This window comes from Pediococcus argentinicus, from assembly GCF_001437605.1.
Taxonomy (GTDB): Bacteria; Bacillota; Bacilli; order Lactobacillales; family Lactobacillaceae; genus Pediococcus; species Pediococcus argentinicus.
Genome location: NZ_JQCQ01000007.1, coordinates 1 through 57,671, shown reverse-complemented (window position 1 = coordinate 57,671; position 57,671 = coordinate 1). Strand labels below are relative to the sequence as shown.

The following is a 57,671-nucleotide window of genomic DNA, read 5'->3' as shown; positions in this document are numbered from 1 at the left end:
TTGTTTCGTAAACTTTAAGGAACGTTTTAAAGGTTAAACGACGTTTTTCATGACGCGTCTTGGGCCATGGATCTGAAAAGTTCAAATAAACTTTGTTAATCTCACCATTTTCAAAATAATCTGTTAACTCAGCGCCATCAGCATATAGAAATTGCAAATTAGGTAGTTGAATATCCATATCTAAACTATTTTTCAACGCAATAGCAGCAACAGATTTTTGGACTTCGATTCCGATGAAGTTTTGCTCTGGGTACTTTTTAGCCATATTAATAATAAATTGGCCTTTTCCCATTCCAACTTCAATATTGATTGGCTGGTTACGTTCAAAACGGTTTTGCCATTGGCCCCTTATATCAGCACCTTTAGTGACAATTCGATCTCGATTAGATTCTATTAAAGGCTCAGCCCATGTTTTATTTCTTACTCGCATTAGTTCTCCTATGTTTATAAAGATAATTTTTTAATATAACGTGGAATATACCACCAGTAAATTATTAATCCTACCAAAACCTGACCCAAACACATAAACATTAAGCCAGATAGCGTAAAGTTTATTACACTTGAACAAACTATAATGATAACAGAACAAACCGTAATTAATCTAATTAGTATTTGTCGAAAATCATTAATTCTCATTTGTTTTTGAATTGGATAGACTGTGGTAAATATATTCTGTTCATTTTTTTCAAAAATTGGTGTTATTTGAACAATAATTAAATATGTGGCTAGCGAACCAATCAATGTTTTAAGAACCACTGATGAGCTAAACATTGCAATCAAGGCTGTTACCACTAGTAAGCGAATCGACTGACTGCCATAATCACCACTTCTAACTAGTGACCTTGCATAAACGCTTCTAAACGCGTTCACCTTTGAGCCTTGAATTATTTTAACGATGGGATCAGCCCACTTACGGCGTTTAATATGTGTCGTAATTTGTGGGACCTCTGTAAACAGACTAAAGAAACGATACAGTCTGTTCATTCGATTGTTTTCTCTTTGCAAGGATTTCAACCACTGTAAGTTACCCGTTCTAATTTGTTGATTGCTTTGAAAAACAGCATAGCTCGACCAAATTAACGCACCAATTAACATTAATAATGGACTGAAATAAAGTCCAACTGCCACTAACAATAAGTTTATAAGGATACTCGTTAGTATAAACCGATCAGAAGTAACAAATAATGAACTAATTTCAAACCGCAATTTAGCAAACATCAATCCAAGTATTGATACAACAATGAGTATAATTGACGGAACACTGGCAAACGTTAGCGCCAACATTGGCAAAGAAACTAATACTATGATTAAGCCAACTATTAAGGGTAATAAAGTACTCCGCAACTGAGTATGCTTGATATAATCCTTCATCGATGATTCACGTGGCAGTAGGAATACTTTGTCAGCTTCTTTTAACAATAAAACTGGTCGACCAACTAATAGTGGAACCATCAAAAGAACCAATAATAGGACCTTCAAAATGGGATTAGTATCTGAAACGCCCTTGAGCCAGTTGGAATACGATAATCCTACTCCACCAACCAAGAACATTAAAGCTAGTACTAAATGATCATTTAATACATATCTTAAGTATTTTAAATTCTGACGTTGGTACTTTTTGAGACGCGAACTCCACAAATCATTCATTCATCTCACTCCTTGCCAACTTCAAGTAAATTTCACTCAAACTAGCACCTGGCTGATTAAATTGTGTTTGAAAATCAGCAACTGTTCCGACTGATTCCAAAACTCCGTTATTTAATAGTGCAAATTGATCACAGTATTTTTCCGCAGTATCCAGAACGTGTGTCGACATTAAAATTGACGCACCGGATTTCTTCTTTTGATCGATCAACTTTAATAAATCATCAACAGCTAAAGGATCTAGTCCCAAAAATGGTTCATCAATTACAAATAATTTTGCCTGTGTAATAAAAGCACAAACAATCATAACCTTTTGTTTCATACCTTTAGAAAAGTTTGCTGGAAACCAGTCCAGTCTTTTGTCTAAACGGAATGTTTTAAGTAACTTTTTAGCTTCAACCCATGTACGTTCAGAATCTAAATCGTATGCTTTAATTGTTAAATCAATATGTTCTCTAAGAGTTAGTTCTTCATATAAAACTGGAAACTCAGGCACATAGGCCATCTGTTTTTTGAAATCATTAGGATTATCTTTTAAATTAATTCCATTTAAAATAATTGATCCCTTTTGGGGAGTTAACAGTCCAATAATATGATTGATAGTAGTCGACTTTCCGGCCCCATTTAATCCAATCAGTCCCATTAATTCACCATCATTAACCGTGAAGCTTAAATCCTTAATGACTGGGACCTGTGTATATCCACCTGTTAAAGCTTTAACCTCTAGGCTCATTTATATATCATCCTCTCAAAAACACCTTTAAATTATACCATATCAGCCCTTTTTAATAGTCTTTACCGCGTGAGATAAATAGGAAAAGTGTATAATAGTTTTTAAAGATAACTGGAGGTTTCTATTATGGATAACAATTGTATTTTTTGTAAAATTATTGCGGGAGATATTCCAAGTTATACCGTCTATGAAGATGATAAAGTAAAAGCATTTCTAGATATTTCACAGACCACGCCAGGTCACACACTGGTAATTCCAAAGGTGCACATTCCAGATATTTACGCATACGATGAAGAACTTGCTGAACAAGTCTTTGCACGCATCCCTAAAATTGCTCGGGCCATTAAGAACAGTAATCCATCTATTAAGGGAATGAACATCGTTAATAACAATGGTGAATTAGCATATCAATCAGTATTTCACTCTCATTTCCATTTGATTCCACGCTATTCAGAAGATGATACATTTTCAATCAACTATACTGATAACGGTGAGTCAACCAGTTCTAGCCAATTAGAAGAACTTCAAACAAGCATCCAAAATGCGATGGAGGATAAATAATGGCAAAAGACAAAAAGAAGAAACGTTTTAGATGGTTACGGACCGCTATTGGCACTTGGTTAGGATATAAAAGTATCACTTATGTTATTAATCATCCCCATCTCGTACGCGACTTAAAGCAATCTATTACCGATTACATCAATGCGATTCAATCATTTGCTGCATCAGTAAGCTCCTTAAAGAGCAACACTGCTAATTTACGTAATCAATTAGATAAAACTCAGAAAACAATGGAAGAAATTAATACTTCAGTTGAACACTTCCAATATAAGTTGGAACCTCGTTTAGCTCGTATTAACGAACTTGAAGAACATATTCAAAAGGAATTAAATTCCATCGGTTCTCCAACAAATGTAAAAAAATAGACTTCAATTTGAACTTTTTATAAAGATTTATTAGAAAGTCTAATAGATTTTCTAAGTATGGTATGATGAATATTGTATTTTTCAACAAAACGAATTGAATAGGATGTGGAGATTTATTATGAAGAAATTTTTCCTTGGTCTTGCCGCTCTTGGCATGGCAATTACATTAGCTGCCTGTGGTAGCAAAACAGTTGCAACTACTTCTGGTGGTAAGGTCACACAAGATCAGTACTACAGCAGTTTAAAAGGTACATCACAAGGTAAGCAAGTATTACAACAAATGATCATCAATAAAGTACTTGAAAAGCAATATGGTGACAAGGTATCTGATAAAACAGTTACAAAGCAATACAACTCATACAAAGATCAATATGGTTCACAATTTAAGAGTGTCCTCCAATCAAACGGTATGGACAGCAGTTCTTTGAAGAAACAATTACGTTCTAACCTACTTCTAAAAGAAGCTGTTAAAGACAATGATTCAATTTCTGAAAGTCAATTAGAAAAAGAATGGAAATCATACCAACCTAAAGTTACTGTTGGTCAAATCCTCGTATCAAAGAAGAGCGCTGCTGAAAAAGCCATCAAAGCTCTTGATGATGGACAAAGCTTCACTAGTGTAGCTAAGAAATACTCTGTTGATTCATCTACTCGTGACAAAGGTGGTAAGATTCCTGCCTTTGATAACACAAACACAACTTTAGATGCTAACTTCAAGAAAGCTGCATTCAAACTTGATGAAGGTAAATACACTAAGGAACCTGTTAAGACTGAATATGGTTACCAGGTTATTAAGATGTTAGACAAACCTGCTAAAGGTAAAATGTCAGACCATACTAAAGAACTTAAAGAACAAATCTGGAACTCAGATATGAGTAACAGTGACAAACTTCACACAGTTGTTGGTAAAGTTCTTAAAAAGGGTAATGTAACTATTAAGGATAACGATTTAAAGAACGTTCTTGATGATTACCTATCACCTGCTGCACCAAAAGCTAAATAATAATTAATACCAAATAAAAAAATTCCTGCTTAATTGCAGGAATTTTTTTATTTGTCCGTAGTTGGTCTAAAGAAATTTCTTCCATCCATTCCAAAAATACGTTCACTGAATTCACCAGGCTCTGTATCTTTAAGTGCCCCACTAACCATTTGAATTTGAGCATCCAAATCATCTAAAGCATGCAACACAACTGCTTCTAGCATGTGTGGTTCAACCGGTGATCCATATTCTTTCAGACCATGATGAGAGATAATCATATGTCTGAGTAACAACATGTTTTCAGAATTAGTATCAATTTTTAACTCTTGTGCTGTTTTAACAATTTCCTCATCAATTAAAGTGATGTGTCCTAATAAGTTTCCAGCAACTGTATAGGTTGTTGAAATTGGACCAGACAATTCAATCGTTTTGCCTAAATCATGCAACAGTGCCCCAGCATACAGTAGCGATGCATCAACTTGTGGATATTGTTTAACCACTGATTTTGCCAAGCGTAAAATTGAAACTGTGTGATATGCTAGTCCACCCTCAAAAGCATGATGATTAGTTTTAGCAGCTGGATATGCAAAGAACTGGGTATCGTACTTCTTCAACAACGCTCGTACAATTCGGTTCCAATCTGCGTTAGTAATTTCAAATAAAGTGGCGCTCACTTCTTCACGTAAATCACTAATTGACACAGGAGCTTTTTCTGTATAAAGCGTTGGATCATTAGGCTCCGTATCATCCGCTAAGCGCATTGCCATAATTTTCACTTGAGGAGCACTTTTATAAGTTTCTCTTTTCCCGTTCAGGTAAATTACTCGACCAGCTTTAAAATTAGTGATGTCTTCTTCTTTTGCATCCCAGTAATTTCCTCTAATTTCGCCCGAACGATCTTGAAATGTCATAGCAATGAAATCCTTACCTGTTTTAGTCACACGTTTTTCAGCGCTCTTAATCAAGACAAATAAACCCATCTCATCGTCATTTTTGTATTCTTTTAACTTCTTTTCCATTAATTTCACTCCAATCTGATAATTCTTTTCTGATCTACTAGCGATTCAACCTCTGCTTTTGCAGTAAAGTAAATAATTTGATTGTTAACACTGATTTGTGACAATATTTCAAAAACAATTTTCAGTCTCTGATCATCAAAACTAACAAATCCATCGTCAATGATAATTGGCAATCTAACAATGTCTGACACTACCTCTGTAAATGCTAAACGTAAAGATACATATAGTTGCTCAGCAGTACCTCGTGACAATTCATTCAAATCAAATTTCACACCATCAACACGTTTAGTTTCGATTCGCTTCTTTTCCAAAGTAAATGATTCATAACGATTTTGGGTTAATTGTTTAAAATATTTTTGTGCCAATTCGACTACTTTGGGCAATCGTCCTTGTGTTGCCAGCTCAAGAGTCTTTTCAATCCATTGAGCACTAAGTTTTTGTGTCAGCCAAGCTTCGGTATCATCAGTTATTTCTTGTTGTAAATCAATCAGTTCCTGTTCAGTTTGCTCAACATCCCCTGAACTAATCTGACCAGTCATGTTACCGATTTGTTCGGTCTTTGAATCTAATAACTCTTTTTCTTTAGAATTCAAATTAGTAAGTTGTTCTTGTTCTGAATTTAATTGAGACTCCAACTCAGACTTATTACTAATCACCCTTAGCTGTTCTAACTCGGTAGTATCGACCTGATTTTTCAACTCTTGAATTCTTATCAGTGCTTTTTGTTGATTCTGTTTTTGCTTTAATAAGTCTTCAAATTGTTCTTGCTCTGGTCTAACCTGCATAACAGCTTCAATACTTGCACTCTCATCAGACTGATTCTGAAGACTTTGTTTCAGTTCATTTTGTAAATAGTCTAGTCTGGTTTGATTATTTTTATCTTGCTCTTTAATTCGGCGAATTTGATCCACTTGCTGATTTAGAAAGTCTATCGATTCTGTGCCTTTTTGTTCTTTGTCGGGATATAGGCGTGTAAACTTGCTCCAAAATTCATCTAGTACGCTATTATTTTCACTTAATTGATGAATTAAGTTAGTGTATGACGAACGCAAATTTTGAAATTTTTCAACATCATTATTTACTAGAAGTATGTCATCCAATGCAACACTATTCATTTGATGACTTTGCTTTACTTGATTTAAGTTGTTTTCTGTTTCACTGGCTTCTTGTTTCAGAGCATCAATCTCATCTTGAATATTATTCTGAGGACTATTTTGTCCATTTTTCCAGAATAACCAACCTGCTGCTCCCAACAATATCAATGCTAAAAGTATTTTGATTGGAAGATTGATTGGAAGAACCAATGCAATTACTCCTCCGACGCCTAAAACAATAGGAACCAAATTATTGTTCTTGGTCTGAGATTGTTGCAACATTTCTGTTTGCTTCTCACCCACCAGTCGACTATTTTCTGTCAACTTTCTCTGATTATTTCTAACTGTTGTAATCTCTCCATCAGATAAATGCGACAAAGTATCTAGGTCAAATTGATACTTTTGATTTAATTCATCTAATCCAGCTTTAGTTTCTTCAATATCATTCTTTAGCCACTTTTGGCTCTGTATTAAGTCCTTAACAGCATTAGATTGATTATCTAATTCAATTATTTCTGGGGCATTGTCTGGAAGCACTTGTTTTTGCTGCTCGACTTGGATTAAGTCAACTTTTTTCTTTGTTTCTTGAGACTGTTTCTTTAATTGTTGCCACCTAGTAAATGATTGGCGAACTTGATTCAAATCCATTTCACTAATGCTACGTGATTCTTCAACATGTTGCTTTTCCAAATCACTCAATTCTGCATAAGCATCCCATTTAGATAACAAATTTTTAGTCTGGTTAAGTTTGTTTGATACTTCAGATTGCTCATTTCGAACTTGCTTAATTTGAGCATCCAAGTCCTGACTTGTCTTTTGATATTCAAAGTAACTCGGTAGCTGTGCCTTCATATCTCTGAGCTTTTTAGATAAGTCATCATATTGTTTTAGAAGCTTATTAAGTGGTTTAACACGTCCCTTAGGCGTAAACAGTTTATCAGATTCAGATTCGAATTGATCTTGTAACTCGATCCAACTATCGCTACCAACTGCACCCATTTGAATAATCTTACGTTGTAAATCATTCTGATTTAATTTTGATAAATCACTCAAGTCCGTCTGGTTAAATCCAAATAGTTGTTGATAAGTTTGCTGATCAATTGGTCCTAAAATCGTCTTCACAAAGTCTTCTGAAATTTGTTCGTTGTTTTCTAAATCTGTGATTGTTACTTGACCACCGTTTTTTCCATCAAGTCGCTCTATTCGATAATCATGACCCTGATATTCGACTTCTAGATTCCCACCATAAGCATTTCCAACCTTTGGCTTATACCGCAATGCTTTTTCATTAGCACGATTGCTAGCATATCCAAATAAAATACTGAAAATAAATTGTCTGATAGTGGATTTTCCGGCTTCATTTAATCCATAAAAAACCTGCAATTGAGGATCAACGGCAAAAGATTGATCAGTGAATTTCCCGAATCCGTATATGTTTATTTTTTTAATTTGCATGATGTTCATCCTTAAAAGCACTATTCTTAATTAATTGCAGTTCAGACTGAGACTTTAATTCATTAACTGTATCCTCTGAATCAAAATTATCTACTAAGAAATCATATTCCTGTAATCGTCCCATTAAGCTTAAGATATTGGATTTATTAAAAATATCTGCTTTCGCAGTATTCCAAAAATCTTCATCCAACTTTGGAAGTTCTTGCATTGCCTCATCAGTATTCAATGATATTTTAAAGATCCAACTTTCCTGATGTTCAAGCTCACGCTGAAGACGATTTAAAAATACATCCCCCATCAGAGTATTGACTACATCTTGATCTAATAAGTTTGATTGATTTAGTCTAACTTTTACTAAGTCAAAAGTTTGATGATTCTTAGATAGCTTAGATTGTATTTTTTCCTTCAAGCTATCAAAAGTATCATCAGGGTCACAGTTAATTTCGATTTCTCTCCATACTGCACTACTTGTAGGCTTAAAAGTACTTACAAGCTGCTTTTGATTGGACTCTACTAAATAGTGCCCTTTAACACCCTGCTCGTTTATATGGCGACCCTGCGTATTACCAGAATACTGAATCAATGGGTTATCATTTAACTGCACGCGTTTATGAATATGACCTAATGCCCAATAATCATAATGTTTACTAATCAACTGATCCTTAGTAAATGGTGCATACCTTGCTTCAGGAGAATTAAGGCCGTCCATACTACCGTGTAATGTACCAATATAATAATCCGCATCATTGCCATTTACAGGATACTCGTCGATTCGACTTTGTGGTTCAGATCGTGCTTTATAACTAAAACCGGCTACCTTAACATTCTCATTCTGCACAGTCCGAATAGTTTTAACACTTACCTTATCATCAAAAACTTGTACATTATCAGGAAAAATGGAACTTGGTATTTCCTCATTTAGATAATCATGATTACCAAAACTGAGCAGAACCGGAATATTAGCTCGATTTAATTTTTCAAAACCGTCTATAGCAGTTTCAATAACATTAAAACTGGGATTGGGTTCATCAAATAAATCTCCAACAATTAAAACGAAATCAACATTTTCAGCCACTGCATCTGTAATCATTTTTTCAAAAGCCTGATTAATTGAATGATGCATTAAATCTTTGACGTCCTCAGTAGCATTCCTCAATCCTAAGAACGGACTACCTAAATGAATATCAGCCGCATGAATAAATTTCAAATTAAACACCTCTTTTACAAATTACCCTTAAAAAGCTCAAATTCTTTTTCAATACAAAAAAGTTTGAGAACAAAACACCGTTTCGTCTCAAACCTTTTATAGATTACTAGTTGCGGTACAATTCTTGAACCGGTTTCGTAATAATCTGATTAACATCATTTAGTAGTTGATTTAAACTACGTTCCTTATCCATTAATGTCTTTACAACTTCGATGTCACCAACTTTGTTAGCAACCTCACGGGCATGATCCATTTCAGAATCAGAGAGATCTTCGCCGTTCATTTGTTTCTGCTGCAAATTAGCTTGGATTTCTTGAAATTCCTTAAATAAGTCATATGCCTTTGGATCTTTTTTCATATCTTCGAAAGCCTTTGCCAAATCTAGGTACTCAGTTGTTTGACGTAAGTCACTTTCCATTTGGTTCGCAGTATCATAAATATTAACAGCCATAATAACCCTCCTAATTTATCTCAAAACAATTATACCATTTAAGTAAGCGATTTAATACTAAAATCATTGACCAGTAATAGCTTTCTTAGCGTCATCAAACCATTCACCAGCCTTCTGCTTAATCGAATCAGTACCCTGAGAAATATTATCTTGGATTGATGAAGTCCCATTTTGAATATCATCCCATAGATTTGAAGGAGATTGTTCATTCTTAGCTAACGTAGCTGCATTTTGCGTATCAAATTTAGTCTGTTTTGTGTTAGGTAAAATTGAACTCATTTCAGATTGGAACATTCCATTCATACCAACACCAGTGATGTTCTCCAAATGGTGGGCCTTATTCGTATCATCAAACCCTTCCCACGTCGCAACAACCACATCCGGTGTGTACCCAATAATCCATTTATCTTTAGTTGCATCTGTTGAGCCAGTGCCATCCGCTTCCGTACTACCAGTTTTACCAGCAATTTGATATCCAGCTGGTTCAGCACCAGCACCGGTACCATCAGCACTATTAAAGACTCCAAGCATCATACTAGTCATCGTTTTAGCAACCTTAGTCGACATAATCCGCTTAGTTTGTGGTGTATTATCGACAATCACATTTCCAGATGCATCCACAATTTTTCTGATAAACCCGGTTTGAGCTAAATTACCATCATTTGCAAATGCCGTATATGCACCGGCCAATTGTAGTGGTGAGATACCATTGGTTAACCCACCTAAAGCCAAGGCCAAGTTCTTATCTTCTTTATCGGGCTTCAAACCAAATTTCTGAACAGATTCGTATCCCTTATTGACTCCAATTTTATTAAGCAACCAAACAGCTGGAGCATTCTTACTTTGTGCTAGTGCTTGATACATTGGTAATTGACCCGAATACTGATCATTATAATTAGCAGGACGATACTTGTTAGTACCGTATGATTTCAGTTTATCTTGTAAATTAGAATCGTAATCGAACCCATTAGAAAGCGCTGGTGTATAAACCGCGATGGGTTTCAACGTTGATCCAGGTTGTCGTTTAATTTGAGTTGCACGGTTAAATCCTCGGAAAACGTGTTTCCCACGACCACCAACAACTGCTTCTACTCCCCCGGTCTTAGGATCTACAGCAACTGATGAAGCTTGCACCTTAGTACCATCATTAGCATTATTTGGGAAATTAGCATCATTCTCAAAAGTCTGTTCCATTCCACGTTGGTTATTCTGATCCAAGTAGGTATAAATCTTATAACCACGGTTCATAATTTCAGATTCAGTTAAGCCATAGCGATTAATTGCTTCACTGATAACAGAATCGAAGTAGTATGGGAACTTGTAAGTATCTTCATAATGATAATCATCATAGGTTATAACTGGTGTTTGACGATACTGATCAGCTTGTGACTTGGTGATCTTACCCGTTTCGGCCATTAAACCAAGTACTACATTTCGTCGATCACGAGCATTATCGGGATGATCAGCCGGATTATAGCCACTAGGATTGGTTAACATACCAGCAATAATAGCCGCTTGTGGAACCGTTAAATCAGACGCATTAACTCCAAAGTATCTCTTAGCCGCATCTTGAACACCCCATACCCCATTACCAAAGTACGCATTATTCAAGTACATCGCTAAAATATCTTGTTTGGAGTAAACATTTTCTACTTCAACAGACAAGAAGATTTCTCGCGCCTTTCGAGTAAATGTCTGTTGCTGAGAAAGAAAAGCGTTTTTAACTAATTGCTGTGTTAGTGTACTACCACCACCAGAAATGTAGCCACGACGCATAACTTTGTTCATCACAAACATCACAGCAGCACGACCAATACCTTTAATTGAAAAGCCATATTCTTTATAGAAATTACGATCTTCCGTAGCAACTACTGCATTTTGAACATTCGGTGATATTTTATCTAAATCGACCCAATCACCTTTTTGGGAATAAAGACTTCCAGCCTTTTCATCGTGTTTATCCATAATTAACGTTGGCTGTGATAAAGCAGCCTTTAAATTACCAACGTTGGCAGTTTTAGCCTCAAATGTTAGATAGGCACTCATGATTAAAAACAGTGTCAGGAATGCCACAATGACCCAGCGCGTTAGTTGGTATCGATGCCAATATTTTTTTAAAAAGTTTCGAATTACGGACCATACTGGACTAAGCCACCTACCGATGGTTCTTAATGCAGAACGAAGTCCATCTAAGAACTTATTGTTTTTCATGTTATACCTCGTTATGTGTTATCTCTAAATAGTTTAGCATAAAAGGTTAAATATGCTAAAAAGTGCCTATTTTTTTACGAAGCCTTAATTTAATATGCAAAAAAAGAGGCCGGATTATTAACCAGTCTCTATCTTTGATGGATATAATTATTTAGTTTTTGATTTAAACTTCCAGCCGTGGCAGGACTTTCACTGAAGATAACCACCGTATCATAACCGGCAATGGTTCCTTTGATCTCTGATAAATCACTGTCATCAATCACCGCTGCCACTCGATTTCCTTCATTGGGTTCAGTTTTTAAAATGTTGATAAATTGAACCTGCGTAATAGTCAACACACTTTCGGCAACCGCTTCTTGAACCGGATCTACTTCAATGACATGCTGTTCACGTTCTGAAATCACTCGATAAACTGTGGCACCAGTTATATCAGCCTGTTTTACCAAATTCAGCTCGCGGATATCACGTGACAAAGTTGCTTGAGTAGTTTTAATACCTTCCTTTTGCAACATTTTCATCAAGTCCGACTGAGTTGAAATATCACTAGACTGAATTATATTTATAATCTGTTCCTGGCGTTCACGTTTGCTCATGATTTACACTCCATTCATTGCAAAACACATCATCTTTTTTTGATACTTTAATCTATTATCAGATTTGAGATCTTTCAAAACCAATCCCGTAGTCTCTCTAGTGGTACCACTGATTGTTGCTAGATCTTTAATCGTAATCTTAAATGGAATTCGTTCTTGACCATTTTCAGAGTCAGCGTACTTTTCTCGAATCACTTGCAAAGATTGTTCAACTCGAAGTTTAGCACAAGATGTAACAGTGCGCTTCATCATCTTTTCTGTGCTTCGAAGCACTAATTCCATCCGATCTAACACAGCTAATGTGAATTGATGATTACTAATCACAAATCCCCTCATTAATTCTACTGGCAATACAATCACTTTCAAGGTACAAATTGCTTCTGCCCGATAATGATGATAACTGCCAGATTTCAAACCACGGATTGGAAAAATCGAGCCTGGTGTTAAATACGATAAGAAGGTCGGTTCAGCATGCTGATCAAAAGATTGAATCTTAATATGACCATCCATCAAACAGTACAAATGATTTAGATCATCCATTTGGTCAAATAATGACTGACCTGCTCGCACCGTCTTAATGCGTACTTCCTTAACAAGCCTATTGAATTCTGACTTGTTTAACTTTCGACATTCGGTTTGTCGTTTTAGAAATTGAATCTCTTCGTGCTTGGGTAAATGGGAAAACATGTATTTCTCCTTTGCCTTTGTTTAAAACTACTAAATAAGTATACCAAACAATCGAGTGCCAATACTAGTACCATTGATAGTTTCAACCAAGATCCTGTGAGGGCTTCTTATTTTATTTTTGGTCTATTCCTATCTTTGGAAACTAATCATTACCCGACAACAATAAATAGTATATCGTATACCAATTGAATAGATGAAGCCGGTTTTTAATATTCAAAATGTGAAATTGCTCTCATTTTGAACATTAAAAAAAGCCATCACAAATTTTTGTGACGACTTTGAAAATTAATTTACATTTCTTCTGGTGCTTCGACACCCAACAAACGAAGTGCTTCTTTGAGTACCACACTGACACTTTGAACTAATGCTAAACGAGCATTCTTTTCAGCATCATCAGCTAAAATTTTTGAGTTAGCATAATATTTGTTAAATGACTTCGCTAAGTGTAATGCAAATTTAGCAATAACAGATGGTTCATATTGAGCAGCCGCCTTCTTAACTACGTTAGGGAAGCTTTCCAATGCTTTAAGCGTTTCCCATGCTTGTGGGTCTGAAATAACATTGTCCTCGGCATTAATTGAAGCATCTCCAGCTTTACGTAAAATACTTTCGGCACGAGCACGCGTGTATTGTACGTAAGGTCCAGTTTCACCTTCAAAACGAACAACTTCTTCTAAATTGAAATCAAATGAGTTAGTTCTTTCATTTTTAAGATCATGGAAGATTACAGCTCCAACACCAACTTGATGAGCAACTTTGTCAGCGTTCTTCAAATCGGGGTTCTTTTCATCAATCTGTGTTTGTGCAAGCTTGATTGCATCATCCAAAACTTCATCCAACAACACTACTCGGCCTGAACGAGTTGAAAGTTTTTTACCGTTTAAGGTAATCAAACCAAATGGTACGTGGTGAATATCATCTGACCAGTCAAAGCCCATTTCTTTCAAAACAGCCTTAAGTTGTTTGAAATGGTTGATTTGTTCAGCACCTACAACATAGAGAGATTGAACAAAATCATATGTGCGATAACGATAAATAGCAGCAGCCAGATCACGAGTGATATATAAAGTTGCCCCATCAGTCTTCTTAATCAAAGCTGGATTCAAATTGTATTTTTCTAAATCAACAACTTGAGCTCCACGACTTTCCTTCAATAAATTACGGTCTTCTAACATGCTGACAACTTCATCCATCTTGTCGTTGTAGAACGCTTCACCCTTGTATGAATCAAAAGTGATTCCTAATTTATCATAAATTTGTTTGAATGATTTCAAAGATTCTGAACGGAACCATTTCCAAAGCTCAGTAGCTTCTTCATCACCATCTTCTAGTTTTTTAAACCAATCACGAGCAATGTCGTCAAGTTCGGGCTTTTCTTGATCTTCTTGGTGAAAACGAACGTAGTATTCCAATAACTTGTTAATTGGATCAGCTTTAACTTCTTCTTCACTACCCCAGAGTTTGTAAGCTGTGATCAATTTACCAAATTGAGTTCCCCAATCACCTAAATGATTGATTTTAACTGATTTATAGCCGTTTTTGTTCATAATCAAAGATAGTGAATTACCAATAACAGTTGAACGTAAGTGTCCCATTGAAATTGGCTTAGCAATGTTAGGTGATGACATATCGATTGGCACTTGTCCGCCCTTGCCATCTTCATTTTGACCGTATTGTTCTTTTTCAGAAAGAACGGTTTTAATCACGTTTGAGCCAAACACTTTCTTATCTAAGAAAAAGTTAATGTATGGTCCGGCCGGTTCAACTTTTTCAAATCCAGCTTGATCAATTTTCTCAACTAATTCTTGAGCAATCATTTGTGGTGCCTTGTGCATTGTTTTTGCTAAAGCGAAAGCTGGGAAAGCATAGTCACCCATCTTTGTTTCTTTAGGTACTTCGATTTTAGTGTAAACATCTTCAACTGATAATTGACCATCTAATACAGAACTGATTGTTTGTGCAACTTGTTGTTTGTAATCCATACTTTTCCTCCTGATAATAAAAAAATCCCCTACATTAAAAAAATATTAATGTAAGAGACGAGTTTTCCCGCGGTACCACTCTTGTTGATTTTATAATCCACTTTATATTTAGTTAATGTCTAAAGAACACGCCTTCGCCACCATCATTAGAACGGCTCACATCATCCCGAACTTGCTGAGTAATGATTAGTGGTTACTACTTTCTTATTTAAGACTATTGAGATTATATCAGAATAATTGGTTGGTTTACAACTGATATAAAAGCGAATGACGAGCTACGTCATGCCCGCATGCTAGGCGTTTAGCCTATATGTGTGCAAAATCATTCACAAATTTATTATTTCATTTTCTTTATTGAATGTCCATACCTGGTTTACATTTGACTTTTGCGAACATCCGTTCGTATAATGTAAATCGTAAATATGGAGGTATTGTTATGGAAAAGATATCAGGATTTATCACTTCTAAAATTAAAATCGTTAAGTACAGTCCCTTTCTTTTAAGATTCGAAGTAACAGATAAGGACGATCATAAAACTAACGTCATTATTCATAAAAACGGACTAACGTTCTTTGAGCAAGCTAATCAAGGTTCAGCAGTTGAACTTCATGGTATATATAATGAAAGAAAACAATTCGTGATTAAAGAATTTAAAGTTTTCAATTCAGCGGTGATGATATGAAAAATAAAGACAGCAAGGCTATTAACAATGAAGACGTAATACTATAAAAGACACTCAAAATTAATAATGAGTGTCTTTTATTATTTACTTCTCGATTTTGGAATATGTTGTAATGTCAAAATCACCACTTTCGCCCAGCTCATTTTCAATTAACTGATCTTTGGGGCTTAATGGTTGGTTTTCAGAATCATAATATTCTTGAATTTTTTTATCTCGTTCCTCTTCACTTTCAAACCATTCTTCAGTATCATAAGATTCTCTGAAGCCAGGTGTATCATCTTTATGATGAACTTCGATTCCATATTTTTTTGCCATTAGTCATTTCCTCCTTTTATTAATTATCTATATTCTAGTTCATTTAAATAAAAATTACATATTTTCATAAATAAGAACCCCCCGACAGAATCCTTATGCTTTTTCAAATAGTCTTTAAGATTCCCATATTTACAGTATTCTTTAGTGTATACTAATCATTATATAATTTAATCATTTAAAATAGGCTTTATAACGAACGACACAGTGCTTAGTGCTATTATTTCTGCCCTGATTGCACTAGTAGTTGCATACATATCAAGTAGTAATATTAACAGAAACAAACAAGATGATCAGACAAATTGGGTAAAAGCATTAATATATGTTGCAGAGTCCTCTAATAAAGCAATGTCTCAAAGGAAGGTCCTTATAGTAAAAAGATGCTTACGGCCCGATAAAAAAAGTGAAAAAACTGCAAATGAGAATTACTTTGACAAATTTTCAAATCAAGCATTCGATTATTGTAAAGAACATCAAGATGATGCTGAGTTTTCTCCTGAAGTTTGTGATCGAATTAGATTAATTGCAAACCAACTTTTAAAGTATCACTGGGAAGATATTTCGTTCAAAAACAAGAATTTTTTTGAAAAGCTTTTTTACTTTCCAGCTATCTCTGAACGTTGTTTAAATTCTATATTTGGAATATCATTTTTACTTAATATGTGTTTATTGATTAAACCCGCCGGTAAAATCGATTCTTGTTTAATAAGTTTCTTTGGACAGCACATATTTATAACAACAATTTCCTTTACAATAATTATTGCATACCTTGTTCATATTCAAAATTTAAGAAAGAAAGCATACTTAAAAAATAAAACTCTTGATATTTTATTGCCTGACAAAGATAATAACAAAAAGTAAACACCGCTATAAACAAAAAAAGCCTACCAGAAATTAATCTGTATTGGTATTGAATACAAAGCAAATGACCACAACTTTTACTTAGATTAAAACCTTGGAGGAAATATTATGGATGAAAGCATTGCATCGGTTAAAGGAACTAATGGAACTCTTTATCTGTTCAAAGATAAAATAACCTTTGATAGGTCATCATTTTTAGCGAAAATGACCACGGACTTCAGAGGAAATCGAACTATTTTATTGGATTCTATAAAGGCTGTGGAATTTAAAAAGCCCACATTATTTTTAAGTGGTTATCTTCAGATAATCGTAAATCCAGAAATGACAGTATCTCAAAATCCATTCATCAACACGAAGGATTCTTACCTAATTAAAGACCCGAATACCATTGTTTTAGGAGCATCAAGAAAGAAAGTCGCTTATGATTCTGAAGATTTATACAACAAACTGATGGATTTAATTTCTGATTAGATTTTGGAGGAGTTCAAATGTATAAACGATTGATTGGTGTGTCTATAGTAGGTTTATCGTTGCTTTTATCCGGTTGTCAGAGTATTCATAATTTTGTAGAATAACCAGATGAACAAACGACAGTAAAAGATAAAACATCCTCTATAAAAATCGGAATGACCCAAAAGGAAGTAATAGATAAACTTGGGAAACCATCCTTTAAATCTGATGGTGTATTGATTTATGGCAAAGACAACATTTACTTTGCTAATGGAAAAGTTACTGGTGGTAGTACAAAGTCATTATTAAACCAAGTCCAACAACATAAAAAAGAACAAAAAGATACTAAGGTGTTTATACAAGGTGCAGCTGATCGTTTGGGTACGGAAGCAACTGAACATTTGTCAGCGCATCCTGAAACCTATCAAGAATTCAATTTAGATACTGGTGAACAGGCTTACGTTTATAAAAGTCAATATGCTCTGCTGATTCGTATTGATTCTCCAAACAGAGTTACCAATGTGTATCAGTATTCTCAATCAGCTAAATATCATATTGGTAAACGACTATTCACTGGCAGAACTATATTCCAAAAACAAAAACCAACTGTTCAATATTAAATAAAAATCCATTCCACATTTTCCGCGTAGTTAGTTTTATTAGAGGTGTGAGTAATGGATGAAAAAGAACAAGAAAGATTGATCGTATTTTTATTAGATTAGTACATGGAGTTATTTCGATATGTACATGGATCTATACAGAAACAAATAACTTAAAAACGGATTTATAAAGCTTTGTTTTATAGGAGGATTCCACACGACAAATAATAAACAGCTAGTAAAAGATTATAAAAAACTTCGTAAGAATAATGACTACTTTAAATTACCAAAATAATTATGTGACAAATATGATGTAACTAAAGTTTCGGAACTAAAAAAGGCAATTGGTGAATTTAAAAATTTTGCTCCTACACATAATCGACGAGTGGGCAAAATTGCAATTGGCGACTTAATACACGAATTACAAAAAGATTCAAATTTAAACTCAATTTTATCTTTAAAAAACTCTAGTTTTAAATCACTATTAGACTTTATAGCAACACACCAAAATAATACCTTTAAGTCACCTAAAAACAGTCTAAACATTTATGATTTAGCTGTATTTATTGGATACTTTATTAATGTTTTCCCAGATGAGGTGTACTTACATAGTGGTACATACGTAGGTGCAGAAAAATTAATACACAATATGAATTTACACAATCAAACAACATTATCAATGGATGACATTAAGCAACATAATACATCGCTTTATAATGCATTGCAGTCTCTACAACCACATGCAGCATATGCAGAAGACTTTTTCTGCCTAGCAAAAACCGGATCTATAAACGTTTGTGCTCCTAAAAAAGGCTGCTAATAATAAATAATACGAGCAACAGACTGGTCCTCGTTAAAAACTGTATTTTGGAGGAGTAGTAAATGTCAATTCCACTAATCACAGGTATTCTAAGTCTTATAACCGCAATAATTACATTCATTAATACATCAGCTTCTTATCATCAAACAAAGTCAGAAACTAGTTACGATAATAGTCAAAATAACTTTGCACAAATAAATAATACTAATATCAATGGACAGGTAAATATTAAGCAAACTAATAACAAATCATATGAAGAATACCGCAATGAAAAAACTTGGCAAACAAGATCAAAGCAGTCTAATCTTTTTACTAATATAAGTTTATTTCTTATAGTTATAGTGCCTATTATTTTGAGAGATATTACTAGTATAAAAAATAATATATTTGATTATAATCACTTTTTATTATTATTTATTCAAACTGTTCCAATATCTATTCTGTTGTTTTCAATTGTAAACTTGGGATCACTCTTTCTTTTTTTCAAGTTAAAGATAGCGAGCTATATAAATTCACAGGATTTATCAATCGTAAACAATTTACATAAAATTTCGCGCATCATATGGCCGATTTCAATTTTCTTTTCCTTTATAAATACTTGGATTATATATCAAACAAAACAAAACATTTTTATATTACTTATTTTTATTGTTGTTAATTTTTTGGGAACGAGAACATTTACTGAAATAGTATTCGCAAAAACAATGTTTAACCCTTATCGTATTAAAAATATCTTTATCCATTTATCATTTTGGATACTGAACATAGGATTTCCATTTTTACTGTTTTTTAAATTTATTTAGTCACTCTGGTGGCTCCTTCTCGTTCGACTCGAGATGTGGGAATTAACAAAATAATAATCAGGAGGATACATATGGAAAACCCATTTGAGAAATATACAAATATTTTCAATCCATCAATTGGAAAATTCAGTATCACACTAATAGATGGTAATTACCATAGTGTTGGAACTCTCTCAGTTAAAGTGATTGCTGATTGCAGTGTTCAATATGGTAATCATGATCTAAAATCTATTGATTGTAATTTATATTCAATCGATAATTTGTCTGGATCAGATATTATTTCAACAGAACCAATTATTGGTGCCGAATCGCTTGTTAGCACATATTATAACTCGAAAGAATCCATAGAAATTAATCAATCAAATATTTATAAATTTGAGCATACTTTCACTTTTGATAATCCTTTTGTTGGTAATACTGCTTCACAATTAGGTATTAATGTTGACGCTATCTTTATTAGTGGTAAAGATGGAAGCGAGATTCATAAGGAAATATTAACAAGCGTTCTATCCCCATCATATCTAGGTGATCAAAATGAGTAGCATAATCCAAATGCATGACTATCAAGAGAAGGTACCTCCTGAGCTAGATGATATAATAAAGCCAAATGACAATGGAGGTGGCGGAAATATGAACAAGTATGTAACTCACGAAGAATTATCTCATGTAGCAGAAAAACTAACGGATAAAATGGATTTAATGGACTCTAAAGATGAGCTCAGAGTTGAGAAAGTGAAATCATCGTTAATCATTTGGTATATCAGTACTACCATAGCATTGGCTGGACTTTTATTAACCGTTTTAGGTTTAATGATTTCCCATATTAAATGACATAAAAAAATACACCCTCATCCCCTACCAAGTTTTGAGAGTGCATCTAGTCAAAAAATAACCTTTTGCAAGGCTCTTTTAATATACTCAATTTTACTATATTAGAAGCACCTTTCAAGAGAACGGAGGTTCTATTATGGCAAGTATTACTAAACGTGGCAAAAGTTGGCAAATCAGAGTTTCTTATACTGATGAAAATGGAAGCTTAAAACTAAGAGTAAGGCTGGATTCAAAACCAAAAAAGAAGCTCTTAATTACAGCATGGAATTAGAACTTAAACTTCAGAAAAATTCTGGAATTTATAGAGGCGAAGTTCCTTTCCACGAATACTTCAATTCCTGGTACGAAATATACAAAGCAGATTCTATTATGCCAATCACTTTATCAAGATACAAAGCAACAGAACACCTAATTAAGAAGTTCTTCGGTGAACAAAAAATAAATGAGATAAAACGTGCTGATTATCAATCATTCATAAATGAATATGGTAAGCAGCATGCCCCTTCTACAGTAATCGAAAAGAATAATATTCTAAAGAAATGTGTGCAAAATGCATTGTACGATAGTGTGATCGAAAAAGATTTCACTTTTAATACTGTAGTAGTTTCCAATAAGAATCGTAAAGTTAAAGTAGATTATATGAATGTGCAAGAACTAAAGAGACTCACTGAGTACCTGTTAAATCACCTAGATTATCATTACTCCTCTAACTACATGATATTAACCGCAATTTTTACAGGAGCTCGTATAGGCGAAATTATGGCCCTTACGTGGAAAGATATTAATCTTAACTTTAAGACTATTAATATCAATAAAGCTTGGAACTATTTTAAAGGCGGTAAATTCAAAGAAACAAAAACTGAAAGTTCCAATCGAATCATTCCGATTAATAAGACTTTGGTAAATGTGTTTAAAGAATTGAAAAATGCAAAGGATCCACAGAAAACTGATTTATTATTTACCACACAATTTGGAACCATTCCTTCTTCTAATGCGGTAAACAAAACTCTGCGTAAAAATATGGAGAAGTTAGATATCAATCGTAAGAATTTCCACTTTCACTCTTTGTGTCATTCACATGTTGCCTACCTACTTTCACAAGGTGTAGATATTTATGCCATTGCAAAAAGATTAGGTCATTCAGATATTACAACTACTACTCGAACGTATGCATATTTAATTGATGAATTGGAAAAATCTAATGATGAAAAAATAATTTCTGGATTAGATCTGTTAGTTGATAAAAATGTCGATACCAAAACAGCAATAAAATAAATGTGTGCAAAATATGTGCAAAGTCTTTTTAAAAACATGGGATATTCTTGGAACCTTCTTAAAAATTAAAAATAGCTTAACACCAATGTTTTCAAGGCGTTAGGCTATTTTTTTGTTTTTTTTAGAATGTTCTTAGACCCTACTAAAAAGCGAATGACGGGAATCGAACCCGCGACACAAGCTTGGGAAGCTTGAATTTTACCATTAAACTACATTCGCATAACAGTAAAAGTATAGCACAACGGATAATAATTTCTAGTTTAAATCGCAGTACTATAGTTTAGTAATAAAAAATCACCAATCAAATTAATGACTGATGACTTCCTACCTATTTTAAAAATGTTTTATAAATGCTAAATTTCTATTTATTGCGGTGGAACCATGCGATATCGCGATCAAAGAATGCTAATAAATCATTTGCTAAGTAAAGCATGTATGTGAAGAACAATACTGAATTAGCGTCGCCTTGAGCAGCTGTGATTCCCCATAGAACGATTGACATAATTCCTTGAGTAAACCAGAAGAAATATGTGTCGCTATAACGGAGTGTGGTTAATAATGCCCCTGTAATACCAATGGTTGCAGCAATACTATCAATCAAAGGACGTGGACTGTTTGTAAATCGAGATTCCCAAACAAATAATAATCCTAAAACGACTGCAAAGAACAATGCAACTAGTGCCCAATGTTTGAAAGTTTTAGCGGAATCATTCTTGACCGTTAAACTCTTAATATGACTTTCAACATTCTTAGCCCATTTTGGCATTACCAAAACTGGAATATCCAATAAAATCATATACGTACATTGAAGCAAAATATCATTATAATTACGAGCTTGATAAGCAACGTAACAATAAATCAGAGCCGATACCAATCCTAAAACACCATTCAGTGGTTTAGCATTCGTGATCGAGATAGTACAAGTAAATCCAAGAATGGCAGCAACCATTGTAACAATGGCTGTTGTATTTATGGGCTGAGTAATTGTTGTTCCAACAATTACACCAATTCCAAGCATCAAGAGCATATAACTCTTAAAACTCCACCCCTTCATTTGTTCTACATACCAACTTGGCTTAAAAACGTCTACGGCAGCAATGTTGCCGTCTTCAATATGTTGTTCCACTACAAATACACCCCTATTTTATGGTTTATATAACGCACGGTAAAATAGTAAATTCATGCCTCATACGAGTATCTACATTACTAGCAAAAAAATTTAAATACAAGTCTTGACACTCGGATCATTTAGACAGGTACCACCTATGCCAATTTTATAAAATCGCTTTATTTACCAACGTGTTGGGGCTAGTTGCACTTATATTTTTATAACAATTTTCTCAAAACTTTTTTTATTGAGTTTTTTCAATTCGTTTTCTACTTCATCAAAAGCAATCAGCTTAAATGGAATCTTATCAGCAACATTCCATCCTGTTTCAAGATGTTGCCAAATTTCTTTCCGCCTTGCTATATCAACTTGTACAGAATCAATTCCAATCAGTTTAATACCTCGTAAAATAAATGGTAAAACCGTTGTATTGAGTTGATTTCCTGCTGCATTACCACAACTGGTGACACTGCCACCATAGACAACCTGAGGTAAAATATTTGCCAAAATATCTCCCCCTACAGTGTCAAAAGCATAATCAAATTTTTGCTTAGCTAATAATTTCCCATTTAAGTTAAGATCTTCAGGTGAAATGAAATTAGTAGCTCCTAATTGCGATAGTTGCTCCCTATAATCATAATTACGAACCAGAACCGATATATTTTTAAATCCTAATTTAGCTAATATTAAGAGTGTCGTCATCCCGACTCCGCCAGTAACACCTGTAATTAAAATATAAGGCTGACTATCTACTATCAATCCGTTTTTCAATTGTTCGTCAATTGAAAGAGCGGCCGTAAATCCAGAAGTTCCATATCGCATAGATTCTTCCGTACTTAGTTCGTTTAGGTTAATCATCCAATCTCCCGGAATAACGGCATATTCACTAAATCCACCGTCAATGTTTATGCCAATACCATAACTAGTGGCTGCCACAAAATCGCCTTTGGTAAAATGCTTGTCTTGAGATTCCATCACCTCACCAGCTAAATCAATGCCTGGCACCTTTGGATAATCACGAATCACCCCACCATTCACTTTCACAGCCAAACGATCCTTATAATTAATATCAGAGTAATGAACCTTAATAAGTACCTCCCCTACATTTAGCTCACCAAATTTCTTTGTTACATAATTAGTCTGAATTTCATTTAAACCTTTACTAACCTCTAAAGCTCTATACTCCATAGATAACTCCCCCTTATTCTGGAGATAATCCTTTTTCAAGAAAATCTAGTGTCATCTCAATCTCAGCTTCAACATCTTGAGGACCCATGAAAAGAACCCGTAGGAGGAACGTAACAACTGTTCCTGCCATAAATTGAAAGATTCTTGGGTCTGGCCAATCTACTAACAACTCTCTTTGTTTTAAATTCTTTAAGGTTAAAAACAGATTTTCTTGTAATGCTTTTTGGAATTCTCCCATCAAAGTTTGAACTAATTGTTGTTGAAATAGTGCTTGGCTTATAAACACTTTGATTACTTTATAGTTTTCATTTACAAAATGCATTCGATTTTCTACAACTGCTCGTAAGAAATCGCGTAAAGTGACATATTCGACATCAAAGCGATGCTGCGTGAAATCCTCAACCAAAGCATTTACGACTTGGCCAGTTAAAGGTGCCAATATGGCAGCAAGAATTTCATCTTTGGTCTTAAACCTACGATAGACCGTTCCTTCAGCAACTCCCGCCTTTTGAGCAATTTGTGAAGTATTAGTTTTGGTAAAACCTTGTTCTGCAAACAGTTCCAAACTAGAGCGTAAAATAGCTTTCTGTTTTTCCGACAAATCACAATTTTGATCTAAACTTTCTGCAAATAAATCAGTAATTCGTTTATTTTCCATTGTCTAACTCCTACTCCTTAGTGAGTGAACATTCATTGTTACTTTAACCGCTATCAAATGGATTGTCAATTTGGTTTGACATTATTTAAATATGAGTTATGATTACTCTTGAAAATAAAAGTGAGTGGCTACTCACCGAAACTAAAAAGGAGTTTTATCATGACGAATAATCTAGTATCCGTACAAAATATTGCAAAAAGTTATGATGGCAAGCACCCCATTTTAAAAGATATCAATTTAGAACTACTTGCTGGGCAAATAGTGGGCCTTTTAGGTCCTTCTGGAGCCGGAAAAACAACTCTCGTGAAATGTATTATGGGAATGCAATCTGTTGATCACGGTAAAATTGAAGTATTTGATACACCAATGCCTAATCGCCAAGTTCTAGGCAAAATCGGTTATATGGCACAAAGTGATGCTCTCTACGACGAGTTAACTGCTCGCGAGAATTTAATATTTTTCGGAAATCTTTTATCAGTTGCTAAAGCTGATCTAAATAAAATGATTGAGCACGCTGCTCAAGTTGTAAATCTGACAAATGATTTAGATAAACCTGTTAGTGATTATTCTGGCGGAATGAAACGTAGATTATCAGTTGCGATTGCGTTATTACAGAGCCCCCATTTACTGATATTAGATGAGCCAACTGTTGGAATTGATCCTGAACTTCGGCAACAGATTTGGCAAGAACTCAAACAATTGAAATCTGAGAATAAATCAATCATCATTACCACTCACGTAATGGAAGATGCTGAACAATGTGACTACCTCATGTTGATTCGTGATGGTTATGCAATTAGTCAAGGAACGCCATCAGAATTAAAAGAAAAATTTGGCGTTGATTCAATCGAGGAAGTATTTTTATCAGCTGGGAGGGATAAATAATGCGCTTAATTGCCTTAATTAAAAGAGTTCTGACACAAATGCGTCGCAGTCCTCGAACTATTGGCTTAATGTTTATTGCCCCGCTCTTTATTTTATCGTTAATGTACGTTCTCTTAGCCAATAACAACACCGTAAACAGTTATGTGGGGACTTATAACCTTAATCACCAAATCGCTGAGAATCTGGAAACTAAGCATCTCAAATTAAGTTCTACCAATTCTGATCGTCATATTCAAAAACAAATGAAAGATCATAACTGGATTGCTTTTATTGATATGTCAGACAGGAAAAATGTAGAGGTCACTTATCAGAATAGTGATTTAGGTAAGACTCAACTTGTAAAAAATGGTTTAAAGGCCTCAATCATGAAGTTAAAGAGTAAGGATTTAGTGTCGAATCTAAAGGTTTCTGGCCAAGCTCTAAAAGCTCAAAAGCAAGCCATTCTAACCCAACAAAAAGCTTTAAAAGAATTAGCCGCTCATTTGCCCGCCCCAGCAAGAGCAAAGATGTCTAAACCGACCAATAAACCCAAAGTTACCGGAAAAATTGTTACACCAACTGATTACAAAATTACATCCCACTATATTTACGCTGGAGCAAATGCAACATTCTTTGATCAAGCATTACCAGCTTTAGTCACTTTCTTTGTTTTCTTCTTTGTTTTCTTAATTTCAGGAATCTCATTATTAAGTGAACGAACTAGTGGAACCTTAAGCCGACTGCTAGCAACCCCGATCAGACGTAGTGAAATTATCTTTGGTTATATCATCGGATACGGAATTTTCGCAATCATTCAAACATTACTGATTGTTTGTTTCACAGTCTTTGTGTTGAATGTCCATATCGTTGGTAACTTCTGGCTGGTATTTTTAACAAATGTCTTAGTCGCTTTTGTTGCTTTGACAATGGGAATCTTTGCTTCAACCTTTGCGCAAAACGAATTTCAAATGATGCAATTTATTCCATTATTAGTAATTCCGCAAGTCTTCTTCTCCGGTATCATTCCACTCGCAGGAATGGCTCAGTGGTTACAATGGATTGCTCATATCATGCCAATGTATTACGCCGGGAATACAATGATTAATGTCATTACCAAAGGATATTTACTCAGCGATGTTTGGCTCAACCTTGTTATTTTGGCTGCCTTTGGAATTCTCTTTACCCTACTTAATATCTTAGGAATGCGCCGTTTCAGGCAAGTATAATTTTAGACAAAAAAATCTTCCATCTCTGGAAGATTTTTTTAATTGCGTAATTTCATAGCCATCTCAATCGATTTATCAACTAAAACAAGCTGTGAATCCATTACTGGGAAATTGTGTTCATGAGCCATTTCTTGTGCATATGATAACTCGGTGCATCCCAGAATAACAACATCAGACTTTTGTTCGTTAATCATTTTATTTAAAATTGAATAAAACAACTTGTCGTCAACCTGATTATTAGCTTTGATATCATCAAAAATTAACTTACTAGTCATATCTTGAATTTCTGGAGTTGGTTTCACAACTTCATAATCTAAAGCTTCCAATTCACGATCATAAATACCATCACTAGTTGTTCCTGGGGTTCCGATAATACCCACTCGCTTAGCTTCTGGGTATTGCTTCTTAATTAATTTTACAGTTTCGCGAGGCATGTGAACGATTGGAACATCAGTTGCCTTTTGCAAATCATCATAGAAGTAATGGGCTGTGTTACATGCAATAACAAAAAATGCTGGATGTAACTCGCTTTGTGCCTTAATATCCTCCAATAAATCAGGATATGGATTAGGTTTTGAGTTATCCAGTAAATAAGTCGAACGGTCTGGAACCGTAGCATGGTTAACCAGAATATAGTTCAAATAATCTTGATCCTTATGAGCTGGAGTTCGTTTATTTAAAAGTCGAATATAACTCTCAGTTGCAGGAGTTCCCATTCCACCGATAATTGTAAAAAAGTCTTTCATTATTAATCATCCCTTATTTTCTTTAAAGAATTTACGGAAGTTCTTAACGTAGTTATGATTCATCCAAGCTAACAATAATGTTCGCTTGAGGTTTTCATCTTGATCATAGAAAGCTGTTAAACCATAGTGGCCTTCCTTGATTAATTTCAAAGCAGTCTTCTTTTCATCGTTGTCGCGAGCATACTTCTTAAATACTCGAACTGGCACACCTAACCATAGCTTACGGTTATCATCGACATCATTAGCGTAAACAGTCTCTTTATCAGCCAACGTATTATCAACGTAATCATCAACAACCCACTTAGCTAAACTGTAACCGTTTAGAGTAACAAAGAAACTACTACGTCCTTGACGAATATTAATTTCAAATAGTTTAAACTTGCCATCACGTTCGTCGTACTTCATATCAAAGTTAGCAAACCCGGTATATTCGATACTTTCCAAAAAGTTCTTAACCGTTTGGTAAATATCGTCGTTGTACTCTGGCAAAATAGCTACATAATTTCCAATTGCAGAAGGAGCTGGATCTTCCAAAAGAGGATGACCGAGACACATCATTTTAACATGATGATTTTGATCAACATACGCATTAACAACACGCATATTACTGTCATCACCAGGAATAAAGTCCTGTAAAATTAGATCTGAAGTATAGCCATTATCATAAATCTTACCGATAATATCATCTAATTCAGCCTGCGTCTTAATACGGAATGCCTTTTTACGACCTTCAAAATGAATATCCAACCACTCAACACTATCAGCTGGCTTTAAAGCAACTGGAAAATCAAATGGAGACTTGATTGAACCACCATTTTCATGGTCCTGCTTTGTGACAATCTTTGTTGCAGGATAAGGTAAATCATATTTATCGCAGATTTCATAGAAACGTTCCTTATTGTTCAATTGTTTCAATAAATCATAATCGATATAAGGACATACGAAAGTCTTTGAAAGTTCTTCTTTATGTTTTGAAATGAGTTCAGCATAGCCATCACCCATTGCTAACAAAATAATTTTTTCATCAGCATTCTCATAACGTTTTGCAATCTCACGCATTGATTCCATAAAGACAGGATCTTCGGAAAAACCGGGAATGGTTTCTACTTCAACAATCTTAGAATAACGAGTTGGTGCAAGTTCGGTGCCGGCAATCGCTTTAACACGACGTCCTGTGATTTCGAAAAATGCACGAGCAAACCCATATGCATTAAAATCGCTTCCTAATAAAATTGGTGTGAAATTATTTTCTGGTCTTTCCATTTATTCCAATCCTCTCTTTACTTCATTTGCAACAACCATATCACTTGGCCATGGAGTATCTACCCCACGAATCTTCTGATAATGGTCGTCACCTTTAGCGGCTAAAACAACTACGTCGCCGGTTTTACTATCCTTAATTGCTGTTTCAATGGCTTCACGACGGTCTAAAATCCGCTTAACTTGAACGGTATTTGGCGTAATGCTTTGTTCAATTTCATCATTGATTGCATTGGGATCTTCAAAGCCAGGATCATCAGTCGTTAAATATGCTAAATCAGCGTGAGCACTCAAGGCTTTACCAAATCCGGCGCGACGTGAAATTCCCTTATCACCAGGACTACCAACAACCACAATTACTTTTCCATCTGGATATTGACCATGTAGGAAGTGCAATAAAGCCTTCATGCTGGCATAATTATGCGCATAATCAACAAACACCATTCCGTGATTAGGAACATCTAGATGTTCCATTCGACCGGGAATTACAATTTTTGAAAGTGGTGCGATTGCATCACTAGCTTGGGCACCAGCAAGTCCAGCTGTAATCAATGCAGCCGTAGCATTACTTTGATTATAGTCCCCTGGTACATTTACTTTAAAGTCCCCTGCAATATCTAATGCCTTTGCACGATCAGAATTGGCTTGAACGGAAATTTCCATATCATCTAAACGATCTTGATCGTTCTTGAAAGTGAAGTCTGGTTGTACATCTGAACTTAATGTGGCACCTTCACGCGCATACGTAAAGATTCGTTCTGGCTGACTGGTAGCCTTAGCTGTCATATAAACATCTTCAAAACGATCAGTCTCAGCATTAATCACACAATACTTAGAGTTAACCATTAGCTGTAATTTGCAGTGTAAGTAATCTTCAAAGTCTTTATGCTCATTACGACCAATATGATCAGGTGTGATATTTAAAAAGACACCTACATCAAATTTTAAACCGTAAACACGATCACGCAGATATGCTTGAGATGAAACCTCCATAACGAGGGTCTGCATCCCTTTATCAACGGCCGTTCTCATATCATGAAATAAATCGAGTGATTCTGGCGTTGTTAAATCTGATTTAAATTCATCTTCTGGTTCAGGACCAACAATTCGATCAATAGTCGAAAAAAGTGCCGTTTTGCCTTCAGTATGATTCTTTAAAATTGAGTGAGTAAAATATGCTGTACTGGTTTTCCCTTTAGTTCCAGTAATCGCAATTATAAATAATTCATCCTGTGGAAATTCATAGTACGCAGCAGAAAGAACCGCCAAGGCACGGGTCACGTTTGAAACGATCACCGCAGTCATGCCGGTTCCTTCATCATATTTCTGTTCAGCAACATAAGCTGTTGCTCCACTGTTTTTAGCTGAAATAAGATATGCTGGCTTGAAATTTCCTTTACAAAAGAACATATCTCCATCAGTAACTTTGCGTGAATCGTATTGGATTCCTGAGAAAGAAGTCGCTTGGGCTTCATCCACAGATACTAATAAATTGTGTTCTTTCAGGATTGCCTTCACTGTGGCAATTTCAAGTGTCATCTGCTCATCTCCAACTAAACTTGTGTACGGTGAACCAAATCAATGGTCTTCGCACTGGTATCTTCTGGGAAGTAAACTTGATACCAAAGAATAAATGTATAAATTGTGAAAATCTTTTGCATGCTAGATTTACCATTAACATGTTCTTCTAGAATGTGCATCAAAGCTTCTGGTTTAAAGAACTTCTTAGCAACGTCAGAATTGAATGCTTCTTCAATACGTGTACGATACTTGTCTTCTTTAATCCAGCTAGCAATTGGTGATGGGAATCCAAGTTTTTCCTTCTTAGCAACCTTTTCTGGCAATTCAGTTTCAGCAGCTGTACGAAGTGAAATCTTAGTTTCATCCTTGTGAATACGTGTCTTGATTGGCATAGTTGAAGCAAATTTAGCAACTTCTTTATCAACCAATGGTGTACGTACTTCAAGTGAGTTAGCCATACTCATACGATCAGCTTTGTGCAAGATATCGTATGGTAGCCATGTATTAATGTCGAAGTACTGCATTTGAGTCATTTCATCTTTATCAGCAACTTCATCAAAAATATGCTTTGTATATTCACCTGTATCAACATTTAAACTAGGATCTTTCAAAATCTTATCACGATCTTGTTCATTGAATACGTAGTTTACACGGTAGTAACGTTCACTAAGTGGTTGAGCCCCACGAGTTAAGAAACGTTTACCATGGAAACGAGGCAATCCTGAAACAGCCTTAGCTAAGCCCTTACGGATAAAGCCAGGGACCATCCTTTGGTAACGTTCAAAGGTAAATGATTCAAGATACGTGTTGTATCCACCGAAGAATTCATCAGCACCTTCACCTGATAAAGCAACCTTGACACTCTTACGAGTTCCTTTTGATAGGTAGAAGAGTTGCATTGCAGATGGATTTGATAATGGTTCGTCCATGTAGTACATGATAGTTGGTAAGATATCGAAGTAGTCATCACCATCCATGTACAATGGTGTATTCTTTTGGTTGATTTCCTTAGCAAATTCAGTTGAGTAACTTAATTCACTATATTTAGAGTCTCTAAAACCCAGTGAGAATGATTGAATAGGTTTGAATTTAGCTGCTTCGGCCAATACATAACTTGAATCAATTCCACTAGAAAGGAAACTACCAACTTCAACATCAGCGATCATATGTGCATCAACTGAATCATGAACAATTGTGCGAATTTTTTTAGCATCTTCTTCAATTGTTTGATTTTCATCGATGTGATCATAGTTAAACTTGTAGTAAGTATGTGTTTCTGTTTTACCATCTTTGTGTAAGAAGTATGTTCCTGGAAGTAGTTTGTATACGTTACGGAACATTGTTTCTTTAGATGGAATAAATTCAAAACTCAAATGAACTGGTAATAATTCTTTGTTGAATTCTTTAACAAACTTTGGATGTTCCAAAAATGCTTTTATTTCTGACCCCCAAAGGAATGTTTTGTCATCATCGTAGTAATAAAGTGGTTTAATACCAAAATGATCACGAGCACCAAAAACTTCCTTCTTTTCTGTATCATAAATTACGAAAGCAAACATACCACGCAATTTCTTAAGAAGTTCTGGGCCCCATGCATCGTAACCATGAATCAAAACTTCTGAATCTACATCTGTTTTGAATTCGTAGCCTAATTGTTTAAGTTCTTCACGGATTTCTTGATAGTTATAAATTTCACCATTAAAGGTTAAAACCTTTGTATTAGTGTTATTCATCATGGGTTGACGGCCGTGAGCCAAGTCAATAATTGATAAACGACGGAATCCCATTGAAGCATTACCGTCTTGGAAGTATGCTTCGTCATCTGGACCACGGTGTTTAATTCGATCAGCCATTGACTTAATTGTATCTTTGTTTACATCTGTTTGATCTAAATATCCAACAAAACCACACATGTTTTTGTCCCCTTTTAGTAAAAAAATTATTTCTCAAACTTCATAACAACAATAATCATTCTATCAAATTAGAAGTCTAAATACTATAAACATAAGACTTTCGTAATTTTTAAATGCGGTATCCTAATATTTCTGTTAGAAATATTAAGACTAAATGTAGCATTTAAATGAGAATCACAAAATATCAACGATTTATATCAGTATTTTTTTTATTAGCACTAAGAACACTCTTTACTTCCTGTTTATCTTTATTCAATGCTTCCTCAATCAGTTCGATTTCATGTTCGTAACGACCTTGTGGGAAGATTGATTTTTGAACATGGTTCGACTTTCGATGCTTAATGCGCCAGTTGTATCCTCCAACACTTGGTGAACGATGACCAAATTCATAAATTAAAAACGTAGCACCAAAAATAACGACAAAGAAAATAACCATGATTACTGTGTAAGTGCCAGTTGAAATTCCTTTAATATGTTTGTTTGGAATAAAGGTTGAATAAAAAACAGCCATTGAAGTAATTAAACCAATTCCAGAAATTAAATATTGCCCAATTCGTCCACCTGGTACACGGAAAGCACGATCCTTTTTATCTCGTACATTAACTTGAACCAGATAACTAATGAAGATTAATAGATAAGTCACCAGATACAACATCACGGTTAGTGACATCGCCATTTGATAAGCATCATTACTTCCCTTAAATACAACGGTCAAAAGTCCACTAATTATAGTAACTACAATCCCTTGAATCATAATCATACGAACAGGAACTTTATCTTTATTAACTTGTAAACAATAGCGTGGTAGAATACCATCTTCGGCTGTCACAAAGAGTGACTTCACTGGGCCAATGATCCAAGAACTAATTTCCCCAATCATCCCAAACGCCATTAAAATACCAATCACATAGACTCCAGCGTGTAACACAGGCAATGTCTTATCAAACATAATTCCAACTGCTTGGATCACACCTTGATTAAGCGTCAAGCCATTGACTGGTACAACCGCTGCAACTGACAAACCTCCTAAGGAATCCAATACAATGGCAAAGACAACTAATGTGATCATTGCCAAAGGATAGTTCCGTTTCGGCTTATCTAAATCTGCAATATACGAGGCAGAGGCCTCAATTCCCGTAAAAGCTAATATGTAAGGCACAATTGTATCCAATGAAAAATTACTGCTCAAAGCTCTCACATTATCGTGAAGGTTAACATCAAAAGCAACTTTCCCCGAACCGAAAAAATAAAGGACACCTAAAACTAATAAAACAACTGAAGGGAAAACAATTCCTAGAGAAAAGCTGACATCAACCAATTTTTCCGTTTTATTCACCCCACCCAATTGCCAGAGGGTCATTCCCCAGTAAATAATTAGAAATGCTCCCCATTTTAAAATGGGATTAGTATTCAATGCATCCCAATGCAAAATATACGATAACGCACCAATAATGAAGTAAATCATCGTAATAAAGTTAACTGTAATTTGTAACCATTGAAAGAAAACAGCAACAAATCCCCAGCGAGATCCAAGAATATTTTTCACCCAACTAAATACTCCACCCTCATCATTTCCATCAATAGTAGCAAGTTCGGCTGAGCACAGTGCGACTGGTAGGAACCAAATCACACCTGCTAATACCAGATACAGCACCGATAATAATCCTGATTGAGCAAAAGCGGGATATTCATCGGCTGACATGAGCATTGCTGCTGTTAATGTGAAAAATCCAAAGAAGTTCATCTTTTTAATATTCGCCATGTCGACCTCCTAATTTCCTTTATTCTAGGTCTTTCAACCTAATAAAACAATTTCTTTTAGTGTAACAATCTGGACTAGTTCAAATCCATTTTGATGCCTAATAAAAAAGCATTCCACCTGGCAACCTAACCCAACGGCTACATTGTCTTGTAGAATGCTTTTTAAAATTAATTTGTTATTTCGAAATTAGAGCAAAGACACCAGCGGCAATTGCACCACCAATCAAAGGACCAACAACTGGGATCCAACTGTAACTCCAGTCTGATCCACCTTTGTTAGCAATTGGTAGAACTGCATGCGCAATACGTGGTCCAAGGTCTCGAGCTGGATTAATTGCGTATCCGGTGGTCCCACCAAGTGAAAGACCAATTGCGGTAATTAATAATCCAACAACGATTGGATTTAATCCGCTCGTAAAGTCTCCTTTTGTGAAGGCTAACAGACCAAATACCAACATGAATGTTCCAATAATTTCACTTACAAGGTTGGCTGCATAATTTCTAATTGCAGGACCCGTAGCGAAAACTCCTAAGATAGCTGCCTGGTCTTTGGTTTCTTTCCAATGTGGTCCGTAGTGAATCCAAACAAGAGCCGCACCAACAAATCCACCAGCTAATTGTGCTAAACTATATGGAATTACATGTGCCATTGGAAACTTACCAGCCAAGGCCATTGCAAAAGAAACGGCTGGGTTTAAGTGTGCTGGGCTGAGGAATGCTGAAACATAAACACCCATCGTAACTGCCAATCCCCAACCAAGTGAAATAGCTATCCATCCAGCGCCCTGCGATTTAGTTTTATTCAAACTAACCGCAGCAACGACACCATCACCAAGTAAAATCAAAACTAAGGTTCCAATAAATTCTCCTACTAATTGTAAGGTTAGACTATCATGCATAGGAAGGCCTCCTTATTATTTCAGATACTTTAGACTTGCCTCATCGATTGTGTCATTTAACTTCTTCATTTGTGCATCTTTTTCAGCATCTGACCAGTTAAAGTAACGAGCCATTTCATTGACAACGCCATCTTTAATATCGTTAATTGTGTCATGCTGGAAGAGCAAATGGTTGGTACGACGCAATAGATAATCAACTGGGGTTAACGTCATTTCTTCATCTAATGAATAGTGTAAGCTAATTGTTTCTGCTAAGCTCAATCCAGGAGCAGCATCGATTTTACCAATTTGGCTAAATACACGTGAGGCATTTGAACCAAATAAGTTAGCAATACGTTCTGCTTCTTCCTTGGATAATCCACTTTCAATACCTTGCTTTGCAAAGAATGAAATTGTTGCATCAACGTTGTTAGGATCGATGTCGCCACCTGAAACTTCAAGGTGTTTAGAATCGATTTCGTTGAAGTTTTCGCCAAAGTCTTTCTTCAATAATTGAGCAATCAATGCAATTGCACCTGCAGCCATCTTACGGTAGTCAGTAATCTTACCACCAGCAAGTGTAATCAAACCATCGTCAGAAACTTCGAGTGAACTACCACGTGAAACTGCGGAAGGATTTAATTTACCTTCTGATAATGTGCTTTCCAAATTATTGAGGACATCTTCAACGTCTTCGTGTGATGCTTCTTTCTTTTCAAACTTATCAACAATATCAATAACTTCGTCAAAACTCTTGCTTGTAATCTTTCCGGAGTTACCACCGTTGTAGTCAGAACTTCCATTTGAAGAAATCAATGGACGTAAACCTGCCCAACTTGCTTCAATATCATCGACTGTAATGTGAGCTTCAGGATAACGTGTGTTAATAATATCAAATAAGTAATCAATATCTTCTTGTTCAACACGTGGATGCTTGAAGTCACCTTTGTAGTCAGTATCTGTAGTACCGAAGTAAGTCTTGTCTTCACGTGGAATGACAAAGATCATACGACCATCTTGCTTACCTGAATCAAAGTATGTTGGTTGTGGAACACTCAAACGTTTGCTATCAACAACTAAATGAACACCTTTGGTTGGACGCATTTGTGGAACAACTTTTTGTTTGTCATCCATTTCACGAATAAAGTCTGACCATGGACCAGTTGTGTTGATTACCAAGTTTGCGTGAATATCAAATTCTTCATCATTAAGAAGATCCTTAACATGAACTCCATTTACACGACCATTTTCATCATGCAAAATGTGAAGAGCTTGAATATGGCTAACCATCAATCCACCATTTTCATGGGCCTTTTTGATGTTTTCAATTACCAAACGAGCATCATTGTTACGGAAGTCAAGGTAAACACCACCACCAAGCAAGCCTTCTGGTTTAAGTTGTGGTTCACGTTGAAGTACTTCTTCTTTTGAAATTGTATAGTTAGTAAACTTAGGATCTGTAACCCCAGCTAGTTGATCATAAAGGTTCATTGCAACTTTAACTGAGAACATGTCAAATGTTGCACCTGGTTCGTCATAAATTGGGAGAAGCATTGGATCGGGGCGTGGGATATGTGGAGCAACACCTTGAACAACCGCACGCTCTTTAACAGTATCCGAAACCACTTCAACATCGAAGTTCTTCAAATAACGGATACCACCATGAACTAATTTAGTGGAACGTGATGAAGTTCCTTCAGCGAAATCTTGCATTTCAATCAAGGCATTGTTCATACCCATTGAACTTGCTTGAATAGCTACACCGGCACCTGTGATTCCTCCACCAATTGTAAGTAAATCTAGTTTTTCATTCTTTAATCTCTCAATATCTTGTTTCCGACTCAAAATTGAAAATGCCATTATGCTTCTCCCCCTTTATTTTCTTTAAAACGAGCTTGATGCTTAAATACTCTTGTCGCAGCAACTGCATCTTGCCAACCAGCATATAAGTCTTCACGTTCTTCTTCGGACATGTTTGGCTTGAATACTTTACCAGCATTAACAATTGTCTTTAATTCATCTGTATCTTTCCAATAACCTACTGCTAAACCTGCTAGGAACGCAGCACCTAAAGCAGTTGTTTCCAAATCAAATGCCCGATCAATTTCAATTCCTAAAATGTCAGCTTGGAATTGCATTAATAAATCATTATTAGCAGCTCCACCATCAACTTTAATTCTAGAAATATCGATGCCTGAATCTTTCTTCATCGTATCGATAACATCACGTGATTGATATGCTAATGATTGAAGAGTGGCTTTGATAAAGTCTTCTCTAGTAGTACCACGAGTTAGTCCAAAGACTGAACCTCTAGCATCAGGATCCCAATATGGAGCACCTAATCCAGTAAAGGCTGGAACTACATAAACTTCATTGTTACTTTGTGATTCACGAGCTGCCTTTTCAGAATCAGGAGCATGTTCGACTAACCTCATACCATCTCTGAGCCATTGAATAGCTGATCCAGCAACGAAAATACTTCCTTCTAGCGCATAGTAAACCTTGTTATTAATACCATAGCCAATTGTAGTTAATAAATTATTTTTTGATAATTGCGGTTTTTCACCGGTATTCATAACAACGAATGCACCAGTACCATAAGTATTCTTAACTGTTCCTGGTTCAAATGCCATTTGCCCAAATAATGCAGCTTGTTGATCTCCAGCCATTCCGGAAATTGGAACTTCGCTACCATAGAAATGGAAGTCCTTCGTTTTACCGTAGATTGTTGAATTTGGTTTAACTTCTGGTAGCATGGCCTCTGGAATATTCAATAATTTAATAATTTCAGGATCCCATTTTAAGTCGTGGATGTTAAATAACATTGTTCGACTAGCATTTGAGCAATCTGTAACATGCGTTGCACCGTCTGTTAACTTCCAAACAATCCAACTATCAATCGTGCCAAATAACAACTCGCCTTTTTCAGCTCGTTCCTGTGCACCATCAACGTGATCCAAAATCCATCTGATTTTAGTTGCTGAGAAATACGCATCAACCACCAATCCAGTTTTCTCGTGAATCATATCAGCATGACCGTCTTTTACCAATTGATCAGCAATTTTTGAAGTCTGCCTTGATTGCCAAACAATTGCATTGTAAATTGGTAATCCAGTCTTTTTATCCCACACGATTGTGGTTTCACGCTGATTTGTAATTCCAATTCCTGCGATTTGACTAGGTTTAATCCCAGACTCTATAAAAGCATTCGCAATCGTTGACAAAACAGCGTTCCATATTTCGTTGGCATTATGTTCAACCCAACCAGGATGTGGGAAATACTGTGGAAACTCTCTTTGAGCATCGGCCACTTTCTTTCCGTCATGGTCAAAAATAATGGTTCGAGTACTTGTAGTTCCCTCATCGATGGCTAAAATGTACTTTTTTGACATTGCCACCCCTCCAATATTAATTTTTGTGTATTAGGAAGCGCTTCCAATTACAATTATCATTGTAGCAAGCTGTTTTTAATTGCGCAAAGAATTACACTTGTGAATTATTGCACTATAAGAAAAGCGTTCCGGCACCGTGGATAAGGTGCTAGAACGCTTTTTTTGCATAGCTTGTAGGATAGTTGTATTCCTCAGCTATTTTTTCAAAAGTATGATTTTTATTCAAATATTCAAATGCTTTAAAATGGTCTGGAAATTGTAACAACTCAAACGGATCCTCGAAGTCAATTCGATTTTGATCACAATACTTCTTTAACTCTCCTAGGGTTTCAAACCAGTCACAACTCTGATGATACTCAATATTGCTGGTTCTAAATGTTATCACATATTTATACACATTAACTCCGCGATTAGCAATAAGCATTGGTAAAACGCCAACTTGAATGTACTTAATATTATTTGTCCAAAGCTCTCTTGTCTGTTTCTGCCCTTGTTTAAAAACAATCGAAAAATCATCCATTTCAACTAAGAACTGTTTCTTAAATTGAAAGACACTATGGATTATTTTTTTAGATATACTATTATAGTCGTTCTTTTTGGGGATATAGACTCCATTAATCTTGAAAACTGGGTTACCAAAAACACCTTGATTAAAACGTGTGACTTTTTCATAGTCAATCTCTGGCATTGGTTTCAAATTAATTTTATGCATAATAATCCTTCCTCTTGCACTCTTTATTTTGATTTTACACCACTAGTCTTTCAGAAAACAGGACAAAATAAAAAGGACAAGCCTTTATCATAGCATTTCTGCCATGTTAGACTTGTCCTTTTTAATCATCGCATCTTAATCAGTTTCGTCTTCCTTTTTCCGTTTTTTCAAACCTACTAAAGTAAGAGCACTAATCAACATTGCAATTCCTAATCCAAGAGCAACAGTTTCGCTTTGTTGATCATCGCCAGTTTGAGGTAACTTACGAGCAGTTGCCTTATTTGGTGTTGGTGTTTCGTGATCAACCTTTTGGTTGTTAACAGTTGGTGTAGGAACCTCAGGCACTTCATGTTTTGGCACAATCGGTGTCTTAGGATTTTGGTTATTATTATTTGGTTGTCCTGGTCGCCCTGGATTCCCTGGTTTTCCTGGATTGTTAGGAATCTTAACATAGATTACCTCAACAACACCTGGTTCGCCTGGAATTACCGGAACAGTAATTCTATTATATCCAGGAATGTCTGGCATGTTGATTGGTTCACCTGGTTCGCCGGTTCCACTTACTGGTGGAACGTTTGGAATCTTGTGTCCGTTCTTATCAACCGGAACAGCCGTGTAGTTAACTGTGTAATACAACGTGATGTCTGTATTGCCATCAAACTTACCATCCAAGTTCTTATCTGAACGTTTGAAGGTATATCCATCAATCTTCAATTTATCAACGTTGTAACTATCGCCGTCTTTACCAGTTAATTCAGTATTGGCATGGATAGTCTTTCCGCCGCCGATATAGTGAACTGTGACCGTACCATTCTTAATAATTGGTGCTGTAATGGTAAATACTGCAGGATGCGTAATAATATTATAGTTATTGTTTGTACCGGATTGAACGTTAATTGCGTATTTTCCAACGCTTTCGCCAGTCTTACGAATAACATCATAGTTTACTTTATCACCCCTAACTAGTCCAGTATTACTATTCTGATTGAATGGTTCAACCATAGCTGACAAGCTTGGATCTTTTTGACCAAAGACCTTGCTGTTATCTTGAGCAGTAATAGTCAAATTACGTTTATTTACAATATAAGTAGCTTCACTGCCATCTTCTGTAAAGACATAATTTTTATCAACAGCTTTGATATGATCTCGTCCTACCCTCGTCAAAGCAACAGTGTAATTTGCAACGTTCTTAACATCTGTATTAAAGACTAAATCACCATTTTGCAATTGATATTTATCACCATTACTCAAAGTAACTACGTAATGATTCTTCACATCATTCACATTCACTGACTTACCATCGTAGATCTTATTATCAGTACCAGTGAGTTTAAATACAGCTGTAATTGGATTAATCGTTAATGATCCATCAGTAACAGTTACGTCGTAATTAGGATTATCTCCGTTAGTAACATTAATGACATAGTAACCCGCCATAATATCCTTACTAATATCAGTTAGCGAGTAAAGCACTTTGTCACCCTTAGTAGGTTGTCCAGTAACATTACCACTAATAACACCGCCATAAGGCTTGCCGTCGTAATCCTTGGAAACTATTGGAGCCTTTATCTTAACTGAAGCAGGAGTAATGACAAACAATCCATTTTGAATATCTTTAGCTGTAAATGAGTAATTCCCGTTAGCTTTTTGAATCTTATCGATTCCTGCTGCGCTTAGTTTAACAACATACTTACCAACATTTTGACTATTGATTCCACTAACGTCAAAGTCATCAGCAGTTAATGCTGGAATGACAAAATCTTTGTAGCTCGTTGGAGCTACTACTGTAAACGTACTTGGATCTGTTGAAGAATCACCATCGTAGACTTTGGTTGCTCCCTTAATAACAATCGAAGTACTTAATGGATCATTGTCCTTTGGGTTGCCAGGTTTGGCTGGCTTTCCAGGTTCGTTAGGGCCAGCTGGTGTCAATGGTTGTGGAGTGATGGTGAGTTTACCACTTACTACGGTTACCGTGTAATTTCCGTTTGCATTTTCAGTTGGTGTCACTGTAATTGGATATTCACCAACATTAATATCACCACTAATATCAGTTAGTGAGTATTTAGGATCAAAACCTTTAGCTGGCTTACCAGTAACAGTTCCTGAAATAGCTCCATAAGACTTACCATCGTAAGTCTTGCTTACAGTTGGCGCTGTGATTGTGATTGGTGCTGGAGTAATCACAAACAATCCATTCTGAATATCTTCAGCTTTAAATGAATAGTTCTTGTTAGCCTTTTGAATCTTTTCAATTCCGGTTGCGCTTAGTCTAACAATATATTTACCAACGTTTTGACTATTAATACCACTCAAGTCAAAGTCATTAGCTGTTAGTGCTGGAACGACAAAGTCTTTATAGCTTGTTGGTCCAACTACTGTGTATATACTTGGATCAGTTGAAGCATCACCATCGTAAACCTTCGTTGCTCCCTTGATAACGATCGAAGTACTCAACGGATCATTATCACTTGGGTTAGCGGGTTTAGCTGGCTTTCCAGGTTCGTTAGGCCCAGCTGGGTCTAAAGGTTTAGGAGTAATCGTATATGTTCCTTCGCCCGTATCTTGAGTAATGGTGTAGTTACTATCAACAGCCTTAACATGAGCCAAACCTGCAGCTGTTAATGTTACTTTATAACTTCCTACATCCTTAGGGTCTTTATCAAACTGCAAATCTCCATCTACAAGGGTATAGGTTAAGCCACTCGTTAATGTGATTGTGTACTTGCCTTTCACATCATTGATTGCTGTGGTCTTACCGTCATATACCTTTGTATCTGTTCCACTTAATTTAAGTGTGGCTGCAGCCGGTGTAACTGTATATGTTCCTTCGCCCGTATCTTGCGTAATGGTATAGTTACTATCAACAGCTTTAACATGAGCCAAACCTGCAGTTGTTAACGTTACTTTGTAACTTCCTACATCTTTAGGGTCCTTATCAAACTGTAAGTCACCATCTACAAGGGTATAGGTTAAGTCATCCGTTAACGTGATTGTGTACTTACCTTTCACCTCATTGATTGCCGTGGTCTTGCCGTCATATACCTTTGTATCTGTTCCACTTAATTTAAATGTGGCAGCAGCTGGAGTGATAGTCAAATGACCATCCGTAATATTAGCTGCTGGCAGTGTTGTCCCGTCAATCACAAAATCAGGGTTTGCTGTTTGGAGTCTTGCAATACCAGCATCTGAAAGTGTTACAACATAGCCTGGAGCTGCCTTTACATTTTGACTGTCATTACCATCGCCAGTTTGACGTTTGAAATCAGAAAGCTTCCAACCATCCTTAGGAGCGGCTAAGAAATCAGGTAACGTTACAGAGTGAATCTTGTCTGTAGATGGATTTCCGTCATAAACCTTGGTTTCATTACTTAATGAAACCGTGATATCACTTTGGACATAATTCCATACTAATGTTTGAGCTTGTGCTTTTTCACCGTCTGTATCCACACCAAAATCGTATTTACCATCTTTAAGTGAGTACGTTCCATCACCGTTATCTTTTAAATCTTTTAATTTAACGGTATTACCCATATATGTTGCTGATGCTACTTTATATCCCTTAACAACAGCGGAAGTTGCATTAGTAAACGCATCTCCTAACTTGCCATCGGTATTTAAAGTTAGCTCTGTCCAATTTGGTGTCTTAGTTGAATCAATTAACGCCTTATTGGTAAATCCTGACAATGACTGCTTTAAAGTGTTTTCAAAATTAATTTTGACCATAACACCTGAGAAATATGGAGCTATGCCTTCAGCTTTAGTGTTTGGTGTAACTTGCAGGTAATTCAAGATGTTTTGTAATGCGTTTTCTTTCGTTACATCAGCAGTTGTAGTAATTGAGACTGATACAGGAATATTTCCATCTTTATCTGATTTGCCAAAAGTAATGTTTGACAAGTTGATATATTTATCTGCATTTCCTAAATCCGGATGTTCTGCTACACCTGCAAATGAAGCTTGTAAACTAGCTAAAAATTCATTCAGTGCTTCTTTATTTCCGCCAGTTGCATTTAAATTGATAACTTGTCCACCAACATCTACACCTAATCCAAGTGCAATCTTAGCGTCTAATTTTTCGTCACTCTTGTAAGTGAAATTAAATGTCATGGTTTCATTATCATAAGTCTGATCATACTTGGTAGGGTCACTAACATTGATAGTTGCATTTTTGATGACAAACGTATTTTTTTCGACATCAAGTGGATCAGATTGTTCAATAACGTTAATGCTATTAACGCCATCAGTTAGAACAAAATGATTGATAAAACCATCTTTAAACATAGATGTTACATATGCTGCTTTTGAAGCTTCGTCTGCTTTGATAGTTGTCTTAATTGTTAAACTGCCATCTGCTTCTTTTGTAACTTCATTAGTTCTAGTGATTCCATCAGAATCTGTTGAGGTCACAGTCTCTAACTTGCTTAGATCTAATCCCTTAATCTTATCGGCAGGAATTTTTTGAGTAAATGAGATTCCTTCATAAGACGAATTTTTGTTATCATCTGTAATTTTAGGATATTCGGTAGTTGCTGGATAGTCAGTCTCATTCTCGTTGAAACCCTTCCAAACATATCCCAAAGTCTTCATATAATTATGATAAATAATATTGTTGATTTGTTTACCAGTTGCATCAAATTTCGCAAATAATACTACATCATCTGCAGTATCTGTAGTATTTGCACCCAAGCTGCTTGTATTAGAGTTGTCATAAATCCTGTAAGTATCATAAGTATCGTCATCTTTAGCAATAGTTTCTGTTGTAGTTGCATCCGATGAAGTGCCACCTAAATTAACTGGTGTTTCAAGGGTCTTTTCACCAGGTAATTCTTTGGTTCCATCAGGTTTAACGACATTCTTAACAATAATGTTAGATTGCAAAGTAAGCTTCAAATTGATACTTGAAATAGGCTTATTATCAGTAGCATCAGTAACAACCTTGCCGTCATCACCAACTGAAAGTGGTAAAAGGATTTCTGGAGTAGCGGAAGTAACGGCGTCCGGGTTAAACGTTACTGTTACATTCAAATCAGCATCAACTGCAACTTGGGTCACACCTGCAGGCCATGTTACTGATGCAGGCAAATCAGTTGGTGTGACAGTTCTACCCCTCATTGAAGATAGGAGAGCAGCAACTTTAGCCTGATCTTTTTCTGGTACAAGTTTAATCAAATCAGCATTCTTAAATTGATATGATTTATGATCGGTTGATGATAAGTCTGTTGAAGTATTAATCGTTTTATCGATTTCTGTGCGAACTGTTGAACTAACGACTGCGTCTAAATAAACCTTATCACTAAGGAATTTTTCAGTATCTACATTATCAAGGATCCCTTCCATTGACACGTGTAGACCGTTTGCTGTATAAATCTTTGCTTTTTCTTCATCAGTTGGTTTGTAAGTTAATACATTACCATCAATTGACCATTGTGATCCTTCAGGGAAGGTTACCTTTGTCCAATCAAAAATTTGTGGACCAACATTATGCTCTGTATCTTTCGTATTTGGGTTAAATCCATTTCTGTATGAATTTACATTTGATACATCAATTGTTACTTCATTCTTTGTAGCATCATAGTTAGCTACAACGCCTGTATCAATTGTATCTTTTGTTTTACCATCAGAAAGTTTATTAATAGCAACATATGGAATCGTTGCAGTAGCGTCAATTTGCTTACCAATACCATAGGTAACACTAACATCAGGGCGACCATCAGTTGCACCTTCTGTTAAGTTATCAGTCTTTTGATCTTGCCCATTAACAAAAGTAAGTGACATACCTTTATTCTTATCAATCTCATTATCACTAACAACTCGATTGTGATCAGGGACTAGAACAACGCCGTCTTTGTCTTCATTAGGCATCAAGATAGTTACACGTTGAATGCTTGGCATAAGAGCATCTGCATAGATATTTTGGGTCCCAGTTACATTATCTTCAGGATTTGGATTGTCAGTTCCAGAAATGCCCGCGATTGGTTTACCGATTAACCCTGCAGGAATAGTTACATCAATAAAGGCGTTTGCTTTAGGATCTGAGCTCAAAAGTTGAGTCTGTGTAGCTGTAAACATCCCTTTAAATCCATAATCAGCTAGTGATATTGATCCATCAGCATTAATCCACACATCCAAATGTGCTTTATCCTTATCACCAATTGTAGCTGATGCGTGTTGCTTATTAAGTTCCACGGTTAATGGGGTACCAGTCTTATCAACCGTACTTACTTTAATGGTACCTAAGCCATCATTATCAATTGTTATAACTTTAAAATAACTATCTTTTTGCGGATCAACTTCAACAGCGACGTATGCACCCGTGTGTTCATCGCGATCAGGAATTACTAACTTGTCATCTTTAAATGAATAATACTTAGTGGTTTCAAGGTCTTGATTATCTTTTTTGAGATTAGTTTTAACCTCTATTGATGACATAAAGCTACGACGATAGTCATATCCACTCTTATAAACATTATTGAACGCTCCGCCTTTACCGTCCTGCGGTTTAACTTCCATCAAAGTGTTACGTTGAATCTCTGTGCGATACTTAAATGTTCCATCCGAATAATCTACTCGGGCAATATGGATATAAACTTGGCTATTATTACCATCAACAACAGCTATACCATCATTATCTTCAGTATGAGGAGCTGGATATTGGAGTGTAAGCACATCGTTAATATTATCTGAATCTTTAGAAATAAGAATAGTACCGTTCTTATCTTTTACATCAGCAGTGAGCTTAACAAAATTACCGTCTTTATCCGTAATTAGCGTTAATTCAGTAGTTGTTCCATCACTATTGGCAGAAGTGTCCATTAAAGTCTTTTGGTCTGATCCGTCAAAATCACTCGTGCTTGGATACAAGCTTCCGATTAAATCCGAATGGTACTGGAATCGATATTTGGCATTATCGCCTGTTGGAGCTTGCGCCGAAAGACCGCCAGTCACCTTTAAGTTCTTATTTGCTGCGTTATAACCCGCCTCGAATGCAGCAGCAGCTACAGCTTGCTCATGATAGTAGGCGTAGTTAACAATATTTTGAAGAGTTGTTGAATTTGTCTTTTCACTTGCGTCTTTATCAATCCCCAATTTAATACTTGCACTTGGGTTAGTAATTGTTGAGTCAGACGACACACCAATAGATTTAGAATCATATTTTTGCCAATCGTAATATGCGCTGGCATTTAAATCAATTTTAGCAAGAAAATCTGGTTCTAATTCAACCTTAGTTGGGTCATGTGTAATTTGAGGTACACCATTATTATTAGTGGCTGACTTAACAATATCTTGATCAGCTTTATTCAATGCTTTTACAATAAAGCTTTCTGCTACGTCAGAAGTATGGTACGTCTTATTTAGCGTATTAAACACAGTGGTATAGATATAAGGACTCATCTGGTACCATTTACTATCTGTATTAATTTTCAGTTCATTTTCACCAGCTGCGGAGTTGATTCCATTTATCTGATTTTCAACAGCAGTTGTCCACTCTGCACGGGCATTAAACGCAACTTGCTTGGCTAAATCATAAACCGTATTCATGTAATGACCGGCTGAATAATTATCGTTTGAATCCGCGATAGCTTGCTTACCGGATACCGTAGATTTGTCAGCACCTTTAGTTGGCAACACGTTATACGTTGTGTCAATTCCGGATAAGACAGAAATAATTGCCTTGTCGATTGGATTCTCTTTAGAACTTGGTCCGGTGGGTTTTGATGCTGGTCCCGTTGGTACAAGATATCCATCAACATTCTTGTAATCAAACGAATTCTGGGCATTCGTTGATAAAGTAGCTGTATTTTTAGCTAGCCAAAATTTAACATAGCGATATCCATTCGCAAATGCGACTTGTAAGTCAGTATTTTGATAAATTGGGTCTTTGAAATAACCGGCATCTGTTAAATACTTAATGTCATTTGCATCGGTTGTTTTTGCTGAACCAGTAGCTGTTACTGAATCAACCCCAACGCCATAGGTAATATCAACTGCCATCCGCTTACCTTGTAACGCATCTAGGGCAGCTTGCTTAACGCCGGCCGCATAAACCCGTTTAAAGCTATCAAGTACCGCATCAGAAATTTTTCGGCCAAGGTTTAAGATGATATCTGGATATGTGACAGAATCTCCGTTAGCGTCCGTTAAAGAAAAATAGTTAGCTGTCCCATCACGTGGTGTGTCGTTTTCACCGCTATCTCTAAATACAAGTTTTTTGTAACCTTCCCAAAACTTGTCAGCCGTTGGCAATTTTTGAGAATTATCTCCTTTTCCTGTCCATGTTGTTGAGGCAAGCCCATCATCTTGACCCAACACGTACAATCCTGCCTGCAATGGTCGGTTCGTGTTGATATCGTCTTTCGGAGATGTTACACCATGTGGGTCAGCAGTTAACCAGTTAATGAAGTCTTGATAGGCATATTTGTAACCAACCGAACTGTCACTAGGTAACTGCGCGTCCATTTTGGTATTCAGAGTCTTCCAGTTTTCGTTTTTACCCTGGACACCATACATATAACTGGTAGTATTCGCTTTTGTTTCGGCGTCCAACAATTTAGTGTAATTATTATATGCGGCCATATAGCCTTGATACATATCCACAAAAACGCTTTGATAACCCTTTAAGAAATCATCTGAGTTATGATCTAATACTTTTCCAGGCTCAGCATCATAGATAAATAAATTATAGCTGTCACCGTTTGGGTACGAGTCATTGAGAATTGCTTTAATAAAGGTATTACTATTTTTTAAACTATCAATTGTTGCTTGGCTAAAGGTTTTTAAGAATTCACCAGAACCAGTCAGTGTCGGATTGTCAGGGTCTAAATAGGTTAAGAAGGCAAATGGATTCATGCTTTCACGAGGTACTCAGCCACCATTTTGGTCCCACATAGTATTACCAATTGAAATAAGTTGAGCCGGATTACTTTTCGGAATAAGTGTAAACAAATCATATTCAGCTGCCGAACGTCCGCCATCATATGTGTCAGGCTCTGTAGCTGTGTCTTTTTTAGCCACAAGATTAATCTTGTCCACTCCACTATTCTTGAGCACAAGTTTAGCGGCATCAATCTGAGTTTGAGTTACTGTATTTGGTAACTTAACGTCTAGATTATTAAGCGCATCAAAAGAAACTACACTACCCTTTGGTAATTGAGTAGTTAAGTTCTTAACAAGATCAGCATTTTTCTGACTTTGTTTAGCTTTAGTGTTTTCGGTTTTTGCATCTTTAACTGCAATCTCAGGAGTTGCTTTAGCATCGGCTACTACAGAAGCAGCTTTAGTCGCTACTTTTTTATCATTATTTTCTACTTTGTTTGGAGCGTCAGTTGCTGTTGATTTTACAGTCTTATTTTCAGTTTTGACATCAGTCTGACTATCACCATTATTATCAATTTTTGTTGACTGAGCCTCTTTTTCATCAGATGCTTTTGCACTACTGTCTGCATCAGAGGATGGTTTTTGATCATCCTTTACAGCCTGTTTGGTGTCTGAAGTTGCATCAGAAGAAACGTCTTTAGTAAGTACCGCATCTTTGGCTACATCAGATTTTGCAGCATCGTCATCACTCTTAACATCCGTAGCACCTTTAGTAGAAGTTACTTTTTGAGCAGCAGTGCTGTTTGTACTTTCAGCAGTATCGCTGACACTATCAGTGGCAATATTGTCATCCTTAGCATTTGGGTCGCTAGAACTAGTTGTCTGTTCAGTGGTTGGTTGCTGCGCATCAGCACGCACCATACCATTTTCGAGCAAACCAACACCCATACCGAATGCCAAAATACCGGAAAATAACCACATTTTTCCGGCTTTGTACATACGATAATGTTCTTTGGTGTTCATTTTTTCAATTCTTTCTCGCGTCATACATTTACCCCCATCAAAAATAAAAATCTAAGTTTCACTAATCTCAATACTGAATTGACATTTATTGCTATTTATTTTCATTATATTGAGTCCACTTAGACCTAGTGTATAAACATATACTAGTATACATCAAAGTGTGACCCTATTAACAGTATTCGTAGCTCATTTGACAATTTAATTTTAACAATTTTTGAAATATCTTTGAACCAATTTGCATTGGCTAAATAATTATTTACTAATAAACGTAATAATGATTTGGGGTGATTTATTTTAAAATAATGTATAAGGAATTGGCAACGAGCAATCGACTGGATTCCGTTAAAAACTGATACATATTTGGAAGAGTTTTACGATAAAAAAATTTATTTTAGATATTCTGTCTGTTGTGTCCATAGTATTTATGCTATCAAAGGTTACCTAGCTGGTTTATTTGTTTATTAACAAGACTCCTAATCATAAGAGCTACTACACCATTCATTAAAAAAATTCAGACAGCAAGTTTTTTTTAATATTGAACACAACAAATTCACTAAATCATGAAGAAAATATCCCAGAAAAGCTATAACAAGTTTATAAATGCTTATATACATTAAAATCAGAACCTTTATCTAAATTAATCAAAAAAGAAGAAACGTCCAAAATTTGGATGATTCTTCTTTTTTTAGGTTTGTGAATATTTTTTATGCCGCAGACAAGATTCGAACTTGCACATAGTTTCCTATACAGCGACCTGAACGCTGCGCGTCTGCCAATTCCGCCACTGCGGCAACAACAGAGATAAGTTTACACTAAATCTCCAAGTCTGCAAAGCTAAATTATTGATCAATCTTAACCACAGTACCATACGCATGAACAACCAAAAATTTTGGTGCCACTTGCATCTCAGCAATTTCTGTATTAAAACGCAATCCAATAATGCCATCACCATCCAAAACTTTTGCTTTACGCTCTAACTTCTTTTTAGCTTCTTCAAATAACGAATCGAACATACTGAACTTATCAATATCCTCTGAGGCCAACATAAGATGCGCTGTTGATTCCACGACTCCCTTAATTGTGTGACCCACACTAAGACCTTCTGTTGTCATAAACATAGATAATTCCTCCTACTTGTTTAAATCTTTAAATAATTTTGTAAAATCAGGATAGCCTAAGCCAGTTGCCTGGTTATAAATTGTGCCTGGCCGACCAGTATAGAATAAATTGTTATTATCTTTTGTATCATTCATTGGTGTAAATGGAGAATCATGATGCTTAGCTAAGCGATAAATTTGTGGATTCCAAAATCCAATTCGATGCTTCATCCCTGAATTCATAACCGCCGACATGGCAGCTACCTGAGGTGCCGCAACACTTGTTCCACCCACAATTCCACTCTGTTGATGCTTACGATAAGAGTTTGGATCAGACATTAACGCATTATAACCGGTCATTGGATCTGCATTAACTGCAAGATCTGGTACATTTCGGCTATCGCCTTTGCCTTGACTCGGAGTTAGAGCATCATTATAAGCTAACAATCTAGCACCTTTACTCTTATTACGCCACATCGAGACACCTTTATACGTATTAACACCTTTGATGCTCTTCTGATATGCAGGTGTATACGATAATTTACTAAAACCGCCACCGCCACCAACCATGTAACTATTCATCCATGATTCAGTGGTAAGGCTCTTCGGTGACTTAGCAAAATAATCGTTCATCATTGGATATTGATAATCCCATGACCAAGCACGTTGCTTAGTAACAACCTGATTACCATTATTATCAGTCAATGGTAATGTGGTTCCACCAATGGCCGTCATATAAACTAATCCGCTGGGAAAATCGACATCCTTCTCAGTTCCACCAAATAACATATCATCGTAGGCACCATTATCACCAGCTGCACTGAAATTACTAATTCCCTGAATGGCAGCTTGTTCTGCAACCAAATCCATCGCTTGAACATAATGAGCACTACTCAAATGATTTTTTTCTTCAAAGGTCGTTTGTGATTCACTCTTGCCCCAGCTATTAGACAACTGAGCCGTTTGATTATCACTAACAGCCTGCGCATAGGCATTTAGTTGACCTAAATCAGTATTATCAGTTTGATAGACTTTCAATTTAGCTGACGGAGCAATCGCACCTGCTGCCTCGATATCCATCGTAGTTTCGCTGTAGCCATCCCAGTTACCGCCATTCTCAATCTTTTTCACAGATAATCGACTAGCACTAGCTGGTACTTTTTCAGTTTTAAGTTTCCAAAAATCTAAAATATCTTGCTGATTAAACTTGGAAAATGTAATAATTCCAATCGTCTGTTTCTGACCTTTATGACCACTCTTATATAAATCACCAACATTGTAAGTATCTACAAATTTATGGTGGGAGTAATCCACAGGCTTAGACTGAACTACTGGCGCTGAAGGCTTCGGTGTGATGGGTTGCTTGGGTTGCTTGGGTTGCTTGGTTTGTTTCGTACTTTCAGTTAGTGGCGCTGACGAAAGTCCGACAATATCTAAAACAACTGATTTTAAATTCTTAGGTAAGGTTGGTGTTTTACTACTGGTAGTAAAGGTATCGGAACCAGCCTTGGCATACACCATTTGAATTTTAAGTGCTTTATTAAAGTCCCGCGTCTTACCCGAAACTCGTAAAATTACATTTCCTTTATAGGTGCTAACTTTTAAATGATTCTTTTTCAAGAAACTCGTAACTGACTTGAGAGTCTTCTTACTTGCTCCATATTTTTTGCCAAATGATGATGGTAAAAGATACTTACGATATTTTTTATTACCCGGCGTTACAGTCGCATAAATATCTTTTCTCAATTGCGATTGATTACGTGGTTTCATCACGAAATCGATTGCCATATTTTTACTACCAGCAACCGTCTTTTTCTTAACCGGTTTGGCTTTCTTTTTGATTTTAACAGTCTTAGTTTTAGCCATGATGGTCGAGCTAGTAGTTATTGTGTATCCACCTAATAATCCGCCCATCAAAAAAGTAACACTAAGGAATTTAAGCCTATTTTTCATCGTTCTTGACATCTTCATCATGCATCACCTGCATTCTAATTTTGACTTCGATATAAGCAGTTAACCCCATTGCTAAAAGGAATCCCACTACCCAAGCAAGAATCAATGGTACACCTGTAAGATGTTCAAATTCAGTTAAAAATACTAATAGTGCTGCAATAATTAATGGAATAATAATCCGCAAGGCTTTCAATAGTGTCTCCCCTAGTTTCTTAGATTATTCCTAGTTTAACACAAAGCGGTTGATTGCCTCAGCAACTCCAGAAACATAATCGGCATCAGTCACATATTTAGCAGCTTCTTTAGCCTCTTTAGATGCATTTGAAACTGCAACCGGCATCCCAACACTCTTCAGCATTGGTAAATCATTACTGTTATCACCCAATGCCATAATTTCATCTTTTTTAATACCAAGTCGCTTAGCTAACTCTAATGTAGCTGAGCCTTTGTCAGTACCGGCATGGTTAAATTCAGTGTACATATCAGATGAGAATGTCACGTTCAAATCAAAGTCGACCTTTGATAGGATAATATCTTTCATTTCACGGCGTTTCTCCATATCTGGATGCATCGTTAACAACTTCATAATTGAATCATTTTTAAAACGATTTAAATTCTCATCATCCGTGTATTTCAGATCAACACCACGAGTCTTTAAATACTCTGCATCTTCTTGTTGAACATTGTAAATATATACATCATTTAAAGTGTAAATATGAGTGTCGTAATCTTTATACTGTCGTGTAATATCAAAAATTTGAGAGGCTTGTTCAAATGTTAGACCGTTGGTAGCTAAAACTTTTTGATTTTTATTTTCTACAATGGCTCCCCCATTAAATGAAATTACATATTGATCTGGTAAGTCATATAAATCTAATTTTTTTAATAATGGTTGAACTGAAGCAAATCCACGACCTGTATTTGGAACAAATTTAACTCCTGCTTCACGGGCCTTTCGAATCGCAATTTTATTGGTTTCTGAGATGCTACCGTCCGCACCCAATAAAGTTTCATCTAAATCACTAACTATTAATTTAATCATAATAACCCTCACTTCTCTTAATAGTTATAGCCTATCGAACTTTGCAAGCCTTTTCAATGCTTTCATTTCAAAAGAAACACTTTATTGATAAAAAACAAAATGCTGATAAATAATGATAGAATCAACGTTTCACTTTGTGATTTTGAAATTAAGCACATCCCAATTTGAAATACAATATGTTGTATCAAAAAAAATCGTGCTATACTAGATTTCGACAAAAAAATTAAAGAGGGGCCTTACATGGTGATTATTACAGCAGGAATGATTGGTGTTGGAAAAACGACGCTTACGGGAAAAATTGCAGATTTTTATGGTTCAAAAGCTTTTTTTGAACCAGTTGGAGATAACCCAGTTTTACCACTATATTATTCAGACCAAAAGAGTTATGGATTTTTACTACAAATTTACTTCTTAAACAAACGTTTTAAAATGATCAAAAATGCCCTAGCTGATGATAACAACGTGCTAGACCGTTCCATTTATGAAGATGCCCTCTTCACTCGTGAAAACAACAAAGAAGGCAATATTACTGATACAGAATTTGAAGTTTACATGAATCTCTTAGATAACATGATGAGCGAATTAAAAAACCTTCCTAAGAAGGCTCCTGACTTGATGGTTTACGCTGAAACTGACTTCGATACAATTCTTTACCGGATCAAGAAACGTGGTCGTGATTACGAACAATTCGAAGACAATCCTGAATTGGAATCATACTACTACAAAATGTGGACAGCCTACAAAGACTGGTATGAAGAATACGATGCTGGTCCAAAGATGAAGATTGATTTACAAAAATACGATCTAACTAAAGAAGAAAACGTTAATATCATTTTGCACCAAATTGATAACGAATTAAAAAAGACTCGTATCAACGAGCCTTCTGATATTACTGAAGCAATGTAATTACTGAGCGAATTAGACCTAAACGTCTAGTTCGCTTTTTTGTTCCTTAATCACAATAACATCTACATTTGCGTGTTCTACAATGTAACTAGCTGTGGACCCAATCAAGACTTGCGCAACCCGACCGAGACCAGTAGAACCAATGATAATTAATCCGACGTGTTCTTCTTTTGGTAAATTATAAGTCAGTTCATCACGTGGGTTACCAATTACTAAACGGGTTTCAACTTCCTTTACACCACCCTCACTTTCAGCAACTTGTTTTAAACGACTTAGTTCTTTAGCCTTTTGTTCTAGTGCCTTTTTGTTGTCACCATCAGCCTGAATAACACCGAAACCTAACGCTACACTTTCAGTATTTACATATTGAGGTTTAACTACCATTGCAATAATTAACTTTGTATTATTTCGTTTCGCAATTTGTTGAGCTCGATCAAACGCAATCATCGATTGTGGAGAACCATCGTAACCAAACAAAACATTTTGATAACTAATCATAATATCCACCTCTTTCATGTTCATTATAGCAAGCGGTTACATAGAACTAAAATTTCACGCTTATCTGCTATAATAAATTCAGTTGGAGATGATTTATATGATTGAAATCACAAAAAATTATTTAAAAGATATTTGGCCCAAGCGTCCACTTAATAGTCATAAAGGTACTTTTGGACGAGTGTTAATTATTGCTGGCAACAAGCAGTTTGGTGGTGCAGGAATTCTTTCTGCCACTGCTGCTGTTTATTCTGGTGCAGGTTTAGTAACCCTAGCCACGGATCCAATCAATATTAGTGCTGTCCGTGCTTCATTACCTGAAGCAATGGTAATTGATTATCAAAACCATGATATGTTATTAGCATTGATCAGTAATACCAGCGTAGTTGTAATTGGCCCTGGTTTAGGCACCGACGAAACTGCCAGCTCTATATTTCAATTCACATTAGATAATATTCCAGCTAGTACCCCACTGATCATTGATGGTTCCGCCATTGACCTATTGGCTACCAAATCATTCAAATTTGAACATCAGCCAACCATTGTCACTCCTCATCAAATGGAATGGCAACGATTATCAGAAATTAAGATTGCCGAGCAACAACCATCAACAAATCAAAAATTAGCCGATAAATTGAATCTCCATGTTGTTCTCAAACATCCTGAAACTGAAATTTATAGCAATCAAAAAATATACCAAATTAAAGCAGGAAATCCCGGAATGGCAACTGGTGGCATGGGCGATACCCTCACCGGCATCTTATCAACTATGATTTGTCAGATTCCTAATCTATCAAATGCTTTAATAGCAGGAACATTTTTACACAGTTACACTGCAGATCTAATTTATCAAACTGATGCAGTCGTAATCCCTCATCGCCTTAGTCATGCATTACCCAAAACTTTAAAAAAATTGATGCCGTAAAAAAAATGACCAACTCTTCCATGAGCTGGTCATTTTATTATTCTTCCCCAAGTGCTTCCAATTCTTCATCAGTTAACGCGCGATAATTTCCAGGGATTACTCCGGAGTCCAAAGTCAGTGGTCCAAAAGCGACTCGCCGTAATCCAACTACTCGTTCACCAGTTGCACCGAACATCCGCCGCACCTGGTGATACTTACCTTCAGTAATCTTAATTTGAACTGTTGTTTGATTTTCTAATTCAGAATATGACAAGATTTCTAATTCAGCAGCTTTTAGTTTAGTGCCGTCCTTCAAGGTGACCCCATCTTTAAATTCCTGAATAACACTTTCATCCATATTACCAGTCACTACTGCGTGATAAACCTTCGTCACATGGTGTTCTGGGGATAACAAGCGATGTGCCATATTGCCATTATTAGTTATCAGCAATAATCCTTCTGTATCTTTGTCTAAACGACCAACCGGAAATAAATCGGAGCGATAATCCACTTTATTAAATAAATCCATGACCGTTTTTTGCTTACGATCTTCAGTAGCAGTTAAAACGCCAATCGGTTTATTTAAAACATAATAGAAGAACTCTTGGTACTTAACTTCTTCATTTTTAACCGTAACTAAATCTACTTCTGGAACTACTTTTACTCGACCAGTTTTAACTAGTTCACCATTAACTGCTACATAACCATCACGAACTAGTTTACGAATCTGAGTACGAGTTCCTAAGTTCATATCATGTAAAAATTTGTCTACTCGCATAATTTCTCCTATCTAATGTGCAATAAGCTGCGAATGCGTGCCACTCGACCACCTAGCATTTGATCGGCTACACGACTCTTCAATGAACAATACAAATAGAAGAATCCACCTAACATAGCTGCAATAACAACTACAACTAAAGCTTGAACTTTACTATTAGGATCCATGACCATATATAATCCCTTTGTTGCTAACCAAGCAATGATAAATGTACCAATTGAGTAAAGTAAAATCTTGCTCAAATTCTGATTAATCTTAAAATAATTAATTCCGTATTCACGGTTGATATGTCGTAAAATCAACCAGTTTACAAAGGCAAATCCGACACCAGTTGAAATTAATGAACCAATAGCTGAAAATAACATAACAGCCGGAATCTGAATAATAAACTTGACAATTGTTCCGTAAGCAAAATATTTAACTGCTAAAACATTTTCTCCGATACCTTGCATGATGGCGGAAATAACCGTGAATAATCCTAAAATAATAGCCATGTATGAACTAAACTCTAGGATGGATGTTCCAACCGCACTCAAGTGATAGAACAATGTATATGCAGGTTGTGCCACAGCGGCCATCCCTAGTGCAGAAGGAATCATAACGAATGAGAATAACAAAATTGCATCCGTTACTTGTTTACTGATACCTTCGCAATCACCACGAGTTTTAGCTTCTGATAATAACGGAACCGAAGTAACCGCCATGGCTGAAGCTAACGAAATAACAATCATAATCAATTTGTTAGCATTGAACGAGAACATCGCATACATCGTGTTTAAAACTTCACTTGAATAATTACCAACAAAATTCATAATTCTAAAGAACGTATATTGATCAATTAATTGGAAAATTGTAATTGCTGAACCAATAATGATGAACGGTACAGCCTGAGCAATAATTTCCTTATATAATGATCCAGTTGAAACAACTAAATCGTTTTTACTTTGTTTAGCTAAAGTACCCAAACGCTTGCGATATTTTAGGAAATACCAACCTAAAACTAGGAACCCACCTAATGCTCCAATAAAAGCGGCAAAGGTTGATTGAGAAACTGCAAAGACCCAATCACCCTTGTGAACACCCATAATAAGATATGCTGATACCAACATATAGCCTACACGAGCTAATTGTTCAACAAATTGAGAAACTGCAGAGGGTCCCATTTCTTGATAACCTTGGAAGAATCCACGTGTCAAACTCATCGTTGGGATAATTAGAACCGCCCATGCCAAAGCATGTAAGACCACGGTCACATTTGGATCTCCATCATTTAATAATGGTGCGCCAAAGAATAAAATAGCAGCACACACAATTCCAGTTACAATGGATAGTAACAATCCTCGTTTATAGAGTCTTTGTCCTAATGCGAATTCGTTCATCGCATTGTAATGTGAAACCTGCTTTGCAATTGCAGATGGAATTCCAGCAATTGCAGCAATCAGAAAGAAACTATAAATATTATATCCTTTAGTATACAGGGCATTAGCTTGGTTACTATAGATACCAAACCAGATTACCCATGGAATAATATAAACCGCTCCGAGAATTCTAGAAAAGATACTACCAGCGGTCATCCAAATTGATCCTTCTAACATTTGTGACTGAGATGAAGTCGTTTTCTTCCCCGCCCGTAACGGTTGTGAACCAATATAATCTAGTTCCTCTTCTTCAGTTGATTCTTTTGGCTGTTCTGCCATATTTTTCCCTACTTTCGCTAAGTCAATCCTCCCTATTTTAATATAAATACACACGAATAATCAATAAAATTTGAGAGAATCAAAAAGGAATGTCGAACATAAATGATAATGTCCA

General features: G+C 35.9%; 49 protein-coding genes and 2 tRNA genes (1 of these 51 running past the window's edge). 16 read left to right on the top strand and 35 right to left on the bottom strand.

Going from position 1 to position 57,671, the window contains the following annotated elements; genetic code table 11:
- The 3 genes in view from trmB to IV88_RS02910 are tightly spaced (at most 14 nt apart) and all read right to left on the bottom strand, a layout consistent with a single transcriptional unit that may run on beyond the window.
- Positions 1-430, bottom strand: partial view of a tRNA (guanosine(46)-N7)-methyltransferase TrmB gene (gene trmB / locus IV88_RS02920; protein ID WP_057798555.1) — the 5' portion only. Its footprint begins 215 nt before the window's first position; only the first 430 of its 645 coding nucleotides appear in the window; its start codon is at positions 428-430; its stop codon lies beyond the left edge, outside the window.
- A 14-nt stretch (positions 431-444) separates the two neighbouring features.
- Positions 445-1,647 carry an ABC transporter permease gene (locus IV88_RS02915; protein ID WP_057798552.1) on the bottom strand — a complete coding sequence of 401 codons (1,203 nt, stop codon included), beginning with the start codon at positions 1,645-1,647 and terminating at the stop codon, positions 445-447.
- Positions 1,640-2,377: an ABC transporter ATP-binding protein gene (locus IV88_RS02910; protein ID WP_057798550.1), complete on the bottom strand. Its 738-nt coding sequence runs from the start codon at positions 2,375-2,377 to the stop codon at positions 1,640-1,642. The genes IV88_RS02915 and IV88_RS02910 overlap by 8 nt, the downstream gene beginning before the upstream one ends.
- Before the next feature lie 126 nt (positions 2,378-2,503).
- On the opposite strand from IV88_RS02910, the gene IV88_RS02905 reads away from it, so the two are divergent.
- From IV88_RS02905 to IV88_RS02895, 3 genes are all read left to right on the top strand, one after another.
- The gene (locus IV88_RS02905) at positions 2,504-2,938 is read left to right on the top strand and encodes an HIT family protein (protein ID WP_057798548.1); all 435 of its coding nucleotides are present in this window, start codon (positions 2,504-2,506) and stop codon (positions 2,936-2,938) included.
- On the top strand, positions 2,938-3,303 hold the full coding sequence (locus IV88_RS02900; RefSeq protein ID WP_057798547.1) for a hypothetical protein: 366 nt from the start codon (positions 2,938-2,940) through the stop codon (positions 3,301-3,303). Before IV88_RS02905 ends, IV88_RS02900 begins: the two co-directional genes overlap by 1 nt.
- 118 nt (positions 3,304-3,421) lie before the next feature.
- Positions 3,422-4,306: a peptidylprolyl isomerase PrsA gene (locus tag IV88_RS02895; protein ID WP_057798545.1), complete on the top strand. Its 885-nt coding sequence runs from the start codon at positions 3,422-3,424 to the stop codon at positions 4,304-4,306.
- 47 nt (positions 4,307-4,353) lie between these two features.
- Here the strand turns inward: IV88_RS02895 and IV88_RS02890 are convergent, their stop codons facing one another.
- From IV88_RS02890 to argS, 8 genes are all read right to left on the bottom strand, one after another.
- Positions 4,354-5,304 carry a 3'-5' exoribonuclease YhaM family protein gene (locus IV88_RS02890; RefSeq protein WP_057798543.1) on the bottom strand — a complete coding sequence of 317 codons (951 nt, stop codon included), beginning with the start codon at positions 5,302-5,304 and terminating at the stop codon, positions 4,354-4,356.
- Between the two features lie 5 nt (positions 5,305-5,309).
- Positions 5,310-7,853, bottom strand: a complete 2,544-nt coding sequence (locus tag IV88_RS02885; protein WP_057798541.1) for an ATP-binding protein — start codon at positions 7,851-7,853, stop codon at positions 5,310-5,312.
- On the bottom strand, positions 7,843-9,060 hold the full coding sequence (locus IV88_RS02880) for a metallophosphoesterase family protein (RefSeq protein ID WP_057798539.1): 1,218 nt from the start codon (positions 9,058-9,060) through the stop codon (positions 7,843-7,845). Before IV88_RS02880 ends, IV88_RS02885 begins: the two co-directional genes overlap by 11 nt.
- A gap of 106 nt (positions 9,061-9,166) precedes the next feature.
- Positions 9,167-9,511: a YlbF/YmcA family competence regulator gene (locus IV88_RS02875; protein ID WP_057798537.1), complete on the bottom strand. Its 345-nt coding sequence runs from the start codon at positions 9,509-9,511 to the stop codon at positions 9,167-9,169.
- A 63-nt stretch (positions 9,512-9,574) separates the two neighbouring features.
- Positions 9,575-11,722, bottom strand: a complete 2,148-nt coding sequence (locus IV88_RS02870; protein WP_057798535.1) for a PBP1A family penicillin-binding protein — start codon at positions 11,720-11,722, stop codon at positions 9,575-9,577.
- Between the two features lie 128 nt (positions 11,723-11,850).
- Positions 11,851-12,315 (bottom strand): arginine repressor, encoded by a 465-nt coding sequence (locus IV88_RS02865; protein WP_057798533.1) that lies wholly within the window; start codon positions 12,313-12,315, stop codon positions 11,851-11,853.
- Positions 12,316-12,318: 3 nt separating this feature from the next.
- Positions 12,319-13,002: a Crp/Fnr family transcriptional regulator gene (locus tag IV88_RS02860; RefSeq protein WP_057798531.1), complete on the bottom strand. Its 684-nt coding sequence runs from the start codon at positions 13,000-13,002 to the stop codon at positions 12,319-12,321.
- Between the two features lie 290 nt (positions 13,003-13,292).
- Positions 13,293-14,984 carry an arginine--tRNA ligase gene (argS, locus tag IV88_RS02855; protein ID WP_057798530.1) on the bottom strand — a complete coding sequence of 564 codons (1,692 nt, stop codon included), beginning with the start codon at positions 14,982-14,984 and terminating at the stop codon, positions 13,293-13,295.
- Positions 14,985-15,420: 436 nt separating this feature from the next.
- On the opposite strand from argS, the gene IV88_RS02850 reads away from it, so the two are divergent.
- Complete coding sequence (locus IV88_RS02850; RefSeq protein ID WP_057798528.1) at positions 15,421-15,666, top strand: hypothetical protein; 246 nt, start codon at positions 15,421-15,423, stop codon at positions 15,664-15,666.
- A gap of 84 nt (positions 15,667-15,750) precedes the next feature.
- On the opposite strand, the gene IV88_RS02845 is transcribed toward IV88_RS02850, so the two are convergent.
- A complete protein-coding gene (locus tag IV88_RS02845; protein WP_057798526.1) occupies positions 15,751-15,981 on the bottom strand; it encodes a hypothetical protein in 231 nt (76 codons plus the stop codon).
- Between the two features lie 204 nt (positions 15,982-16,185).
- Between IV88_RS02845 and IV88_RS02840 the strand changes: the two genes are divergently transcribed.
- The 8 genes from IV88_RS02840 (at position 16,186) to IV88_RS02805 (ending at position 21,617) form a co-directional block, all read left to right on the top strand.
- Positions 16,186-16,839: a hypothetical protein gene (locus IV88_RS02840; RefSeq protein ID WP_057798524.1), complete on the top strand. Its 654-nt coding sequence runs from the start codon at positions 16,186-16,188 to the stop codon at positions 16,837-16,839.
- Between the two features lie 108 nt (positions 16,840-16,947).
- Positions 16,948-17,310, top strand: coding sequence for a DUF4429 domain-containing protein (locus tag IV88_RS02835; protein WP_057798522.1), 363 nt, complete (start codon positions 16,948-16,950; stop codon positions 17,308-17,310).
- 155 nt (positions 17,311-17,465) lie between these two features.
- Positions 17,466-17,909, top strand: coding sequence for a hypothetical protein (locus IV88_RS02830; RefSeq protein WP_057798520.1), 444 nt, complete (start codon positions 17,466-17,468; stop codon positions 17,907-17,909).
- Positions 17,910-18,273: 364 nt separating this feature from the next.
- Positions 18,274-18,708 (top strand): hypothetical protein, encoded by a 435-nt coding sequence (locus tag IV88_RS02825; RefSeq protein WP_057798518.1) that lies wholly within the window; start codon positions 18,274-18,276, stop codon positions 18,706-18,708.
- A 62-nt stretch (positions 18,709-18,770) separates the two neighbouring features.
- Positions 18,771-19,511, top strand: coding sequence for a hypothetical protein (locus IV88_RS02820; protein WP_057798516.1), 741 nt, complete (start codon positions 18,771-18,773; stop codon positions 19,509-19,511).
- A gap of 71 nt (positions 19,512-19,582) precedes the next feature.
- Complete coding sequence (locus IV88_RS02815) at positions 19,583-20,053, top strand: hypothetical protein (RefSeq protein ID WP_057798514.1); 471 nt, start codon at positions 19,583-19,585, stop codon at positions 20,051-20,053.
- A gap of 10 nt (positions 20,054-20,063) precedes the next feature.
- On the top strand, positions 20,064-20,342 hold the full coding sequence (locus IV88_RS02810) for a hypothetical protein (RefSeq protein ID WP_147165229.1): 279 nt from the start codon (positions 20,064-20,066) through the stop codon (positions 20,340-20,342).
- A 261-nt stretch (positions 20,343-20,603) separates the two neighbouring features.
- Positions 20,604-21,617, top strand: a complete 1,014-nt coding sequence (locus tag IV88_RS02805) for a site-specific integrase (RefSeq protein ID WP_057798510.1) — start codon at positions 20,604-20,606, stop codon at positions 21,615-21,617.
- Positions 21,618-21,765: 148 nt separating this feature from the next.
- Here the strand turns inward: IV88_RS02805 and IV88_RS02800 are convergent.
- The 4 genes from IV88_RS02800 to IV88_RS02785 all read right to left on the bottom strand — a co-directional run bounded on the left by IV88_RS02800 (position 21,766) and on the right by IV88_RS02785 (position 24,571).
- Positions 21,766-21,836: transfer RNA gene (locus IV88_RS02800), tRNA-Gly, on the bottom strand.
- 142 nt (positions 21,837-21,978) lie between these two features.
- Complete coding sequence (pnuC, locus tag IV88_RS02795; protein ID WP_057798571.1) at positions 21,979-22,671, bottom strand: nicotinamide riboside transporter PnuC; 693 nt, start codon at positions 22,669-22,671, stop codon at positions 21,979-21,981.
- A gap of 264 nt (positions 22,672-22,935) precedes the next feature.
- Positions 22,936-23,913, bottom strand: coding sequence for an acrylyl-CoA reductase family protein (locus IV88_RS02790; RefSeq protein WP_057798508.1), 978 nt, complete (start codon positions 23,911-23,913; stop codon positions 22,936-22,938).
- A 13-nt stretch (positions 23,914-23,926) separates the two neighbouring features.
- On the bottom strand, positions 23,927-24,571 hold the full coding sequence (locus tag IV88_RS02785; protein ID WP_057798506.1) for a TetR/AcrR family transcriptional regulator: 645 nt from the start codon (positions 24,569-24,571) through the stop codon (positions 23,927-23,929).
- Positions 24,572-24,730: 159 nt separating this feature from the next.
- Here IV88_RS02785 and IV88_RS02780 point away from each other — a divergent pair, with 159 nt between their 5' ends.
- On the top strand, positions 24,731-25,456 hold the full coding sequence (locus IV88_RS02780) for an ABC transporter ATP-binding protein (RefSeq protein WP_057798504.1): 726 nt from the start codon (positions 24,731-24,733) through the stop codon (positions 25,454-25,456).
- Positions 25,456-26,661: an ABC transporter permease gene (locus IV88_RS02775; RefSeq protein WP_083486826.1), complete on the top strand. Its 1,206-nt coding sequence runs from the start codon at positions 25,456-25,458 to the stop codon at positions 26,659-26,661. The genes IV88_RS02780 and IV88_RS02775 overlap by 1 nt, the downstream gene beginning before the upstream one ends.
- Positions 26,662-26,699: 38 nt before the next feature.
- Here IV88_RS02775 and IV88_RS02770 read toward each other — a convergent pair whose 3' ends face one another.
- From IV88_RS02770 to IV88_RS02695, 16 genes are all read right to left on the bottom strand, one after another.
- Positions 26,700-27,407 carry an aspartate/glutamate racemase family protein gene (locus IV88_RS02770; protein WP_057798502.1) on the bottom strand — a complete coding sequence of 236 codons (708 nt, stop codon included), beginning with the start codon at positions 27,405-27,407 and terminating at the stop codon, positions 26,700-26,702.
- Positions 27,408-27,413: 6 nt separating this feature from the next.
- Entirely contained in the window at positions 27,414-28,670 is a 1,257-nt protein-coding gene (locus IV88_RS02765; RefSeq protein WP_057798500.1) for a carboxylate--amine ligase, read from the bottom strand.
- Positions 28,671-30,206, bottom strand: a complete 1,536-nt coding sequence (locus IV88_RS02760; protein ID WP_057798498.1) for a UDP-N-acetylmuramoyl-L-alanyl-D-glutamate--2,6-diaminopimelate ligase — start codon at positions 30,204-30,206, stop codon at positions 28,671-28,673.
- Between the two features lie 14 nt (positions 30,207-30,220).
- Positions 30,221-32,101 (bottom strand): asparagine synthase (glutamine-hydrolyzing), encoded by a 1,881-nt coding sequence (asnB, locus tag IV88_RS02755; protein ID WP_057798496.1) that lies wholly within the window; start codon positions 32,099-32,101, stop codon positions 30,221-30,223.
- 184 nt (positions 32,102-32,285) lie between these two features.
- Positions 32,286-33,863: an amino acid permease gene (locus tag IV88_RS02750; protein ID WP_057798494.1), complete on the bottom strand. Its 1,578-nt coding sequence runs from the start codon at positions 33,861-33,863 to the stop codon at positions 32,286-32,288.
- 175 nt (positions 33,864-34,038) lie between these two features.
- Positions 34,039-34,761 (bottom strand): MIP/aquaporin family protein, encoded by a 723-nt coding sequence (locus IV88_RS02745; RefSeq protein WP_057798492.1) that lies wholly within the window; start codon positions 34,759-34,761, stop codon positions 34,039-34,041.
- 15 nt (positions 34,762-34,776) lie between these two features.
- Complete coding sequence (glpO, locus tag IV88_RS02740; protein WP_057798490.1) at positions 34,777-36,600, bottom strand: type 1 glycerol-3-phosphate oxidase; 1,824 nt, start codon at positions 36,598-36,600, stop codon at positions 34,777-34,779.
- Positions 36,600-38,132 (bottom strand): glycerol kinase GlpK, encoded by a 1,533-nt coding sequence (gene glpK, locus IV88_RS02735; protein ID WP_057798488.1) that lies wholly within the window; start codon positions 38,130-38,132, stop codon positions 36,600-36,602. The genes glpO and glpK overlap by 1 nt, the downstream gene beginning before the upstream one ends.
- 148 nt (positions 38,133-38,280) lie before the next feature.
- On the bottom strand, positions 38,281-38,844 hold the full coding sequence (locus IV88_RS02730) for a hypothetical protein (protein ID WP_057798486.1): 564 nt from the start codon (positions 38,842-38,844) through the stop codon (positions 38,281-38,283).
- 135 nt (positions 38,845-38,979) lie between these two features.
- Positions 38,980-47,694 (bottom strand): MBG domain-containing protein, encoded by an 8,715-nt coding sequence (locus tag IV88_RS02725; protein WP_057798484.1) that lies wholly within the window; start codon positions 47,692-47,694, stop codon positions 38,980-38,982.
- A gap of 15 nt (positions 47,695-47,709) precedes the next feature.
- On the bottom strand, positions 47,710-48,708 hold the full coding sequence (locus IV88_RS02720; RefSeq protein WP_057798483.1) for a KxYKxGKxW signal peptide domain-containing protein: 999 nt from the start codon (positions 48,706-48,708) through the stop codon (positions 47,710-47,712).
- Positions 48,709-49,391: 683 nt separating this feature from the next.
- Positions 49,392-49,475, bottom strand: a tRNA-Leu gene (locus IV88_RS02715).
- Positions 49,476-49,523: 48 nt separating this feature from the next.
- Positions 49,524-49,802: a heavy metal-binding domain-containing protein gene (locus IV88_RS02710; RefSeq protein ID WP_057798481.1), complete on the bottom strand. Its 279-nt coding sequence runs from the start codon at positions 49,800-49,802 to the stop codon at positions 49,524-49,526.
- A 12-nt stretch (positions 49,803-49,814) separates the two neighbouring features.
- Positions 49,815-51,755 carry a S53 family peptidase gene (locus tag IV88_RS02705; protein ID WP_083486825.1) on the bottom strand — a complete coding sequence of 647 codons (1,941 nt, stop codon included), beginning with the start codon at positions 51,753-51,755 and terminating at the stop codon, positions 49,815-49,817.
- A complete protein-coding gene (locus tag IV88_RS02700; protein WP_057798477.1) occupies positions 51,724-51,927 on the bottom strand; it encodes a hypothetical protein in 204 nt (67 codons plus the stop codon). Before IV88_RS02700 ends, IV88_RS02705 begins: the two co-directional genes overlap by 32 nt.
- A gap of 30 nt (positions 51,928-51,957) precedes the next feature.
- Positions 51,958-52,776 (bottom strand): Cof-type HAD-IIB family hydrolase, encoded by an 819-nt coding sequence (locus IV88_RS02695; RefSeq protein ID WP_057798475.1) that lies wholly within the window; start codon positions 52,774-52,776, stop codon positions 51,958-51,960.
- 240 nt (positions 52,777-53,016) lie between these two features.
- Between IV88_RS02695 and IV88_RS02690 the strand changes: the two genes are divergently transcribed.
- Positions 53,017-53,682, top strand: a complete 666-nt coding sequence (locus IV88_RS02690; protein WP_057798474.1) for a deoxynucleoside kinase — start codon at positions 53,017-53,019, stop codon at positions 53,680-53,682.
- A gap of 18 nt (positions 53,683-53,700) precedes the next feature.
- On the opposite strand, the gene IV88_RS02685 is transcribed toward IV88_RS02690, so the two are convergent.
- Positions 53,701-54,180 (bottom strand): universal stress protein, encoded by a 480-nt coding sequence (locus IV88_RS02685; RefSeq protein WP_210726793.1) that lies wholly within the window; start codon positions 54,178-54,180, stop codon positions 53,701-53,703.
- Between the two features lie 97 nt (positions 54,181-54,277).
- Here IV88_RS02685 and IV88_RS02680 point away from each other — a divergent pair, with 97 nt between their 5' ends.
- Positions 54,278-55,102, top strand: coding sequence for an NAD(P)H-hydrate dehydratase (locus IV88_RS02680; RefSeq protein WP_057798472.1), 825 nt, complete (start codon positions 54,278-54,280; stop codon positions 55,100-55,102).
- 37 nt (positions 55,103-55,139) lie between these two features.
- Here IV88_RS02680 and IV88_RS02675 read toward each other — a convergent pair whose 3' ends face one another.
- Positions 55,140-55,859 carry a pseudouridine synthase gene (locus IV88_RS02675; protein WP_057798470.1) on the bottom strand — a complete coding sequence of 240 codons (720 nt, stop codon included), beginning with the start codon at positions 55,857-55,859 and terminating at the stop codon, positions 55,140-55,142.
- A gap of 8 nt (positions 55,860-55,867) precedes the next feature.
- Positions 55,868-57,556, bottom strand: coding sequence for a putative polysaccharide biosynthesis protein (locus IV88_RS02670; RefSeq protein ID WP_057798468.1), 1,689 nt, complete (start codon positions 57,554-57,556; stop codon positions 55,868-55,870).
- Positions 57,557-57,671: the final 115 nt, after the last annotated feature.

What these genes read in the sequence shown, in the direction of transcription:
- IV88_RS02910 (WP_057798550.1), bottom strand. Translation starts at nt 2,377, where the DNA reads ATGAGCCTAGAGGTTAAAGCTTTAACAGGTGGATATACACAGGTCCCA.
- argS (WP_057798530.1), bottom strand. Translation starts at nt 14,984, where the DNA reads ATGGATTACAAACAACAAGTTGCACAAACAATCAGTTCTGTATTAGAT.
- IV88_RS02905 (WP_057798548.1), top strand. Translation starts at nt 2,504, where the DNA reads ATGGATAACAATTGTATTTTTTGTAAAATTATTGCGGGAGATATTCCA.
- IV88_RS02680 (WP_057798472.1), top strand. Translation starts at nt 54,278, where the DNA reads ATGATTGAAATCACAAAAAATTATTTAAAAGATATTTGGCCCAAGCGT.
- IV88_RS02675 (WP_057798470.1), bottom strand. Translation starts at nt 55,859, where the DNA reads ATGCGAGTAGACAAATTTTTACATGATATGAACTTAGGAACTCGTACT.
- IV88_RS02830 (WP_057798520.1), top strand. Translation starts at nt 17,466, where the DNA reads ATGACCCAAAAGGAAGTAATAGATAAACTTGGGAAACCATCCTTTAAA.
- asnB (WP_057798496.1), bottom strand. Translation starts at nt 32,101, where the DNA reads ATGTGTGGTTTTGTTGGATATTTAGATCAAACAGATGTAAACAAAGAT.
- IV88_RS02900 (WP_057798547.1), top strand. Translation starts at nt 2,938, where the DNA reads ATGGCAAAAGACAAAAAGAAGAAACGTTTTAGATGGTTACGGACCGCT.
- IV88_RS02710 (WP_057798481.1), bottom strand. Translation starts at nt 49,802, where the DNA reads ATGTTTATGACAACAGAAGGTCTTAGTGTGGGTCACACAATTAAGGGA.
- glpK (WP_057798488.1), bottom strand. Translation starts at nt 38,132, where the DNA reads ATGTCAAAAAAGTACATTTTAGCCATCGATGAGGGAACTACAAGTACT.
- IV88_RS02870 (WP_057798535.1), bottom strand. Translation starts at nt 11,722, where the DNA reads ATGAAAAACAATAAGTTCTTAGATGGACTTCGTTCTGCATTAAGAACC.
- IV88_RS02785 (WP_057798506.1), bottom strand. Translation starts at nt 24,571, where the DNA reads ATGGAAAATAAACGAATTACTGATTTATTTGCAGAAAGTTTAGATCAA.
- IV88_RS02890 (WP_057798543.1), bottom strand. Translation starts at nt 5,304, where the DNA reads ATGGAAAAGAAGTTAAAAGAATACAAAAATGACGATGAGATGGGTTTA.
- IV88_RS02745 (WP_057798492.1), bottom strand. Translation starts at nt 34,761, where the DNA reads ATGCATGATAGTCTAACCTTACAATTAGTAGGAGAATTTATTGGAACC.
- IV88_RS02850 (WP_057798528.1), top strand. Translation starts at nt 15,421, where the DNA reads ATGGAAAAGATATCAGGATTTATCACTTCTAAAATTAAAATCGTTAAG.
- IV88_RS02705 (WP_083486825.1), bottom strand. Translation starts at nt 51,755, where the DNA reads ATGATGAAGATGTCAAGAACGATGAAAAATAGGCTTAAATTCCTTAGT.
- IV88_RS02805 (WP_057798510.1), top strand. Translation starts at nt 20,604, where the DNA reads ATGGAATTAGAACTTAAACTTCAGAAAAATTCTGGAATTTATAGAGGC.
- IV88_RS02765 (WP_057798500.1), bottom strand. Translation starts at nt 28,670, where the DNA reads ATGGAAAGACCAGAAAATAATTTCACACCAATTTTATTAGGAAGCGAT.
- IV88_RS02685 (WP_210726793.1), bottom strand. Translation starts at nt 54,180, where the DNA reads ATGATTAGTTATCAAAATGTTTTGTTTGGTTACGATGGTTCTCCACAA.
- IV88_RS02820 (WP_057798516.1), top strand. Translation starts at nt 18,771, where the DNA reads ATGTCAATTCCACTAATCACAGGTATTCTAAGTCTTATAACCGCAATA.
- IV88_RS02725 (WP_057798484.1), bottom strand. Translation starts at nt 47,694, where the DNA reads ATGAATCCATTTGCCTTCTTAACCTATTTAGACCCTGACAATCCGACA.
- IV88_RS02865 (WP_057798533.1), bottom strand. Translation starts at nt 12,315, where the DNA reads ATGAGCAAACGTGAACGCCAGGAACAGATTATAAATATAATTCAGTCT.
- IV88_RS02810 (WP_147165229.1), top strand. Translation starts at nt 20,064, where the DNA reads ATGCATGACTATCAAGAGAAGGTACCTCCTGAGCTAGATGATATAATA.
- IV88_RS02835 (WP_057798522.1), top strand. Translation starts at nt 16,948, where the DNA reads ATGGATGAAAGCATTGCATCGGTTAAAGGAACTAATGGAACTCTTTAT.
- IV88_RS02690 (WP_057798474.1), top strand. Translation starts at nt 53,017, where the DNA reads ATGGTGATTATTACAGCAGGAATGATTGGTGTTGGAAAAACGACGCTT.
- IV88_RS02885 (WP_057798541.1), bottom strand. Translation starts at nt 7,853, where the DNA reads ATGCAAATTAAAAAAATAAACATATACGGATTCGGGAAATTCACTGAT.
- IV88_RS02750 (WP_057798494.1), bottom strand. Translation starts at nt 33,863, where the DNA reads ATGGCGAATATTAAAAAGATGAACTTCTTTGGATTTTTCACATTAACA.
- IV88_RS02775 (WP_083486826.1), top strand. Translation starts at nt 25,456, where the DNA reads ATGCGCTTAATTGCCTTAATTAAAAGAGTTCTGACACAAATGCGTCGC.
- IV88_RS02845 (WP_057798526.1), bottom strand. Translation starts at nt 15,981, where the DNA reads ATGGCAAAAAAATATGGAATCGAAGTTCATCATAAAGATGATACACCT.
- IV88_RS02790 (WP_057798508.1), bottom strand. Translation starts at nt 23,913, where the DNA reads ATGGAGTATAGAGCTTTAGAGGTTAGTAAAGGTTTAAATGAAATTCAG.
- IV88_RS02730 (WP_057798486.1), bottom strand. Translation starts at nt 38,844, where the DNA reads ATGCATAAAATTAATTTGAAACCAATGCCAGAGATTGACTATGAAAAA.
- glpO (WP_057798490.1), bottom strand. Translation starts at nt 36,600, where the DNA reads ATGGCATTTTCAATTTTGAGTCGGAAACAAGATATTGAGAGATTAAAG.
- IV88_RS02720 (WP_057798483.1), bottom strand. Translation starts at nt 48,708, where the DNA reads ATGACGCGAGAAAGAATTGAAAAAATGAACACCAAAGAACATTATCGT.
- IV88_RS02860 (WP_057798531.1), bottom strand. Translation starts at nt 13,002, where the DNA reads ATGTTTTCCCATTTACCCAAGCACGAAGAGATTCAATTTCTAAAACGA.
- IV88_RS02760 (WP_057798498.1), bottom strand. Translation starts at nt 30,206, where the DNA reads ATGACACTTGAAATTGCCACAGTGAAGGCAATCCTGAAAGAACACAAT.
- pnuC (WP_057798571.1), bottom strand. Translation starts at nt 22,671, where the DNA reads ATGAAGGGGTGGAGTTTTAAGAGTTATATGCTCTTGATGCTTGGAATT.
- IV88_RS02695 (WP_057798475.1), bottom strand. Translation starts at nt 52,776, where the DNA reads ATGATTAAATTAATAGTTAGTGATTTAGATGAAACTTTATTGGGTGCG.
- IV88_RS02780 (WP_057798504.1), top strand. Translation starts at nt 24,731, where the DNA reads ATGACGAATAATCTAGTATCCGTACAAAATATTGCAAAAAGTTATGAT.
- IV88_RS02915 (WP_057798552.1), bottom strand. Translation starts at nt 1,647, where the DNA reads ATGAATGATTTGTGGAGTTCGCGTCTCAAAAAGTACCAACGTCAGAAT.
- IV88_RS02770 (WP_057798502.1), bottom strand. Translation starts at nt 27,407, where the DNA reads ATGAAAGACTTTTTTACAATTATCGGTGGAATGGGAACTCCTGCAACT.
- IV88_RS02670 (WP_057798468.1), bottom strand. Translation starts at nt 57,556, where the DNA reads ATGGCAGAACAGCCAAAAGAATCAACTGAAGAAGAGGAACTAGATTAT.
- IV88_RS02815 (WP_057798514.1), top strand. Translation starts at nt 19,583, where the DNA reads ATGGAAAACCCATTTGAGAAATATACAAATATTTTCAATCCATCAATT.
- IV88_RS02875 (WP_057798537.1), bottom strand. Translation starts at nt 9,511, where the DNA reads ATGGCTGTTAATATTTATGATACTGCGAACCAAATGGAAAGTGACTTA.
- IV88_RS02895 (WP_057798545.1), top strand. Translation starts at nt 3,422, where the DNA reads ATGAAGAAATTTTTCCTTGGTCTTGCCGCTCTTGGCATGGCAATTACA.